Annotated in this window: 40 protein-coding genes and 9 pseudogenes (1 of these 49 running past the window's edge); 34 read left to right on the top strand and 15 right to left on the bottom strand. The window is 63.6% G+C overall.

Going from position 1 to position 48,148, the window contains the following annotated elements; all coding sequences use genetic code 11:
- Positions 1-324: 324 nt before the first annotated feature.
- Positions 325-1,533 carry an NRAMP family divalent metal transporter gene (locus ACP694_RS02105; RefSeq protein WP_426010026.1) on the top strand — a complete coding sequence of 403 codons (1,209 nt, stop codon included), beginning with the start codon at positions 325-327 and terminating at the stop codon, positions 1,531-1,533.
- A gap of 684 nt (positions 1,534-2,217) precedes the next feature.
- Positions 2,218-2,631 carry a BLUF domain-containing protein gene (locus tag ACP694_RS02100; protein ID WP_426010024.1) on the top strand — a complete coding sequence of 138 codons (414 nt, stop codon included), beginning with the start codon at positions 2,218-2,220 and terminating at the stop codon, positions 2,629-2,631.
- Positions 2,632-2,914: 283 nt separating this feature from the next.
- Here the strand turns inward: ACP694_RS02100 and ACP694_RS02095 are convergent.
- Positions 2,915-4,211: pseudogene (locus tag ACP694_RS02095) on the bottom strand (ISNCY family transposase).
- A 470-nt stretch (positions 4,212-4,681) separates the two neighbouring features.
- Here ACP694_RS02095 and ACP694_RS02090 point away from each other — a divergent pair.
- The 10 genes and pseudogenes from ACP694_RS02090 (at position 4,682) to sufT (ending at position 11,376) form a co-directional block, all read left to right on the top strand.
- On the top strand, positions 4,682-5,587 hold the full coding sequence (locus tag ACP694_RS02090; protein WP_426010022.1) for a Mu transposase domain-containing protein: 906 nt from the start codon (positions 4,682-4,684) through the stop codon (positions 5,585-5,587).
- A gap of 172 nt (positions 5,588-5,759) precedes the next feature.
- Positions 5,760-6,065 (top strand): annotated as a pseudogene (locus tag ACP694_RS02085) (ATP-binding protein); the annotation flags it as partial.
- Positions 6,066-6,270: 205 nt separating this feature from the next.
- Entirely contained in the window at positions 6,271-6,990 is a 720-nt protein-coding gene (locus ACP694_RS02080) for a MarR family winged helix-turn-helix transcriptional regulator (RefSeq protein ID WP_426010021.1), read from the top strand.
- A complete protein-coding gene (fdxA, locus tag ACP694_RS02075; RefSeq protein WP_426010020.1) occupies positions 6,987-7,328 on the top strand; it encodes a ferredoxin FdxA in 342 nt (113 codons plus the stop codon). Before ACP694_RS02080 ends, fdxA begins: the two co-directional genes overlap by 4 nt.
- 33 nt (positions 7,329-7,361) lie before the next feature.
- Complete coding sequence (locus tag ACP694_RS02070; protein WP_426010018.1) at positions 7,362-8,603, top strand: P-loop NTPase; 1,242 nt, start codon at positions 7,362-7,364, stop codon at positions 8,601-8,603.
- On the top strand, positions 8,596-9,222 hold the full coding sequence (locus tag ACP694_RS02065; protein ID WP_426010016.1) for a NifU family protein: 627 nt from the start codon (positions 8,596-8,598) through the stop codon (positions 9,220-9,222). The genes ACP694_RS02070 and ACP694_RS02065 overlap by 8 nt, the downstream gene beginning before the upstream one ends.
- Positions 9,223-9,297: 75 nt before the next feature.
- The gene (grxD, locus tag ACP694_RS02060) at positions 9,298-9,621 is read left to right on the top strand and encodes a Grx4 family monothiol glutaredoxin (protein WP_426010014.1); all 324 of its coding nucleotides are present in this window, start codon (positions 9,298-9,300) and stop codon (positions 9,619-9,621) included.
- A gap of 383 nt (positions 9,622-10,004) precedes the next feature.
- On the top strand, positions 10,005-10,262 hold the full coding sequence (locus ACP694_RS02055; RefSeq protein ID WP_426010012.1) for a BolA/IbaG family iron-sulfur metabolism protein: 258 nt from the start codon (positions 10,005-10,007) through the stop codon (positions 10,260-10,262).
- A gap of 5 nt (positions 10,263-10,267) precedes the next feature.
- Positions 10,268-10,600: an iron-sulfur cluster insertion protein ErpA gene (erpA, locus tag ACP694_RS02050; protein ID WP_426011271.1), complete on the top strand. Its 333-nt coding sequence runs from the start codon at positions 10,268-10,270 to the stop codon at positions 10,598-10,600.
- A 218-nt stretch (positions 10,601-10,818) separates the two neighbouring features.
- A complete protein-coding gene (gene sufT, locus ACP694_RS02045) occupies positions 10,819-11,376 on the top strand; it encodes a putative Fe-S cluster assembly protein SufT (RefSeq protein ID WP_426010010.1) in 558 nt (185 codons plus the stop codon).
- Between the two features lie 39 nt (positions 11,377-11,415).
- On the opposite strand, the gene ACP694_RS02040 is transcribed toward sufT, so the two are convergent.
- From ACP694_RS02040 to ACP694_RS02015, 6 genes are all read right to left on the bottom strand, one after another.
- Positions 11,416-11,820, bottom strand: a complete 405-nt coding sequence (locus ACP694_RS02040; RefSeq protein WP_426000546.1) for a HesB/IscA family protein — start codon at positions 11,818-11,820, stop codon at positions 11,416-11,418.
- 2 nt (positions 11,821-11,822) lie between these two features.
- The gene (locus ACP694_RS02035; RefSeq protein WP_426010008.1) at positions 11,823-12,083 is read right to left on the bottom strand and encodes a hypothetical protein; all 261 of its coding nucleotides are present in this window, start codon (positions 12,081-12,083) and stop codon (positions 11,823-11,825) included.
- A 2-nt stretch (positions 12,084-12,085) separates the two neighbouring features.
- Complete coding sequence (gene sufD / locus ACP694_RS02030) at positions 12,086-13,126, bottom strand: Fe-S cluster assembly protein SufD (RefSeq protein ID WP_426010007.1); 1,041 nt, start codon at positions 13,124-13,126, stop codon at positions 12,086-12,088.
- A complete protein-coding gene (gene sufC, locus ACP694_RS02025) occupies positions 13,123-13,869 on the bottom strand; it encodes a Fe-S cluster assembly ATPase SufC (RefSeq protein WP_426010005.1) in 747 nt (248 codons plus the stop codon). The genes sufD and sufC overlap by 4 nt, the downstream gene beginning before the upstream one ends.
- A gap of 226 nt (positions 13,870-14,095) precedes the next feature.
- A complete protein-coding gene (gene sufB / locus ACP694_RS02020; RefSeq protein WP_426010003.1) occupies positions 14,096-15,565 on the bottom strand; it encodes a Fe-S cluster assembly protein SufB in 1,470 nt (489 codons plus the stop codon).
- Positions 15,566-15,676: 111 nt separating this feature from the next.
- The gene (locus ACP694_RS02015) at positions 15,677-15,937 is read right to left on the bottom strand and encodes a hypothetical protein (protein ID WP_426011306.1); all 261 of its coding nucleotides are present in this window, start codon (positions 15,935-15,937) and stop codon (positions 15,677-15,679) included.
- On the opposite strand from ACP694_RS02015, the gene ACP694_RS02010 reads away from it, so the two are divergent.
- The 3 genes from ACP694_RS02010 to ACP694_RS02000 all read left to right on the top strand — a co-directional run bounded on the left by ACP694_RS02010 (position 15,842) and on the right by ACP694_RS02000 (position 16,915).
- Positions 15,842-16,321, top strand: a complete 480-nt coding sequence (locus tag ACP694_RS02010; protein ID WP_426011270.1) for an Rrf2 family transcriptional regulator — start codon at positions 15,842-15,844, stop codon at positions 16,319-16,321. The two genes, ACP694_RS02015 and ACP694_RS02010, sit on opposite strands and share 96 nt — an antisense overlap.
- 114 nt (positions 16,322-16,435) lie before the next feature.
- On the top strand, positions 16,436-16,609 hold the full coding sequence (locus tag ACP694_RS02005) for a hypothetical protein (protein WP_426010002.1): 174 nt from the start codon (positions 16,436-16,438) through the stop codon (positions 16,607-16,609).
- A gap of 45 nt (positions 16,610-16,654) precedes the next feature.
- Positions 16,655-16,915 carry a zinc-finger domain-containing protein gene (locus ACP694_RS02000; protein WP_426010000.1) on the top strand — a complete coding sequence of 87 codons (261 nt, stop codon included), beginning with the start codon at positions 16,655-16,657 and terminating at the stop codon, positions 16,913-16,915.
- Between the two features lie 259 nt (positions 16,916-17,174).
- Here the strand turns inward: ACP694_RS02000 and ACP694_RS01995 are convergent.
- Positions 17,175-17,435, bottom strand: a pseudogene (locus ACP694_RS01995) (Tn3 family transposase); the annotation flags it as partial.
- A gap of 287 nt (positions 17,436-17,722) precedes the next feature.
- On the opposite strand from ACP694_RS01995, the gene ACP694_RS01990 reads away from it, so the two are divergent.
- The 7 genes from ACP694_RS01990 (at position 17,723) to ACP694_RS01960 (ending at position 26,021) form a co-directional block, all read left to right on the top strand.
- Entirely contained in the window at positions 17,723-18,859 is a 1,137-nt protein-coding gene (locus ACP694_RS01990; protein WP_426009998.1) for an Acg family FMN-binding oxidoreductase, read from the top strand.
- Positions 18,856-19,308 carry a MarR family winged helix-turn-helix transcriptional regulator gene (locus ACP694_RS01985; RefSeq protein ID WP_426009996.1) on the top strand — a complete coding sequence of 151 codons (453 nt, stop codon included), beginning with the start codon at positions 18,856-18,858 and terminating at the stop codon, positions 19,306-19,308. Before ACP694_RS01990 ends, ACP694_RS01985 begins: the two co-directional genes overlap by 4 nt.
- Positions 19,309-19,517: 209 nt before the next feature.
- On the top strand, positions 19,518-19,823 hold the full coding sequence (locus ACP694_RS01980; protein WP_426009995.1) for a hypothetical protein: 306 nt from the start codon (positions 19,518-19,520) through the stop codon (positions 19,821-19,823).
- Positions 19,824-20,047: 224 nt separating this feature from the next.
- Positions 20,048-23,482 (top strand): response regulator, encoded by a 3,435-nt coding sequence (locus ACP694_RS01975; protein ID WP_426009993.1) that lies wholly within the window; start codon positions 20,048-20,050, stop codon positions 23,480-23,482.
- Between the two features lie 9 nt (positions 23,483-23,491).
- The gene (locus ACP694_RS01970) at positions 23,492-24,316 is read left to right on the top strand and encodes a CheR family methyltransferase (protein ID WP_426009991.1); all 825 of its coding nucleotides are present in this window, start codon (positions 23,492-23,494) and stop codon (positions 24,314-24,316) included.
- Positions 24,313-24,888, top strand: a complete 576-nt coding sequence (locus ACP694_RS01965; protein ID WP_426009989.1) for a chemotaxis protein CheB — start codon at positions 24,313-24,315, stop codon at positions 24,886-24,888. Before ACP694_RS01970 ends, ACP694_RS01965 begins: the two co-directional genes overlap by 4 nt.
- Positions 24,885-26,021 carry a hybrid sensor histidine kinase/response regulator gene (locus ACP694_RS01960; RefSeq protein WP_426009987.1) on the top strand — a complete coding sequence of 379 codons (1,137 nt, stop codon included), beginning with the start codon at positions 24,885-24,887 and terminating at the stop codon, positions 26,019-26,021. The genes ACP694_RS01965 and ACP694_RS01960 overlap by 4 nt, the downstream gene beginning before the upstream one ends.
- Before the next feature lie 6 nt (positions 26,022-26,027).
- On the opposite strand, the gene ACP694_RS01955 is transcribed toward ACP694_RS01960, so the two are convergent.
- The 3 genes and pseudogenes from ACP694_RS01955 to ACP694_RS01945 all read right to left on the bottom strand — a co-directional run bounded on the left by ACP694_RS01955 (position 26,028) and on the right by ACP694_RS01945 (position 29,154).
- A complete protein-coding gene (locus ACP694_RS01955) occupies positions 26,028-27,542 on the bottom strand; it encodes a hypothetical protein (protein WP_426009985.1) in 1,515 nt (504 codons plus the stop codon).
- Between the two features lie 12 nt (positions 27,543-27,554).
- Positions 27,555-27,689, bottom strand: a pseudogene (locus ACP694_RS01950) (DUF4158 domain-containing protein); the annotation flags it as partial.
- Between the two features lie 31 nt (positions 27,690-27,720).
- On the bottom strand, positions 27,721-29,154 hold the full coding sequence (locus ACP694_RS01945) for a LytTR family DNA-binding domain-containing protein (protein ID WP_426009983.1): 1,434 nt from the start codon (positions 29,152-29,154) through the stop codon (positions 27,721-27,723).
- Between the two features lie 112 nt (positions 29,155-29,266).
- Between ACP694_RS01945 and ACP694_RS01940 the strand changes: the two genes are divergently transcribed.
- From ACP694_RS01940 to ACP694_RS01915, 6 genes and pseudogenes are all read left to right on the top strand, one after another.
- Positions 29,267-30,742 (top strand): alpha/beta hydrolase, encoded by a 1,476-nt coding sequence (locus ACP694_RS01940; protein ID WP_426011269.1) that lies wholly within the window; start codon positions 29,267-29,269, stop codon positions 30,740-30,742.
- A 798-nt stretch (positions 30,743-31,540) separates the two neighbouring features.
- Positions 31,541-32,701, top strand: a pseudogene (locus ACP694_RS01935) (serine hydrolase domain-containing protein); the annotation flags it as partial.
- A gap of 404 nt (positions 32,702-33,105) precedes the next feature.
- Positions 33,106-34,593, top strand: coding sequence for an EAL domain-containing protein (locus tag ACP694_RS01930; protein WP_426009982.1), 1,488 nt, complete (start codon positions 33,106-33,108; stop codon positions 34,591-34,593).
- Positions 34,594-34,707: 114 nt separating this feature from the next.
- Entirely contained in the window at positions 34,708-37,662 is a 2,955-nt protein-coding gene (locus ACP694_RS01925) for a S8 family peptidase (protein WP_426009981.1), read from the top strand.
- A gap of 89 nt (positions 37,663-37,751) precedes the next feature.
- Positions 37,752-40,217, top strand: a complete 2,466-nt coding sequence (locus ACP694_RS01920) for an ATP-binding protein (protein ID WP_426009980.1) — start codon at positions 37,752-37,754, stop codon at positions 40,215-40,217.
- Positions 40,218-40,251: 34 nt separating this feature from the next.
- Positions 40,252-40,641 (top strand): response regulator, encoded by a 390-nt coding sequence (locus tag ACP694_RS01915; protein ID WP_426009979.1) that lies wholly within the window; start codon positions 40,252-40,254, stop codon positions 40,639-40,641.
- A gap of 224 nt (positions 40,642-40,865) precedes the next feature.
- Here the strand turns inward: ACP694_RS01915 and ACP694_RS01910 are convergent.
- The 4 genes and pseudogenes from ACP694_RS01910 to ACP694_RS01895 all read right to left on the bottom strand — a co-directional run.
- Positions 40,866-41,654 (bottom strand): annotated as a pseudogene (locus tag ACP694_RS01910) (IS3 family transposase); the annotation flags it as partial.
- 24 nt (positions 41,655-41,678) lie between these two features.
- Positions 41,679-42,671, bottom strand: a pseudogene (locus ACP694_RS01905) (IS3 family transposase); the annotation flags it as partial.
- A gap of 124 nt (positions 42,672-42,795) precedes the next feature.
- A complete protein-coding gene (locus ACP694_RS01900; RefSeq protein ID WP_426009978.1) occupies positions 42,796-44,664 on the bottom strand; it encodes a response regulator in 1,869 nt (622 codons plus the stop codon).
- Positions 44,665-44,673: 9 nt separating this feature from the next.
- Complete coding sequence (locus ACP694_RS01895; protein WP_426009977.1) at positions 44,674-45,225, bottom strand: heme NO-binding domain-containing protein; 552 nt, start codon at positions 45,223-45,225, stop codon at positions 44,674-44,676.
- A gap of 81 nt (positions 45,226-45,306) precedes the next feature.
- On the opposite strand from ACP694_RS01895, the pseudogene ACP694_RS01890 reads away from it, so the two are divergent.
- From ACP694_RS01890 to ACP694_RS01865, 6 genes and pseudogenes are all read left to right on the top strand, one after another.
- Positions 45,307-45,609 (top strand): annotated as a pseudogene (locus ACP694_RS01890) (transposase); the annotation flags it as partial.
- A 465-nt stretch (positions 45,610-46,074) separates the two neighbouring features.
- On the top strand, positions 46,075-46,659 hold the full coding sequence (locus ACP694_RS01885; protein WP_426009976.1) for a Spy/CpxP family protein refolding chaperone: 585 nt from the start codon (positions 46,075-46,077) through the stop codon (positions 46,657-46,659).
- Positions 46,660-46,796: 137 nt separating this feature from the next.
- Positions 46,797-47,255: pseudogene (locus tag ACP694_RS01880) on the top strand (MBL fold metallo-hydrolase); the annotation flags it as partial.
- Between the two features lie 8 nt (positions 47,256-47,263).
- Positions 47,264-47,638: a hypothetical protein gene (locus ACP694_RS01875; RefSeq protein ID WP_426009975.1), complete on the top strand. Its 375-nt coding sequence runs from the start codon at positions 47,264-47,266 to the stop codon at positions 47,636-47,638.
- Positions 47,639-47,641: 3 nt separating this feature from the next.
- Positions 47,642-48,004 (top strand): hypothetical protein, encoded by a 363-nt coding sequence (locus ACP694_RS01870; RefSeq protein WP_426009974.1) that lies wholly within the window; start codon positions 47,642-47,644, stop codon positions 48,002-48,004.
- Between the two features lie 136 nt (positions 48,005-48,140).
- Positions 48,141-48,148 carry the 5' end (the start) of an OsmC family protein gene (locus tag ACP694_RS01865; protein WP_426009973.1) on the top strand. 397 nt of this gene lie beyond the right edge of the window, so 8 of the gene's 405 nt are visible here — the first part of the coding sequence; the start codon lies at positions 48,141-48,143; its stop codon lies beyond the right edge, outside the window.

The raw sequence follows: 48,148 nt of genomic DNA, 5'->3' as shown, positions 1-48,148 counted from the left end.
ATTTCATTATTTTTTGTGGCCTTGCCATTTTTTTTTTTCCTTGGGGGGTGTTGGTTTGTTTTGGCAAAAATTTTTTGGGGGGGGCCCCCCCCCCCCCCCCCCCCCCCCCCCGCCCGGCCAATTACGGGCGGCAACGATCGCGTTTTCAAGAAAACGTTGGAGAAAACCCGGTCACCGAGGGCTTCAAAGTGCGCGTTTTGCCTGACCGAAGGGCAAACAAAAGCCTATCTTGAGTTTGGTCTGACGGTGCCCTATGTCTGCCTCGTGAGCAGCCCCGGGCCGTCAAGATTGCGCAAGTTTCTAGCTCAACTGGGTCCCGGTCTCGTGACCGGCGCGGCTGACGACGATCCGAGCGGAATTGGCACTCACAGCCAGATCGGCGCGCAGTTCGGCTATGGTCTCGCCTGGACCTTTATCCTCAGCTTCCCGCTGTTGGCCGCGATCCAGGAGGTCGCTGCGAGGATCGGCCGCGTCACGGGCGGCGGCATCGCGCGCAATCTTCGCCGCCACTATCCGCGGCCGCTGCTGATTGGCGTGGTTCTGCTTTTGTTGGTCGCCAACATCGTCAACCTGGGCGCCGACCTCAGCGCGATGGGCGCGGCGCTAGCTCTACTGACGCACGGAAACAGTGGGTTTTACACGCTGCTTTTTGGCGTTTTTTGTGTCGTGGTCGAGGTGTTCCTGAACTATGCCCGCTACGCGGCAGTCCTGAAGTGGACCACACTATCCCTGTTCAGCTACGTGGCCGTGGTCGCGGTGGCGGGCGTGCCCTGGGGCAGGGCTTTGACCGCCTTGATCGTCCCCGAGATCCAGTGGAACGCGACCTATGCGACGGCGATGGTGGCCATCCTTGGCACCACGATCAGCCCATACCTGTTCTTCTGGCAGGCAGGTCAGGAGATCGAGGAGCAGCACCGCCATCACGCCAAACCGCTTTGCATAGCCCCCAAGGAAGCTGGACCGGAGCTGAGACGAATTCGGCTGGATACCCTTGTCGGCATGGGGTTCAGCACCCTCGTTTCGTTGGCCATCGTCTATGCCACGGCCGCCACTTTGCACGCCCATGGGATCACCGACATCACCACTTCAGCGCAGGCCGCCGAGGCGCTAAAGCCGATCGCCGGGCCTTTCGCGTTCGCCCTGTTCGCGGTCGGGATCATCGGAACGGGCTTGCTTGCAGTCCCGGTGCTGGCAGGGTCGGCCGCCTATGCCGTCACCGAGATGGCGGGCGTTGCCGGCAGCCTTGATGCCAAGCCGATGCGGGCTCGGCTGTTTTACGCCACAATTTCCGTAACGACCCTGCTCGGCGCCTCGCTGAACTACATCGGCATCGACCCCGCCAAAGCCCTGTACTGGGCGGCGGTCGTGAACGGCGTTCTCGCTGCACCGCTCATGGTCGTCATGATGCTGATCGTGCGCAATCCTCGCGCCATGGGCCGGCTGACACTGTCAACCAGGGGGACAGTGGTTGGCTGGACCGCTACCGCCCTCATGATCATCGCAACCGCGATCTTCTTCGTAACGGCGTTGTAGGCTAGTCATGCGCGGGGTCGTCCAGGAGATGCATTGTGAATCGGCGTGGGGTCACAACGACGATCTGCGTGCTAACGAATTGATTGTTTTCGGGCGGCAGGGGTCAATTCGCGACGCCGATTCACATACGTGACGCCAGAGATGTCTACGCCGGTTAGAGATGTCGCGGAGTCTGCCAGATAGAAATGTCGTGGCAGGGCGTTTGATGTCGGGCGGCGGGCGGGCGCGGAGCTCTCACACCGCGCAGAGCCCGGCCGGCGACCGTGGTGCGGGCAGGGGTGTTAGTCGTTTTTGATCTCACCGAGCGCGCCGCAGGCGGGCGAGGCTCTGACGGGTTTGCGCGCCGCGAGCAGACGTTCGAAACTTCTCAGAAGGGTGGTCAGCGGACCTGCGTTCGCTCAATGATTTGAGCGTCAATCTCGGCAACTCGCGCTTCCAACTGCGCTAAGTAGGGTGCGCCGTGTTGCGCCATCTTGTCGGGCGAATACACCCAAAGTTCATCATATGCCCGTAACGTACATTTCTGCCCGTTCTATGGCGTCACCCCTCCCAGGCACCGCAAAATCGCCGCCAGGATATCAACCCCAGACGAGGCCAACCCTCCAATAAATCCGCGGCGGTCCCAAAACTTCTGACGACGTACAGTCAGATCCGACCAGGTTCACGAAAAAATAGGATGCAAATATGTCGATTAATCAACTTGTTTATATAAGCCAAGCAACACGTAAGATGTCTCCGGAAGACCTCTCTGCGATACAGGAAACGGCGAAGAAAAACAATGCACCACTCGACGTAACGGGTAGTTTGTTTTACAACGGCGGTTGGTTTTTGCAAGTATTGGAAGGTCCATTATCAACGCTCGATAAGCTATATGAAAAAATAGAACTCGATTCTAGACACAAAAATTCGCGAGTATTGTACAACGAGCCGGCAAGCTTCCGTACCTTCCCGCGCTGGAACATGAATATGACCAACTTAAACGACAGACAAGCCGACAAATATGATGAACTTGTCGAAGTCATCGAGGCGGCTCAAACAAACCGTAATATCGGATCGGCATCCCCAGCAGTGGCATTACTCAAGATTTTTAGAGGCTGAGTCGAAGGGCCCGAGTCCATCGGGTTGAAGGTTGTCGCGTTCACCGCCGAGGCTCGCTCTATCCTAAGCGAGAACGATGACGCGTTAGACAGCCATCGTTCTCTACGAAGTCACCAAGCAGCGGCGTGAGTATCAAAGCCGGTACCGGTTGCGCGACCGGCGAGGCGAGCGCTCCGTGCCTTTGCCGACGGTACTTGAGCCGAAGGTATAATGCTCAACGTCCGACTAGGGTCGGGTGCAGAAATCGGGCCGTCGCCCGAAACCGGACGTTGAGGGTAGGGGCTCAGCCGACCCCGAACATATGGTTGGTCTGATCGCGGCGCTTGGGGCCTCTACTGGTGCGTGCCCCGGGTGGCCCGGCGTCTTGGCTCTGTCGGATGAGGGTGAGAAGGCCACCTAACCGCTTGTTCTCGATCACGGCCGCCTCGGTGACGCGACGAAGCTTGTCGAAGTCCGGTAGGGCATGCTGCGACCCTTGTGGCGGATCTCCAGGCGGCCATCGGGGAAGTCGACGACCTCGACGCGCCGGCCGATCGCTCCTTGCGCGAACTCGGACGGTTCGATCATGAGGAGGATGTTGTCGTACTGGAGCGTCAGCGCCTGTGAGAGGGTCCGCTCAGCGCGCCAGGTGAAGGCCTCGTCTAATCGGTCCCGCGGCGCCATGGGCCGGTGCAAGTCCTTGTCGTTGAACGGCGCCTTCGCGAAGCGGGTGTTGTAGTCGGCCATGAAGCTCGGCAGGAAGGCGTTGCCGTCGTCCATTGAGCTGACGCCGGCGAGCCGCAGCTTCTTCACCAGTCGGTCCTGCAGGGTCTTGTTGGCCCGTTCGACCCGGCCCTTGGCCTGGCTGGAGTTGGCGCAGATGATCTCGATGCTCAGGGCTTTGAGAGCGCGGCCGAACTGGGTCATGCCGTCACCATGGAGACCGCGGCCTTGTTCACGCGAAAGACCGCATGCTTGTCGGTGTAGAAGGCGATCGGCTTGCCGTGGGCCTCAAGGTAGCGCTGGGTCGCGTTGAAGTAGGCGAAGGTCGACTCCGACTGGACGAACTGCAGGTGCATCAGCCGACTGGTGGCGTCGTCGATGAAGACCAGCAGCGTGCAGCTGTCGGCGCGGTCCTCGAACCAGAAGTGATGGGACCCATCGACCTGGATGAGCTCACCGACGCATTCCCGCCGATAGCGCGGCTGGTAGATCCGACCGCGCCGCTTTTGCCGATCGGCCCAGAGCCCGGCCTCCAGCATCCACATCCGTAGCGTCTCACGCCCGATGTAGACGCCGTGGAGCTCACGGAGCTTCTCGGCCGCCAGCGTTGGACCAAAGCCCGAGTACCGCTCGCGGATCAGTTCCAGCGCCTGCGTCTTGACGTCCGGCGGCGTCCGCCGGTTGCTCGGCTGACCACGCTTCTTGGAGATCAGCGCCGTTGCGCCTTGCTGCTGATAAGCCTTAGCCAACCGCTGAACCTGTCGTCGCTCAAGGCCCAACAGCTGCGCCGCGGCGGGCGTCGTCAGCCGGCCGCTAGCGAGATCGCGGAGGATCTCCAGCCGCGTGAGCTCCTTGTCGCTCATGAAATGCAACGCCATCCTGGAGGCCTCCATCGCGGTTGCGGCGGAGGGTGACATGTCTAAATGGCACGGTGCGACATAACTAAATGGCGGCTACAAGCGATCCTCGTCTAATACATCTTATCGGAAATCAAGACACTATAATTCAATATTGTCAGAGACATACAGATTTGAGCTTTGGTTCGGTCTAGCGCTTTGAGTCATTGACGCGCGGCGCCAGCGCCATGCCGCTGGGCCAAACAGGCTTTGAATTATTGGATGCGGGTTTGAACGCCTCAAGCGGCCATTTGCCTAGATCCGCACTGCAAGCCGCGTGCATCGACTGCCGCTTCACCTGACCCCACAGGTCAGGTCGCGCCGCCGACGCCACGCTGTGCAGCGGCGTGGAAGAAGGACCCCCTTAGCGGGGTGATAGGCGCCTAAAAGGGACCCCTCATTCCGATGGCTTAGGCACGGCGGCTTGGTTCAACCGGGCGGCCGAGATCGGGATGTTGGTCGTGGAGACAGTGGTGCGGATTCGCCGTGAGTCTGCGGCGGGCAAGTCGATCAAGGCGATTTGTCGGGATCTGAGGCTCTGTCGCAAGGTTGTGCGCAAGGCGATCCTGGCGGAGGAAGGCGCGTTCAGCTATCGGCGCGTGACGCAGCCGTTTCCGAAGATCGGCCCGGTGCGCGAACGGCTTGAGCAGCTTCTGACCGAGAACGAGGCGCGGCCCCGGCGGGAGCGGTTCTTCAAGCCGCGCTTGCGGTTCGCCACCCTGGAAGAGCTGAACGGCTGGCTTGAAGCCGAGTGCCGCCGCTGGGCGCGCCTGCACCCCGACGGCTTCCACGAGGTCGAGCACGCGGTGACCGGAACCTGCCTGATCACCTTCGATCGCAACCGCTGCTCGGTGATGGCCAGGGCCGCCAAGCGCAAGGTGCAGGTGCGCGCCTATGCCGACAAGATCGTCGTCCGCTGCGCCGGCGAAGTGGTTGCTGAGCATGCCCGGTCCTTCGGCCGGGGCCGGACGATCTATGATCCCTGGCGCTACCTGCCGGTCCTGGCCCGCAAGCCGGGCGCTCTGCGCAACGGCGCGCCGTTCCAGGATTGGTCCCTGCCGCCAGCCCTGACGCGGCTCAGCAAGAAGCTGGGGCGTGGCGACGAGGCCGACCGCCGGTTCGTTCGCGTGCTGGCGGCGGTGCTGATCGATGGCCTGGATGTGGTCGATGACGCCGTCCGCGAGGCCCTGGACGCCGGCGCCGCCAGCGACGAGGTCATCCTCAACATCCTGGCCCGGCGGCGCGAGCCGCCAGCGCCCCAGCCGATCAACACCTGCGAGGCGCTGGTCCTGCGCCATCCGCCCATCGCCGACTGCGCCCGCTACGACCTGCTGCGAGGTCCCCGTGCAGCGGCATGAGATGATCCAAGCCTTCGCCCAACTGGGTCTCTGAAGGGCATGCCGGGGCCTTCGACGAGACCGTCACCACAGGCCTTCAGCGCAACCGCACGGCCATGGAGATCCTGGCCGACCTGCTCAAGGCCGAGACCAACCATCGCCAGGCCGCCTCCATCCGCTATCGCCTGACCGCCGCCAAGCTGCCGAAGCCCGGCGCGGCAAGGCCGGCGCCCTGGCGGCCCAGCTCTCGCGCCTCGATCTCATGGTCCTCGATGAGCTGGGCTACCTGCCGTTCGCCCAGTCCGGCGGCCAGCGCCTGTTCCATCTGGTCAGCAAGCTCTACGAGCGCACCTCGGTGATCATCACCACCAACCTGACCTTCGGAGCGTGGCCCGCCGTCTTCGGCGACGCAAAGATGACCACGGCGCTGCTCGACCGCCTGACCCACCACTGCGACATCGTCGAGACCGGCAACGACAGCTGGCGACTCAGAAACCGCCCCCTGACCGGCACGCCCCGCTTCATCCACAACTTGTTCAACCTCCCCCCAGACCCCCTCCCGGGCAGCTGATCAATCAGTGGCTCACCCCGCGGCGATGCTCTGCGCTGGCTGAGAGCTACGCGCATCGCCGCTCGGAAGCCGAATAGGGGGTCCCTATTGCGCGCCGTTTGACGCTCATGGCTACGAGTAGCCCCTCGGTTGATTGCGAAACAAAACGATCGGCATTCAATCGGTTGTCAAGTTGATTTCGAAACACTATTATGTCTTCGAAGAGGTGATTATGTCAGCGCGCGAAACGGCGGAACTCCTGCTGCTGGTGGGGCGGCTCGTCCAAGCGGAGGGCTATCAGGGCGAACTCAGTCCCGCCCAATGGATGGCGCTGCGCTTCTTCGCGCGCGCCAACTCGTTCTCCCGCACCCCGTCTGCCTTCGCGGAATTTCAAGCGACGACCCGTGGCACCGCATCACAAGCCATCAAGGCGCTTGAGGCTGGTGGGTACCTGGGCAGACAGAGATCCCAGGCGGATGGGCGAAGCGTCAGTCTAAGGCTGACGGACAAAGGCCACGAAGCGGTTGCGCGCGATCCGTTCGAAGTTCTGGTGCGCGCCGTGGAATCACTCGCCGCGGAAGAGCAAAGCGCGATGCGCGGCGCAATGCACCACGTGCTGACCACCGTAGCTGCGAGCGGGCCGCATCGGCACTTCGGTGTTTGCCAGGACTGCACGCACCTCGCTGGAGAAACGTGCTCCGACTCCACGGGAGCCTCCCTCTCGGCCCTCAAATGTCAACTGTTCGACGTTCCGATCGAGCTAGAGGAAGCCAGTCTACTCTGCATGCATTTTTCAACCAACGAGCCAGCCGCGCGGGGGCGGACACCGCGAATGAGTTCAGCACTGCGATCTGCTGAAAGGACGCCTAGTTGACCTACATCGTGATGGATGCCTGCATCAAATGTAAGCTCATGGACTGCGTAGAGGTGTGTCCGGTCGACTGCTTCTACGAGGGCGAGAACTTCCTGGCGATCAATCCGGACGAATGCATCGATTGCGGAGTCTGCGAACCGGAGTGCCCGGTGAACGCCATCAAGCCCGACACCGAAGACGATCCAGACGGCAAATGGCTAAAGGTCAATTCCGAATTCTCCCGCATCTGGCCCAACATCACCGTCAAGGGTGAGGCGCCCGCCGACGCCGACGACTTTGAGCGCGAGACCGGCAAGTTCGAGAAGTATTTCAGCGAAAAGCCCGGCAGGGGATCCTAGTGAACCACGAAGCGATATCAAAAAAGCTTAGCCATGCAGGCCACTGACCCACACCACGCGCGTGGCCCGTCGTCATTGCCGGCCGCCGGCGCAGAGAAGCTGCCTGGGATTCGGCACATCGTCGCCATAGGCAGCGGCAAGGGCGGCGTCGGCAAATCCACGGTGAGCGTCAATCTGGCGCTCGCGCTGCAGCAGCTCGGAGGGCGCATCGGGCTGGTAGATGCCGATATCCTTGGCCCCAGTATCCCCGGCATGCTCGACATCCCAACCGGTCAGCCGCCGGCGCAAACCCCGGAAGGCAGGATCATCCCGGCGGAGCGGCACGGTCTGAAGGTGATATCGATGGGGATGCTGACCGGAGACGACAATCCGGCCGTCTTGCGGGGCCCAATGGTGGGCAAATACCTGAAGATGTTCGTCGCCGGCGTGCAATGGGGACCCCTAGATTACTTGATTCTCGACCTCCCGCCCGGCACCGGCGACACGCAGCTGACGCTGGCGCAGAGCATGCCGCTGTCGGGCGCGGTGATTGTGACGACGCCACAGGACGTTAGCCTCAAGATCGCCCGCCGCGGCTTGCGGATGTTCGAGAAGGTGCAGGTGCCGATTCTTGGGATCGTCGAGAACATGCGCACTTTCACCTGCCCCCACTGCGGACAGAGCACGGATATCTTCCGTAACGGCGGCGGCGAGCGGATGAGCCAGGAGCTCGGCGTCCCGTTCCTCGGCGCCTTACCCCTCGATCCCGCCGTCGTCGCCTGCGGTGACGTGGGGCGCCCGATCGTGGTTGACCAGCCGAAGTCAGTCAGCGCCCAGGTTTACGCCGCCATCGCCGCAGCGCTTGCTGAGCAGCTCCACGCGGTGGCCACGGTGCTTCAGCCCTTTGTGTGGAGTTGGGACAGCAACGAGGGGGCGCCGGCCTGGATGGAAGGCTCGGTTCGGGCTGCTGGATCGAGGAATACCCCCATCGGTTTCCGGCGCCGCGATCCACGCACCTTGTCCGTGCTCTGGGAGGACGGCCATAGCGACGACTTCGACGTCCGCGATCTGCGACTGGCGTGTCACTGCGCCCTCTGCGTCGAGGAGATGAGCGGACGCAAGTTGCTCGATCCGAAAACGGTGCGGCCTGATGTGAGCCCGCGCAAGATCGTAAGCATAGGAAACTACGCGATCGGACTTGATTGGAACGACGGCCATAACAGCGGGATCCATACGTTTAAGAACCTGCGCGCCGCAGGCGCGCGCGCCGCAGAAAAGAACGTCGAGGATGTCTGACGCCCAGTCTATGGATCTGCAAATCGGCATCCGCGCGGAGACCTCGCTCGCCGACCCCGACACTTGTAAATTCACGGTGAGCCGCGATTTACATCCCGGTGGTCCGCTCTTCTTCGGCAATAAGGAACGGGCGGCCGGGTCGCCGCTCGCCGAGCGACTGTTCGCGCTTTCCGGTGTGGCCAACGTGCTCATCGCCGAGAGCGTAGTGACCATCGGCAAGGAGCCGAGCGCCTCGTGGTCGGGACTGAAATCGGCAATCGGGATGGCCGTCCGGACGCAGCTGCTCTCCGGCGTGCCGGCGATTTTGGAGATAGCTGCTCAGGCTAGCACGCAAGGAAGGGCCGACGCCGAGGTTCGCGTGGCCGTGCAGACGCTCCTGGATAAGGAAGTCAATCGTTCGATCGCCAACCACGGCGGGAAGATTTCAATCGTGGACGTCAGCGAGGGGAAGCTTTTCATTACGATGAGCGGCGGCTGCCAGGGATGCGCATCCTCTCAGGTGACCCTGAGGCAGGGATTCGAAGTTATGGTTAGAAGGGTTGCCCCGGAAATCACGGAAATTGTGGACGCGACGGACCACGCAGCGGGGAAGGAACCATTCTACAGACGCCCTGGCTAGATGTCAGGGAGACATCCGAAAATCGACTGTCCCGAAAATCCGGCCAGAATCCCAAGCAACCCGAAAGGAGCAACATTGTCCCTAAATGAACCTTTCCACCAGCAGATCTCCGACCTCGTGGCACAAAACCGAGTCGTTCTCTTCATGAAGGGAACTCGCCACATGCCACAATGCGGGTTCTCCGCCCAGGTCGTGAAAATCCTCGACGAGCTGCAGCCAAGCTACGAAACGGTCGATGTACTTCGCTCCCCCGAGATCCGGGATGGAGTCAAGGCGTTCTCCGAGTGGCCGACGATCCCGCAACTCTACATCGATGGGGTGTTCGTGGGAGGCTGCGACATCGTCCGCGAGATGCAGGCGTCCGGAGAGCTTCAAGAGCTCATCGGCGTTAAGGCCTAGTGGTGAGAATCTGACGGTTGGCGACCCGCCGAAAGTCTTTGGGGCCGAGGATTGGCGCCATTTTGACGGATTCAAACGCCGCTTTCGATCCGTTAGCAGCCCCGCATGCCGAGGACCACCATGAGCGAGGCGGTCGGAAGGGGTTTGCGGCAGTTGTCGCAGATCCGGGTGACGCAACGGGGAGCGCTAGAGCATTTTTCGAGCGAAGTGGTTCCGGTTCGCGTGAAGAAAAATGCTTCAAAACAAAATATCAGAGCTCACGGCCTGACGCAGTCAGGTCGGGAAATGCTCAAGCCAACATCGGACTCAAAGGCGGCATCGACGCGAGGGAGCTGCCCATCGACGCCTCAGTGCCGCGTTACTGATATAAAAAGGAGACCAGCATGTCGTCCCATCCAACTGACTTCCAAGGTTCCGTCATCGATGCGCTCCGCGAGGCCATCGAGCGCAAGATTCCCGATTCACGGGCCGGAGTGAACGGCGGCGGCGGCCACTTCAATATCGAGGTGACGTCGCCCGTGTTCGCCGGCAAGAATATGCTGGAGAGCCAGCGGATAGTGTACAGCGCCATCGCCGATTTGATGAAGGGGGACAGGGCTCCGGTGCATGCCGTCGACAGTTTGAAGACCCGGGCGCCATGAACAGCATGACTGCGTCAAACCTGACCCTCTCCCAGACCGCAGCCCAACGGCTTCACGCCCTCAGCCAGAGCGAGGGCTATCGCGTCATGCTTCGGGTGGCGGTGGAAGGCGGGGGCTGTTCCGGCTTCCAGTACCAGTTCGACTTGGTCAGCGAGCTGCATGCCGATGACCTGGTGGTCGAACGTGACGGGGCCGCAGCCCTGGTCGATGCGATGAGTTTAATCCTGCTGAGGGGCTCGGTGATCGACTATGTGGACGAGCTGTCCGGCGCCGAGTTCCAGGTCCGCAACCCCAACGCCAAGTCCAGCTGCGGCTGCGGCGTCAGCTTCTCCATCTAGAACATTTTTCGAGCGAAGTGGTTTCGGTTCGCGCGAAGAAAAATGCGTCAAAACAAAAGATTAGAGCTCACGGCTTGACGCAGTCAGGTCGGGAAATGCTCTAGCAGACTGAGGGAAAGGTCCGGACTGACGGCCTGTCCAGATTCTCCGGGCCGGCTCTTATAGACAACCTGGGTTCGACGCTTAGTCGCGCCCGCAGCCACAGGATTGGCGTCGGCATGAGCAGTTTCAGTGTGAGCAACGAACCCTTCACCCTGTTGCGCGATTGCAACGCCGTCATGGTGCCGCTTGGCGACGCAGCATGCCTGCCCATCGGCCAGATCGGCTACATCACTCAGGCGCTAGGGGGCAGTTTTACCGTGTATGTGGACGGCAACCTATTCCGCATTGCCGGAAGCGATGCCGACGCGCTGGGCAAGGAGCCGCCGGCGGCTATCGAGGTGGCCGCCGATGCCACCAATGCGGATGTGGAAAAGCTGGCGTGGGATCAGCTTCGCACCGTGTTTGATCCGGAAATTCCGGTCAACGTGGTTGATCTGGGGCTGGTCTACGACCTGCGCCTGGAGCAGACGGCTTCAGGCGAGCGCAAGGTTTATGTGAAGCTCACGTTGACCGCCCCCGGCTGCGGCATGGGCGACATCCTGGTGGATGATGCCCGCACCAAGCTCAAGATGATTCCCACGGTTGCGGAGGCTGATGTGGATCTGGTGTTCGATCCGCAGTGGAGCCATTCAATGATGTCCGACGCCGCCAAGCTGGAAACTGGCATGCTCTGAGTCCCGCCATGTTGGCGGACGGCGATGTAGGGCAAATATTCACGACTCAACGACCTTACCAGGCTCGATAGTGACGCTTTCCCCGCAACCGCAGGCGTCGGTCTGGTTGGGGTTTCGGAAGGTGAACTTGGCTGAGAGCTTGGTCTTTTCGTAGTCAATCTCGCTGCCGATCAAGAACAGGACCGCCTTGGGATCGACCAGAATGGTGACGCCCTTGTCTTCCACCACCTCGTCCAGGGGCGCGGCGGCCTCGGCATATTCGATGGTGTATTCGGAGCCGGCGCAGCCGCCGTTCTTCACCCCAACCCGTAGTCCCCTATAAGGGACATCAGCGCGGCCCATGATCTCGCGCACGCGCTCAGCCGCAGTGTCGGTCAGGGAGACGAGCTTGGGGCGGAGTCGGCGCGGCGGCGCGCCGGCCGCAGTCAGATTGAGATCGCTCATGGTCAGAATCCATTCAGTCGGAGCTTAGCCTCGTCGGACATCCGCGAGGAATCCCATGTCGGGTCGAACACGAGATCGACCTTCACCCGGCCGATGCCGGGCAGTTCCTTCACCACATCCTTCACCCAGTCCGGAATTTCACCGGCCACCGCCGGCAGCTTCCGAGCTGAGGCGTCGCTGTCGAAATAAACCAGCGGCTCGCCGTTCACCTGGCGAGCCAGGATCGGGAACCGCTCGCGGATGGCTTCGACGTCGAAGTCCATGGTCAGGCTCTCAACCTCTGGGCGGCCCAGGCGCGAGCGACCTCGCGGGCGGGCTGGTAGGCGATCCGCTCGATCACCTGACCGACGAACGCCTCGATCAACAGGGCGCGGGCCTCGGTTTCGGGGAGACCCCGCTGGCGCATGTAGAACAGCGCCTCTTCGTCCAGGGCGCCGATCGTATTGCCATGGGCGCACTGCACGTCGTCGGCGAAGATCAGCAGCTCCGGTTTTGCATCGACCTCGGCGCGATCCGACAGGATCAGTGCGTTGTGCCTCATGCGAGCGTCGGTGCGGTCAGCACCCTCCTCCACCACGATGCGCCCCTGGAAGACGCCGCGGGACTGGTCGCGCACGACGCCCTTGGTGAGCTGGTCCGTGGTTCCATCAACCCCTCCGTGCTCCACCATCGTGGTCAAGTCGGCATGATGCTGACCGGAGAGCAGATAAACGCCATCGAGGCGCACACCGGCTCCGGCGCCCGGGTGGGCGACGTGGGTCTCGATCCGCTGTCGTTTGGCGCCGTCAGTCAGCAGGGTCTGGGCGAAGCGGGTCTCAGGGCCGAGCGCAACCTGGGTCGAGCTGACCGAGATCGCGCCTTCGCCGTCGGCGGCCACCACGATGCGCTCCAGGGCCGCGCCTTTGGCGAGCGAGATATCGAGGGCCGTGTCGGCGACATAGTCGCCCGCTAAGCCCTCATAGCTCTCCAGCAAGGTCAGGTCGGCGCCTTTGCCCAGTTGAATGGCGAGCTGGACGGAATGGGCGCTGTCGGCGCTTTGGGCGACGAACCGCAGGCGCACGACACGCTTCTCGCCGGGCTTCAGAATCAGGGCCGAGGCGTCGCCGCGTAGGCGGCCGTTGACGATGGCGACCTCGATCTCGCCCAGATCACCAAACGGGCCAGCGGTCAGCGCCGCCTCGCTTGGCGGCGAGGGCGGCGGCAGGACGCGCAGCAGGCCGCGCAGGTCGGTCCACTTCCAGTCTTCGTCGCGCTTGCTGGGAAGCAGGCCGGCGTCGCCGGATTTCAGGGCGGTGGCGAGACTCAAGCGGCCCTCGCGTATTTGTCGTAGCCTTCGCGCTCGAGCTCGAGCGCCAGGTCGGGCCCGCCGGTGGCGGCGATGCGGCCGCCGGCCAGGACGTGGACCTTGTCGGGTTTGAGGTAGTCGAGCAGCCGCTGGTAGTGGGTGATCACCAACATGGCGCGATCGGGATCGCGCATGGCGTTGACGCCTTCGGAGACGATCTTCAGGGCGTCGATGTCGAGTCCGGAATCGGTCTCGTCAAGGATCAGGAGGCGCGGGGCCAGCATGGCCATCTGGAAGATTTCCATCCGCTTCTTCTCACCGCCTGAGAACCCGACATTGAGGGCGCGCCTGAGCATCTCGAAGTCGATCTTCAGTTCGCCGGCCTTCTCGCGCGCCAGCTTCAGGAAGGCCGGGGCGCTGATCTCGGTCTCGCCGCGCGCCTTGCGCTGGGCGTTCATGGCCGTGCGGATGAAGGTCAGCGCCGGAACGCCGGGGATTTCCAGCGGGTACTGGAAGGACAGAAAGACGCCTTTGGCGGCGCGTTCGTTGGGATCGAGCACCAGCAAATCCTCGCCGTCCAGGGCGGCGGTCCCGCCGGTGACCTCGTAGCCCGAGCGGCCGGTGAGCACGTAGGAGAGCGTCGACTTGCCGGCGCCATTGGGGCCCATGATGGCGTGGACCTCGCCCGCGGGCACATCAAGCGTCAGGCCTTTGAGGACTTCCTTGCCGCCGACTTCGGCGCGCAGATTGGAGACGGAAAGCATCTTGGGGGTCACTCCACGAGAAACTGCGCCAGGACCTCAAGGGCCTCTTGCGCGCTTGCAACGGGCTGCTGCTTGGTGGGGGAAGCGGTGGGCCTGGTGGCCGAGCCACCCAGCGCGGGCCAGGTCGGTGCCTTGGTGGAACCGCTCGGCCTCCTCCCGCGCGTGGCGTTCGGCTTCAAGACTTGCCCTGAGGATATAGGGGCGATCCGTTCCGGAATGGCGAGGGTCATCCGACCGAACCTTCGAGCGAGATCGCGACGAGCTTCTGGGCTTCGACCGCGAACTCCATGGGCAGCTCCTGCAGCACCTCGCGGACGAAGCCGTTGACCAGCAGCTGGACCGCCTCCTCCTGGGAAAGACCGCGTTGTGTGGCGTAGAATAGCTGGTCGTCCGACAGCCGGGTGGTGGTGGCCTCATGCTCAAGGATGCAGTGGCCATTGCGCGCCTCGATGTAGGGCACGGTGTGGGCCGCGCAGGTCTTGCCAATCAGCAGCGAGTCGCACTGGGTGAAGTTGCGCGAGCCCCTGGCCTTGGGGTGGACCGAGACCAAGCCGCGATAGGTGTTGGACGAACGCCCCGCCGAGATCCCCTTGGAGATGATCCGCGAGCGGGTGTTAGCGCCCAAGTGGAGCATCTTGGTGCCGGTGTCGGCCTGCTGGCGGCCGTTGGTGATGGCGATCGAATAGAACTCGCCCGAGCTCCCTTCGCCGCGCAGGATGCAGGACGGGTATTTCCAGGTGATGGCCGAACCGGTCTCGACCTGGGTCCAGGAGACCTTCGAGCGGTCTCCGCGGCAGTCGGCGCGCTTGGTGACGAAGTTGTAGATGCCGCCCTTGCCCGTGACCGGATCGCCCGGATACCAGTTCTGGACAGTGGAATACTTGATCTCGGCGTCTTCCAGCACGATCAGCTCGACCACGGCGGCATGGAGCTGGTTCTCGTCGCGCATGGGGGCCGTGCAGCCCTCCAGGTACGAGACGTAGGCGCCCTGGTCGGCGATGATCAGGGTGCGCTCGAACTGGCCGCTGTTCTCCGCATTGATCCGAAAATAGGTGGAGAGCTCCATCGGGCAGCGGACGCCGGGCGGCACATAGACGAAGCTGCCGTCGGAGAAAACCGCAGCGTTCAGGCAGGCGTAATAGTTATCCGAAACGGGCACGACGGAGCCCAGGTATCGCTTCACCAGTTCGGGATGTTCGCGGATCGCCTCGTTCATGGAGCAGAAGATCACGCCCACCTGGGCGAGCTCCTTCTTGAAGGTTGTGACCACCGAGACACTGTCGAACACCGCATCCACTGCGTACCTCGGCGCGCCTTCGACGCCGGCCAGGACCGCCTGTTCCCTCAAGGGGATGCCCAGCTTTTCGTAGACGGCGAGAATTTCCGGATCGACCTCGTCGAGGCTCTTGGGGCCCTTCTTCTCTGACGGGGCGGCGTAGTAGTAGCTGTCCTGGTAATCGATGCGCGGGAAGTGGACCTTGGCCCAGGCCGGCTCGTCCATGGCCAGCCAGCGCTCGAATGCGTCCAGCCGCCACTGCAGCATCCATTCCGGCTCGTTCTTCTTGGCCGAGATGAAGCGAACGATGTCGGCGTTCAGACCCTTGGGCGCGAAGTCCTGGGCGATGTCGGTGGAAAAGCCGTGCTGGTATTTCTCCAGGCTCTCGACATGTTCGATGGTCTGTAAGGCAGCGGACATATGCGTGCTCCAAGGCCGCAAGCGCGCAGCGACGCGCGGAGTGGCGGGATGAATTTGGCGTCCAGGCTTCGACGAAGGCGGCCCGGTCGGTGTCGGTGATCGACCTCGCCGTCATGGCCTTCCGCCTGCACGATCCGCGATGTTTGCAGCCGGATGACCGCCGTTTCGCGTGCTGACATGTTCACCTTTTCCCGCAAATTGATAGCCCTTCGAAACCATATTGACAAGCGACCTGGGGATTAATAGTTGTGTTTCGAAATCAGTGTCGAGGCGCGAATGAACATCGGTCCAGCTGTCTACGATGCCGTCGAGCTCATGGTTCGGCTGGCTGCCGCCGATCGCCAGGTGACAGCAGGCGAGCTCGCCGCCCAACTGGCCCGTTCGCTGTCATATACGGAGGCGCTGTTGGCTCGACTACGGAACTGCACCCTTGTGAAAACCGTCAGGGGTCAAGGTTACCGCTTAGCGCGACCGGCTGCGTTGATCTCAGCTGCAGATGTTTTCGAAGCCGTGTACCGGGGAAGAGCGACCCCGGCTGCGCGACGATATCTTCCGTATCTCCGACCCAGGGACGCGGTAATCGGGGTAGATCTGCTTAAATATTCGCTCATGACCTATACTATGACTTTCCTAAGCGGTGTCAGGCTCGCCGACCTGTTGCCTGATTCAGCGATCACAGATGCTGGAACAGGACCAAACTCATTCGCCGAGCCGCCCTATCGCTCATCGAATCCCCTGCACGGTGTAGGCGCCTGAATGCTGGCCTTGAGGCTGCAGCGCGGCCGGACTAGCGATCAAGAAAATCCGAGGCCACCGTCACAAGGCTGATCTGGTTCGCCGCCACCCCCCCTCTTTGGAAAGGAGAGAGCCATGACCGACAACGCGTCGGAAACGAACAAAAACGTGGAAGCACTACGGCGGGCGCTTTCCCGGTGGGACAATGAGGGTGGTGCGGCCGCGCAGGACCCACAGCTGAGCCCATCAACGAGTACCGCCGAAACTGGTGGACTCAAGCTGACCATCCCGAGCTTCAAACACGCTTGATCGCATTCTATTCAGGTTGGACGTCGGTGGAGCGAGCAGATCGATATGGCACGTGAGGTCTATCCGAAGTTCACGAACGACCACGGTGTGCCGGAGATTCGCATCGGGGTTAAGGCGTTCAAATGCATCGGCGCATCACCACCCCAGGACCACCCGCATATCTATCTTGCAATGGGCGGACAGGACACCAGCATTCTCTGCCCTTATTGCGCGACCCTATTTCGGTTCGATCGCGACCTCGATCCATACGGGGCCGATCCGCCAGACAGCGTTTTCGCCTTGGGTGACGAGGCAGAAGGAGCATAACGCTGGTCGCCGAGAAAGTATGGTTGCCGATCCTGGTGACGATGCCGGCGCGGGCGGCGCGGCGGCCTATCATCGCGTAGGCGTCGGACCAGGGCAGTGGCGTGGTGGTCAGCACCGCCTCCCCCGCTCAATGGTGCGCAACAGCGGCCACTTCGGATTGCCGCGCAAGGCGCAGCCGTCGAGGCGTCCAAGTAGAGAACGGCGCGACGTTTGTTAGCTGAGCAACTCTGAGGGCGAACGGAACCCGAACCCGCCAACTTCAGGCCGCGCCGCGCATTCGGCGACCGATGGTCAGCTGCCGGCGCCCCGTTGGCGGCGTCGCGGCGTGGTCCCACAGGAAGTCGCCCGAGAACGCGATGTGCTCCCAGCCGACCGGCGAGGTGTGGGCGAGGAGATCGTCGGGGGCAGGCTGGCCAGCAGCCCGCAGGTGGTCGACGGCGTCGGCCATGTAGGTCGAGTTCCACCAGACGATGGCGGCGATCACCAAGTTCAGGCCCGAGGCGCGGTACTGCTGCGCGTCGCGGGCTGGACAAGGCCGACGCCCTGAGGGAACGGGAAGTGACCGCAGACTGGCCAGCCTTCGATCCAGCCACAGGAGCAGACCTTTGCGCGGCGCTTGGCCACCGGCCACAGTCTGGCCGACCTCGACCTCGTACCCTTCCAAGGAGCCGCGATAATCTTCGAAGGTCGGTTTGGAGTGCTCCAGCACGTCGTCGACGCTTAGGCACGCACGCGGATGTCCAACCTAAGGACCTTGACTAGTTTAGGGCTCAATTATATAGTTGAGGTCTCAACTGTGAGGTCTTCATGACAACTCGTCGTAGTGTGCTCGCTTGCCTCATCGCAATGCCAGTCGTGTCCGCCGGATGTGGGTCAGGTTCAACAATAGACCCCGCTGCGGCATGGCGCACGCCGGGCGCCGGCGAGACTGATCCGCGACGCTATGCGCTGGCGCATGCGATCCTGGCCCCCAACCCCCACAACCGGCAGCCCTGGCTCATCGATCTGGCCGGAAATGATGAGGTTCTATTCTACCCTGACACCGCCCGCCTGTTGCCGGCTACGGATCCGCCAAACCGACAGATCACCCTAGGCTGCGGCGCGTTTTTGGAGCTATTTGACCTCGCGGTGCGGCAAGTGGGGCGACGGGCGGACATCACGCTTTGGCCCGAGGGCGAACCCCATCCGCGCCTGGACAACCGCCCTATTGCCCGTATTCGCTTAGTTTCCGATCGCAACATCCCGCGCGATGCCCTTTTCGAACAGATCACAAATCGACATACGAACCGCGCCCCCTACGACCTGAAGGCGCCGCCGACCGCCGCGGAACTCGCAGCCATCTTGGCTGCAGCGGACGGTGGCGGGATCACGGCCGGAACGATCAGTGACGAGGCGACCCGCGTGCAAATCATGCAACTGGCTTGGCAAGGATGGACGATCGAGAGCCACACGCCTGCGACCCATATGGAATCCGTTCGCCTGATCCGTATCGGGGCGGCGGAGATCGCCGCACATCGCGACGGCATTTCGCTGAGTGGCCCCATGTTGGAAATACTCAAGGCTGGCGGCGTGCTTACGCCCGCAACCCTCGCCGACCCAGACTCATTCGCGGCGAAGTCCAGCAACGACATGGCCCGCAAAGCGCTAGACGCGACACCCGCGTTTTTCTGGCTGAAAGGCGCGAATAATAGCCGGGCGACCCAAATCGCCGCCGGCCGAGCCTATGCCCGAGCCCACCTCACAGCTACAAGGCTTGGCCTCAACTTTCAGCCTTGGAGCATGACCCTGCAAGAATATCAGGAGATGGCAGGGCCCTACGCGGCCACACAAGTGTTGTTAGGTGCGGGCCCTGAAGCTCCACTTCAGATGCTGGTCAGGGTGGGCCGAGCCAAGGCCACGCCTCCGGCGCCGCGACGCGGCTTAGCGGCGCACATTCGAACATGACAGATGCCGTTGAGGATCCGTTGGCCTTCCAGGTTTTCAACGAGATCGCAACTATTGAACACTTGTCGAGCACGGCGTTCGAGCGGGTGCTGCCGAGGGGGCTCTCCCTGGCGGGCTTCACGGTCCTCAACCACCTCATCCGCCTGCGCCACGAAAGGCGGGCGCCAGCTTTGATCGCGAGCGCGCTGCAAGTCACCCGGGGCGCCATCACCGGGACTGTTAAAAGGCTGGAAGCGCAGGGCCTGGTTCACTCGAATCCAGACCCGAAGGATGGCCGAGCAAAGGAGATCAGCGTCACGCCTGCCGGCCGCACGGCTCGCGATGCGGCGATCGCCGCTCTGCAGCCCATCCTGGCCCAGTTGCAGACCGAGATCGACGAAACGCTACTGGCGAAGCTGCTGCCAGGTCTGCAGCACCTGCGGCGTGTCCTTGACGCCGCAAGGGATTAGGTCAGGAGTCCAAAAGGCGGCGAAATCACCCGCGCGGCCCGCGCCTCATTCACGTGCCAGAGCTGCCCGAAGGCGATGAGGGACTGGTCTGCACGCATTGGGTGAGTGCGCGGACAGGCTGCAAGCGGTCCTTCCCAACGTCAGTCAGAACCGCGAACAGCCGCAGGCGCACCTCAGTGTGGCGGACAATACCGCGCCTGCAGAAATAGATGTCCTTCTGGGAGGAGACCGGCCGCCGCCGCGACTTGAAGCCGGACTCTGGGTTCCTGCTGGGTGAAAAGGCGCCAGGTGTTGCCGACGTGGTGCCGGCTGTCCTCTGGTCGACCGTGACCGACCGCTTTTCCAAGATCGAGGCGATCCTTGAGGACACAGCGCCCATGACAGCGGCGCTGACACGGCGGGTCGCCGATCCGCCGCCGCTCGTCAAGCTGGCCGCCGAGGCCCGGCAAGACTATGGCGACACCTATTGCGGCGGCCAGATCGAGGCCTCCCTGCGCAAGGTCCTGGACGCTTAAGCCTTCAAACGCCCGGGAATCGCTGGTCGATCGCTGCGGCTCCGTTATAAAGATGGACCTTCCTGCGGACGAAGTCCCCTGCCCCGCGCCGCGAGGGGCAAAACGAGGCCGCAGCCCACCGCGTCTGAAGGACCATCAAGGCCGACCGCGTCACGCCCATCCACCCTTGCTTGTCTGACCACACCCGCTCGGCAGGTGCGAACGGCCACTCACTCGAGATTTCCATGCCGCTGACCCGCCCCCGTTCCGCGTCGAGCCTCAAATCCGGCGCGGAGGTGTGGGCGACGCTGGGGCTGGCCGCTGTCCTTACGTTCTTCCTGATCAGCGGGGCTGTCGCCTACATCAACATTCAGGCGCTGCGGGCGAACGATCAGAACGTCCGGCATACGCACGAAGTGATCATCGCGCTGAACGACATGCTGTCGACGGCCCAGGACGCCGAGACCGGCCAGTGGGGCTACCTACTCACCGGGAACGAGACCTATCTCGCGCCATACGAAGACGCCGTCGCGAAACTCGCCGGCCGAGTCGACGCAATCGGCTCGCTGACACGCGATAACCCGGCCCAGCAAGCCAAACTCGCCCAGCTCCAACGCCACATTGACGCCAAGCTCGCGGAGCTCAGCGAGACGGTTGAATTGCGCAAAACCAAAGGAATCGAGGCTGCGCGCGCCGTGGTCACCACCAATCACAGCAAGATCGAGATGGACGCCATCCGCGCCCAGGTCGAGGTCATGCGGCAGGACGAAACTCGCCTGCGGAAAATCCGTATTGCGGAGATGTCGAGCGCCTTCAGCGCGGCCCAGACCACTGGCGTGCTCTCCGGCCTTCTCGGGGCCGGGCTCACCGTCGTCGTGTTCATCCTGATCCGCAGGAACACGCAGGTCCGCAAGCGCCAGCAGTGGCTACAGTCGGGTGAGGTCGGGCTTGCCGAGGCCATGATGGGCGACAAGTCGGTCGAGCAACTCGCCGACAGCATCCTGGCCTTCTTGGCGCGCTACGTCGGCTTCCAGGCGGGCGCGCTCTTCAACGGCGATGGCGACCAGTACAGTCGGGCGGCGACCCTCGGCGTTCCGGCCGACGCGGAGGTCCCGGTCCGGTTCAGCGTGAAGGAAGGACTTCTGGGACAGGTCGCGGCCGAAGGGCGGGCAACGATCATTCGGGACGTTCCGAAGGGCTATCTGACCATCGGTTCGGCGTTCGGCCAGGACACGCCCAAGCATCTTGTCATCGTTCCGGCCCGTGCCGACGATGTCGTCAACGTGGTGATCGAACTGGGCTTCCTGCACGCCGTCGACGATCGCGTGCTCGATCTGCTGGAGCAGGCTTCGGCGTCGATCGGTATCGCTCTGCGCTCGGCGCGCTATCGGACCCAGCTGCAGGATGTTCTTGAGGAGACCGAGCGCCAGGCCGAGGACCTGCAATTACAGAGCGAGGAGCTTCGCGTCTCCAACGAAGAGCTCGAAGAACAAAGCCGCGCCCTCAAGGAATCGCAGGTGCGGCTCGAGCAACAGCAGGTCGAGCTGGAGCAGACGAACAGTCAGCTTGAGGGACAGGCTCGGACGCTCGAAACCCAACGCAACGACCTTGAACACACGAGCGCCGCCGTGCAGCTGAAGGCCCGCGAACTGGAGCAAGCGAGCCAGTACAAGTCCGACTTCTTGGCCAACATGTCGCACGAGCTGCGAACGCCGCTGAATTCCCTGCTGATCCTCTCCAAGTTGCTGGGCGACAACCCCGAGGGCACTCTCTCCGACGAACAGGTGAAGTTTGCCCGGACCATTCAATCATCGGGCAACGATCTTCTGACGCTCATCAACGACATTCTCGACCTCTCGAAGATTGAGGCAGGTCACATCGAGATCCAACCGGCGAGCCTTCCGCTACAGAGACTGGCCGGCGATCTTCGGCAGCTTTTCCAGCCCGTTGCGGGCGAACGCAAACTCACGTTCGAGATTAGCCTCGCCGACGACTGCCCCCCCGCCATCGACACCGATCGCATGCGGCTTGAGCAAATTCTCAAGAACCTGCTGTCCAACGCTTTCAAGTTCACAGAAAGCGGCGGCGTTCGCCTCGCCATCGCACGCGCCGGCGCCGATCGACTGGCGTTAGCGGTGACGGACACCGGGATCGGCATCTCAAGGGAGCAGCAGGAGGATATTTTCGAAGCCTTCCGCCAAGCGGATGGCACCATCAGCCGCCGGTACGGCGGCACCGGGCTTGGCCTGTCGATTTCGCGCGAATTGGCGCGGCTGCTCGGCGGCGCGATCACGCTTGAGAGCATGCCTGGCGAAGGCGCTACCTTCACCGTCACGGTTCCGATCTCCTACCACCCCGCCTCGGTCGCGCCCCGCGATCAGCGCGAACCGTCTCCGTCCGAGGCGGCAGTCGCGACGTCGTCTGCCGCACCGAAGACCAAGCGAGCGCCCTCACTAGGGACACCCGAGGACGACCGAGACGCCCTCACCGACGCGCGCCGTCTGCTTTTGGTCGTTGAAGACGACGAGGCATTTGCCGCCATCGTGCGCGACCTGTCCCGCGAAATGGGCTTCCAATGCATCGTGGCCGGCACGGCCGAGGAGGCCGTGACCCTTGCCAGGAAATTTAAGCCCAGCGCGATCGTCCTCGACATCGGCCTGCCGGACCAGTCCGGCCTAACGGTGCTCGATCGCCTGAAGCGCGATGACCAAACTCGCCACATCCCCATCCACGTCGTGTCCGGCACCGACCACAGCCAGACGGCGCTGTCGCTGGGCGCGGTCGGCTATCTCGTGAAGCCGGTTAAGCGTGAAGACCTGGCCGAGGTGCTGCAAGCCCTCAAGTCAAAGCTGACAAAGACCAAGCGGCGGGTGTTGATTGTCGAGGACGACGACGTTCAGCGCGACGCTGTCGGCAAGCTACTCGCCTCGCGCGATGTCGAAACCGTCGGCGTGGGCACCGCCGCAGAATGCCTGGAGCAGCTCCAATGGCAAACCTTCGACTGCATGGTGCTCGACCTGTCTCTGCCCGACGCCTCCGGGTACTCATTGCTGGAGACGCTGAGCCAGGGCGACCACGCCTTCCCACCGGTCATTGTCTATACCGGCCATGATCTGTCGGCGGACGATGAACAGCAACTGCGCCGCTATTCCAACTCGATCATCATCAAGGGCGCGAAATCGCCGGAGCGCCTGCTCGACGAGGTGTCGCTGTTCCTGCACCAGGTGGTGGCCGAGCTGCCGCCGGAGCAGCAGAAGATGATCCAGAAGGCGCGTAATCGAGACGCCGTTCTCGAGGGCCGCCGCATCCTCATCGTCGAAGACGACGTCCGCAACGTCTACTCCCTGACCAGTGTCCTCGAACCCCGCGGCGCCGTCGTCCAGATCGCGCGAAATGGTCAGGAGGCGCTCGACGCGCTGGCAGGGTCCGCGCAGGATCCGTCGCGGACCATCGACCTCGTGCTGATGGACGTGATGATGCCGGTGATGGACGGCTTGGTCGCGACGCAGCAGATCCGCAGCGATCCGCAATGGGCTAAACTGCCCATCGTCATGCTGACCGCCAAGGCGATGCCCGACGATCAGGAGCGCTGTATCGAGGCCGGCGCCAACGACTACATGGCCAAGCCCATCGACGTCGACAAGCTGCTCTCGCTCGTTCGCGTATGGATGCCAAGATGAGAGTGATCTGTGCGAGACGGCGTTGAAGGCATCGAGATCCCGCTGCTGCTGGAGGCGCTCTACCAGCGCTACCACTATGATTTCCGTCACTACGCTCGGGCGTCGATCAAGCGGCGCTTGATCCAAGCCCGCGTGCAGCTCAATTTCAGTAGCATCTCGGCCATGCAGGATAGCCTGTTGCACGATCCGTCCACGCTGCCCCGGCTGCTGGACTACCTCACCGTCCAGGTGAGCGAGATGTTTCGTGATCCGTCCTATTTCCGGGCGCTGCGGGAGAAGGTCTTGCCGTACTTGCGGACCTATCCCTCGCTGAAGGTCTGGATCGCCGGCTGCAGCACCGGCGAAGAGCTCTATTCGCTGGCGATCCTGTTCCGCGAAGAAGGGCTCGATCAACGCACGCTGTTCTACGCCACCGACATCAATCCGGGGGCCCTCCGTGCCGCCGAGGCCGGCGTCTACCCGCTCGACCGGATTCGGAAGTTCACCGAGAACCACCAGAAGTCCGGCGCCAAGACGTCGCTGTCGGACTACTATACCGCCGATTACGGACGGGCTGTGTTCGACAAAACCCTGCGCAGCCGCGTCGTGTTTTCGGACCACAGCCTGGTGACCGACGCCGTTTTCGCGGAGATGCATCTCATCTCCTGCCGCAACGTCCTGATCTATTTCGATCGCGCCCTGCAAGATCGGGCCATAGGCCTCTTCCGGGACTCGCTCGCACGCAAGGGCTTCCTGGGCCTGGGGTCGAAGGAGAGCCTGCGCTTGTCAGAGCACGCCGCCGCATTCTCCGATTTCGACCGCGACGAGAAGATCTACGAAAGACAGGAGCCATGACGGAGGCGCCCATCAAGGCGGTCGCGATCGGCGCGTCGGCGGGTGCGGTTCAGGCGCTCTTGCAGATCCTGCCATCGCTGCCCGCCAGCTATCCCTTTCCGGTGCTGATCGTCGTTCACGTTCCGCCTGATCGGAGAAATGCGCTGGTGCCGCTCTTCCAGATGAAGTGCCAAATCGAGGTCAAGGAAGCCGAAGACAAGGACCCCGCGCTTGCGGGTGTGGTCTATTTCGCGCCTTCGGACTATCACCTATTGGTAGAGGTGGATGGATCACTTTCGCTTTCCTCGGACGAGCTTGTGAATCATTCCCGCCCATCTATTGACGTGCTGTTCGAGAGTTCGGCCGACGCCTTCGGACCCGCGCTCGTAGGGGTCATCCTTACAGGGGCAAATCATGACGGCGCCCTAGGGCTCAGGGCGGTCATGGACGCGGGCGGCGTCGCCATCGTTGAGGACCCGGCCGACGCCCACGCCTCAACGATGCCGGCCGCAGCGCTCAGTGCATGCTCATCTGCAAAGGCCATGAAACTGGACGCGATCACATCCTACTTGTTGAGTCTGGGAACGGCATGACCCGCGAGGCGCCGATAAACTTCCTACTGGTCGATGACCTTGAGGAAAACCTTCTAGCGCTCGAAGCGCTGCTGCAGCGTGAGGGCCTCCGCTGCCTCAAGGCGCGCTCGGGCGAGGAGGCCCTGGAACTCCTCCTCGTCCATGACGTCGCTCTGGCGCTGCTCGATGTACAGATGCCGGGCATTGACGGATTTCAGCTCGCGGAATTCATGCGAGGCGCTGAGCGGGCGCGACACATCCCGATCATCTTCCTCACGGCCGGCAGCGTCGACATTCAACGCCGGTTCCGCAGTTACGAAACCGGCGCGGTCGACTTCATTCAAAAGCCAATCGAAGCGGGCATCCTGCGCAGCAAAGCCAATGTGTTCTTCGACCTGTATCAACAGCGCCGGCAGATCGTGGTGCAGCGTGACGAGCTTGCAGCCAATGCGGATCTTCTGCGAACCGTCGATCGGCACAAGAATGAGTTCCTCGCGGTTCTCGGCCACGAGTTACGCAATCCGATTATGGCACTCAGCGCGGGCTTTAGCCTCCTGAAGCGGCGCGACGACCCCGAGCAAGTTCTGCAGATACGGGCGGAGATGGACCGACAGGTCGTCCATCTGTCGCGACTGGTCGATGACCTCCTCGATATCTCCCGTATAGATCAGGGAAAGTTTTCCCTGAGGAAGGAGAAGGTCGCACTTCTGAATGTCCTCAAGTTCGCGATCGAGACTAGCCAGCCGCAAATCGACACCGGTCATCATGCGCTCACAATCGACATCCTGACGGAACCGACTTGGCTGGACGCCGATCCCACCAGAATCGCGCAGGTCGTCAGTAATCTCCTGAACAACGCCGCCAAGTATACGCCGGAAGGCGGGCAGATCAGGCTCGTCGCACGGGTGGTGGATGGGTTTGCGGAGATCGAGGTCTCCGACAACGGGATCGGCATTCCAGACGATATGCAGTCCACGATTTTCGAGCTGTTCGCGCAGGTTAGGGGCTCAGGGGCAACCGCACAGGACGGGCTAGGGATTGGCCTGGCTCTCGTTAAGCAACTGGTCGAGCTTCATGGAGGGACAATTTCGCTCACGAGCAGTGGATTGAACCTGGGCAGCAGCTTCCAGGTGCGCTTCCCAGTCCTCCCTTAGCGTTCTCTAGAGTTTGTCCAGACCGGCCCGCTCGTCGGAGCCGCGCCTTTCTGAATGGAAGGCCACTGCGGGGAGTCGCTCGATCTGAATCTCATTCCGGACGACCACCCGACCTGGAAAGCTACGAGGGGTCTGAGTAGCAGCGGAACAGAAAACCTGCACAAGCTCGGTGTCAGGCCTCATCGACACCGGCCGTGCGCGGGTCGCGCGGCGGCCGGAGTTCGCCTCGGGCGACAAAATCCGGCAGTGTGAGCCGGGAAGGTGGGCATCGACCGCTGCGCGGAGCGCAACCAGGCTCGGCGGCTCGTCAATTTTCTCCAGGCGCTCGACCGAGAGGTCCGGGCCGTCGGGCGTGGCGATGATTGTCACCGCCGAATTCACTGGCACGCGTTCGGCGGTCTCGCGGTAAGCGAGATCGAGACGCCGCGACAGCCTGGCGAGTTCCTCATCGGCCGATGCCGAAACGCCCACGGTGCGACAGATCGCCGGCCGCGCCACCTCCCAAGCAGCGACGGACAGCAGACCTTTTCTCGGATCCGCATAGCGCAGCGAACGAAGTGGGAAGACGTCGCGCCTGCGGATGGCACGGCGAAGGCCGTCGAGAACGCAAAGCCGATAGCCGGTCAGGTCCAATGAGCCATCGGCCGTCTTCATCTGGCCCAGCCATCCATTCGGTGCGAACACCGTGGGCGCCGGTCCTGGACGTTTGCGGCCGGAGTGACTGGCACGCAGGTACTTAACCGCCTCGAGCAACGGCCGGCCCGCCGGCGCCGCGCTGAGGTCAAGGCCGGCAAGGAGCGCGGGCGCGTATCCGATTTTGCGATGACTTTTCCGCAGCTCGGCGAAATAGGTATCATCGCGGGGTTCGGCGAGCGCCCCGACGCGCTCGACCGTAGTGACGAACGCGTCACGATCGATCAGATTGAACACGGCCCTGCGGACGTCATCGTCGGGCGTCTCCTCATCGAGAATAACGATCCCAGCATCGCGAAGCTTGAGCGCGGCGGCGTCGAGATCGCGCAGCGAGCGCAGCCTGGCCTCCTTCGACGCTGCGTCGGCCGGCGCGAACATCGAAGTGGCGACCGCATCAAACAAGTCGATGACATCGTCGCCGGCCGTCGCCTCCAGCGTCCTGACGAAGGCAAGGAGCGTGGCCGCACGCCGGTCGTTTGGAAGCCGCGCAACCACCTGCGCCTTTGCCGCAGCCGCGAAGCGCGCGAGCGCCACGATCTTGCCTGGCGGCAGGCGATCCGTTTGCGGAAGAGCGTTGGTGATCGTGCGGATCTCTTCCAGGCGGTTGAGCGCACGGCTGATTTCGCGGCCACTCTGGATATACGGGCCGTCGCGCAAGCGATCGAGCGGGCTTTGGCGCCCGCCATCGGGGACCGCGACGAGCTCGTCGAGGTTCGCGCGTTGCTCAGGCGTCATCGCCTCCATCAACAGGCGGTGCAGATATGAGTTTGCGCGCGTCCGAACCCTGGCCGCAGCGCGCCCAAGCACGGAGAGGCCCGGCAGCAGCACCTTGGCCTCAAGCAGCCATGCAACAGCGCGGTCGAACAGCGCCGAGGGGCGGTCGGCGCCCGTCCAGCACAGCGCATATAGAAAGCGATCGAGGCGGAACGCGATTCCAAAGTCGGCGAAGGCGCGGTAGCCGTAGCGCTCGCGGATGCGGGGCCGCGAGCGGGTTAGTCCGCTGGCGCTACGCCGACACCGCCCCCACGGGAGGAACGTCCAAGGCCTCGCGTAGGGCGGGCTGGCGGGAGCGGCTGACCGGCAGGGGCGCGCCCTCGCTCAGGTGCAGCCGCCAGCGGTCGCCGTCGCGCTCCAGGCGCTGCGCCTGGGCGAGATTGGCGATCACCGACCGATGGATGCGCAAGAAACTCCCCGGAAGTTGGGTCGCCAAGCCGTCGAGGCGAGCGGCGTGCAGCAGGCTGCGGCCGCCGACCAGCCGCAGCTCGACATAGTCGTCGGCCCCCACCACGGCCAGGATCTCGGCGATCGGCACCAGCTCGACGCCTCGGGCCGAGGCCACTGTCAGGCGGTCGGGGCGGCTGGCGGCGCGGGTCAGGGCGGCCTCGCGGCCCCGATCGTCGCGACCCAGCCGCACCACCTCGACCGTCAGCAACGGCAGCACCAGACCAGCGGCGAGCAGGAAGAACGAGATGTCGGCCAGCCATTCGGGGAACCCGAGGGCCAAAGCGAGAAACAGCGCCAGATAGGCCAGGGTCAGCCGCGCGCCGGGGACGCGCCGACGCACGCCCGCCGTGGCAGGCAGGGCGGCGAGCGCCACCCCCAGGATCAGCGCCCAGCCCGTCTTGATGTCGAAGCCCGGAAGCAGGGCCGTGGCGCCGACCACGCCCAGGGCCAGACCGATCATCAGACGGCGCGCCTTGGGCAGGAACCGGCCGGCCACATAGCTCACCAGCAGGACCGCGAAGGTGGCCGCCAGCACCCAAATGGCGCTCATCCGCCAGGCGTGCAGGGGATAAGGATAGTCGAACAGTGTCCTCAGGCTCTCGACAATGGCCTGCACGGCCGCGACCCCGGCCATGGCGGCCAGGACCAGGCTGGATCCCGTGCGACGCATGACGTGAATGACGCCGAAGCCGAACGCCGCGGCCAGCAGGGCGCCGGCCGCCAAGAAGGTTACCGCCAGCAGCGCGGGGCGCTGCGGATAGGGGTAGGGAAAGACGCCTATCGCGCTCATTGGACGGGCGAAACGCAGGCCGCCGTGGAAGGACGACAGGTGCATCACCAGTACGTTCTCGCCGGTCCGCCAGGCCGTCTCGCGGATCGGAAAAATCGCCTGGTAGCGCCCAGGAACCTCGTCCCGCGCCGTGGCGCCGGGGCGACCGTTGACGCCCAGGCGCTGACCGTTGAGCCAGGCCTCGGACGAGGCGACGCCCGCCAAATAGAGGGCGCGCGGCCGGGTGTCGGTGGGGGCGCTGACGGAGGAGCGGATCCAGAGCTCGCGGCCTTGGGGGTCGACGAAATCCTGGATCGGGCGGCAGTCACTCAGCACCGGGCCGGCCGGGCTGGGCACGCCATGACAGGCCTGCCACGGCGTCTCCTGGGCTCGGGCCAGGGTCGTGAGGCCGGACAGGACCAGGCCGAGAAGCAGGATTCGCCACATGCTCCCCACTCTACGGCGCCGCTCACCGAGATGGGCCGCCATTCGCCGGTGACTAGGCGCCGTTGACCGAAGCGGGGTGGCGGACGGCGCCACCGACGGCTCATCTGTCGGCATGACCCACACTTCGCTCAATCGCCGCGCCCTGCTCGCCGCCGCCGGCCTCGCCCTTCCGGCCCTGGCGTTTGCCCAGGTCCCGGCCCCGACCCAGACCCCCGCTCCAGCGACGTCTCCGCCGCGGGCCGGCCCCTTCCGCTTCAAGGGCTGGCAGGGTCAGGAAACCGACGCCGAGCGGGGCTTCTTCGAGGTTCCCGAGGATCGCCGCGATCCCGGCTCGCGGAAGATCCGGTTGAGCTATGTCCGGTTCGCCTCCACGGCGGCCAAACCGGGTCCGCCGATCATCTACCTGGCCGGCGGACCAGGCGGCATGGCGACGAGGGCGGCGGGCGGACCGCGCTTTCCGATCTTCATGGCCCTGCGCGAGGTGGCCGACGTCATTGCCTTCGACCAGCGGGGCACGGGCCTGTCCAACGCCATCCCGGAGCGGCCCGCCTTCACGCGCCCGCCGCCGGTGTTCACGGAGGCCGGGCTCACCTCCCATTTTCGCACGGAATTCCAGAGCGCCTGGGTCGACTGGACGAAGGCCGGCGTGGCCATGACCGGCTACAACACCGAACAGAACGCCGACGACATCGACGACCTGCGACGTCACCTGGGCGCGGAAATGGTCAACCTCTGGGGCATCAGCTACGGCACGCACCTGGCGCTCAGCATGCTCAAACGGCACGGCGACAGGGTGAACCGCGTGGCCCTGGCCAGCCTGGAGGGCCAGGACCAGACGGTGAAGCGGCCGGCGGCGATCGACGATCTTTTGCGCCAGGTGGACGGCCTGCTGGCCGCCGATCCGGCCGCCCGCGCCGCTGTGCCGGACCTGCCGGCCCTGATGCGCCGCGTGCACACCAGGCTGGAGGCGCGGCCAGTCGTGACAAAGGTCACGCTGAAGGGCGCGCCGGGCGAGATCAGGATGGGCGGCTTCGGCGTCCAGATGCTGGCGGGTGGGCTGATCGCCAATCCCAACACCCTGGCCATGCTGCCGGGTCTTTACCTCGCCCTTGACGCGGGAAAGACTGACATGCTGGCGCCGTTCCTCGGCGATGTGGTTGACCTGCTGAGCATAACCGGCATGCCCGAGGCCACGGATCTGGCGTCGGGAATCTCGCCGGGCCGGCTGGCCTTGGTGCGGCGGGAGGCGCGGGTCGCCGTGCTGGGCAAGGCGCTGAACTTCCCGATGCCGCAGCTGCTGGGCGCGGTCCCAGGCGTCGACCTGGGCGAAGGCTTCCGGGCGCCGTTCCGCATCGACCATCCCGCCCTGTTGGTCGCCGGTACGCTGGACGGCCGCACGCCGTTGGCCGAGCAGGACGAAGTGGCGGCCCAGTTCCAGCGCAAGTCACGGGTGATCGTCGAGAACGCCGGCCACAACGTCTTCGAGGCCCATCCCGACGTGCAGGACCTGCTGGTGCGGTTCTTCCGCGGCGAGGCCGTGGCCGACACCCGGCTGGCCTTGCCGCCGCCGAAGTTCCAGATGGCGTGATCGGGCGGCCGGCGACGAAGAGACCTGACGCGACCCCCTGAAGCTCCCCCAGCAATAACTCGCTCGCGCGAGAAGTCCCGAACCTAGAGCGTTTCCCGACCTGACTGCGTCAGGCCGTGAGCTCTAATCTTGTGTTTTGACGCATTTTTCTTCACGCGAACCGGAACCACTTCGCTCGAAAAATGCGCTAGGGCAGTCATCGGCGGAGGTGGAAGGTTTGGAAGTTGGAGCGGTCCCAGAGTCTCTTTCTGTTGAGGGTTTCGGATGCTGGCCCATGCGCGGACTTGTGAGCTGGCGCTTGAGGGAAGCCTTCAGGGGAGGAAGCGGCGGTCAGTGCTCCGGGTGTGTCAGGCTATGGCGATAGCGGTTGTCACTGCCGGTCTGGCGGCGGCCGAATAGGCCTGGGCAGTGCCTGTGGCAATCTCAAACGGCCAACAAGTCGGTCCCAAGCGGGGTGAAGCGTCGATGCTCGCGGCGGCTGAACGAAGCTTGAGGTGACGCTGGACGTGAGACGCAGCCGATCCCGCGCCAAGACCCAGGGTGATGGCGGAGCAGATGTCGAAGATGATCATGGCTCTGCTCATGAACTATAATGCGACTTGAGATTGATCTGACGGGCGCGCCACGCGCCGCGCCCGCCAATGACCTCGATGATGCGCAGACCGCCACCGCAACACGGGCAGGTCAGGGCGGACGCGGTCTTGGGCTCCGGGGCTCGGGAGTCTGTTCGGGAGAATTACCCAGCGCACGCGCGCCGCGGCCATGCTTTTGCTGGTCCAGGACTGAAAGCTTACCCTCGACGACGACATCCGGCGCTACCTGCCAGAGATGCCAGACTACGGAACGCCGATCACCATCCGCCACCTGCTGACCCACACCAGCGGCCTGCGCGAACGATGGAGCCTAATGGCCTTGACCGGAAATGGGCCCGGGACTCAAGCGCACACCATGACCATGATCCTCGACTTGGCGTCGCGTCAGAAGGGCCTCAACTTCAGGCCTGGCGCGGAATTTCTCTGTACCAACACCAACTACGCGATGGCGGCGATGGTCATCGAGCGGGTCAGCGGCCAGAGCCTTCGGCGGTTCACTGATCAGCGTCTCTTCCAACCGCTAGGCATGAGCCACACGCGCTGGCGGGAGGATTTCCGCACCGTCGTTCTAGGGCGCGCGACGGCCTATGCGCCAGCCGGCGACGGCTTCATCGCCAACATGCCGTTGACCAACGTCTACGGAAATGGCGGCCTGCTAACCACGGTCGGCGACCTGGGGCGCTATCCCGAAGAGGGCCTATCGATCGCCGTGATGGGCAATAACGGCGGGATCGATCCGGTCGACATGGGCGAACGGGTCGCCAGGCAGGCCCTGCTGGCGACCGGCCACGCCGGAGCTATCGTTTCCGCGCCCAGGACGATCGCGGCGGCGCAAGCGCCGACGGCCGATCTCGCGGCCTACCAAGGCCTGTTCCGCAATCCTGTGACCGGCGAGCTAATCCAGCTACAGGCCGCAGATGGTCATCTGACGCTGAAACGCGGCGCATCCGAGGTGTTGGCCCCGCTGGGCGACAACCGCTTCCAGCGCCCAGACGGCGACCTCGTCACCTTCGCCAGGAGCGGTTCCAAGGGGGCCGAAGTCACGTTGAGCCACGGCGAGACCCGCCAGAGGTTCGTCGCCGTGCAGGCCGCCCAGAACGACAGCGCCGCGTTCGCCGGCTATGTCGGAATCTATTACTGCCCCGAGCTGGACACTCGTATTTCGGTCATCCTGCAGAACGATGTCCTGGTGATGCGTCAGCCTTTCGCGGTCGGGTGGATACTGAGCCCCAGCTTCGCCGATGGCTTCACGACTCGTCTGCGCGGAACGACCACTTTTGTGTTCGACAGAACGGCGGACGGACAGGTTAAGTGCTTTAGCGCATGGGCGAACGGCGTCCGTAACCTAGCCTTTGCCAAGCAATGACGGCGGAACTGCGCCATTGGACCAAGCCGCTCGCGCGGCATGGGTGATCGGCGCAGACGCCGTAGATGGGGTCACTTTCGTGCAGTGCCCCTGACAGAGAGCTTGTGTAGGTTCTCTGTTCCGCTGCTACTCAGACCCCTGTCATATTAAATGTCTGCCGGGGTGATGCTCTTCACGCCCGCGTCACTGCTTGGGTAGTCGTCAGAGCTTGGGGTCAACCTTATCGAGGAGGGCGAGGGAAGTCGTTTTGCCCATGGTCCTTACCGTGCAGCGTCAACAGCAGACTGGCCTCCTGCCAGCGATAGAGGGTCAGGCTGACGCGGCGAAATGGCGTCATCAAGCAATCGGTCCAGTTATGGGCGCGGTTAATATGTCTTTCAGTCGCACCTCCATACATTGACCCGATGACTGGCAGTGAGATCAATGCGACCGAGGCCATGGCCTGGCCAGAGGCGGCGCCAAGGCGAACCCTTGGCCTAACCGCCGCCCTGACGGCTCTGGCGACGGGCCAGATCGGGGTGAGACTATGCGCCGGCGACACGCATAATCCAGAGGTCGAAGCCTTCAACGCCTTGGCCGAGCGGCTCGACCGCCTGGGCCCGGTTCTCCCTCCCGCCTCTAAGGCGCCCACATCTTTCTTGGAGTTGGAGTCTTTTGAGGCGGTCGAGGCAGGTCAAAGCCTCTACGTCGCCATCGTCGGGATCGACGGATTTAGCCGGTTACGACGCCAATTGGGTTCGAGCGTCGCGGCGTTGCTTCTGAACAGTCTCAGCGCCCGCCTGCGCGCCCACATGCCCAATGCGCGTATTGGCCGTGTGGGGCGCACGAACCTAGAGTTCGCCTTCCCTGCTGCCGGAGACGCCGAAGCAGAGCGCGCCTTGCTCATGCTCCGACCAATTTTGGAAGACCGGTATGAGTTGGAAAGCGGACAGGCTTTCGATCTGAACATGGCTTTGGGTTTAGCCGGCCGGGAGGCCTGCGGCGAGTTCGTCATCGAATGCGCCGCAGAAGCTCTCGCCCATGCCCAGTCGCAGCTGATCAAAGTCGCGCTCTATCGCGACGAGGATCGGGCGCGCTCCGCCGCTAGCCTGTCTTTGCTGCGCGATCTCCGTTGCGCGATCGAGGAAGAAAACCTCTCCCTCGTCTACCAGCCAAAGCTCTCACTGGCCGACAACAAGGTCCGGGTGGTTGAAGCGCTAGTACGCTGGCGCCACGAAACCCTTGGCATGGTCAGTCCGGATCGCTTCGTGACTCTAGCCGAGGAAACCGGTCTCATCGGCGACCTGACGCGCTGGGTGGTCCGCACGGCCATCGCGGATCAAGCCCGGCTGGCGGCCAGCGATCATGCGCTCTCGATCCACGTGAACCTTTCCGGTCAGATGGTCGCTGACGACGATTTCGCGGCCTGGCTACTCGCCGAGATCTCCCGCATTCCCTCGGGAGCGCTGGGCTTGGAGATCACTGAGACCGCCGTCATTGACGAACCCGAAAAGGCCCTGCGTAACCTCCAGGCCTTCGCAGACGCCGGACTGGTGATCGCCATCGACGATTATGGGTCTGGTCTGTCGTCGCTTGCCTACCTAAAGCAGTTGCCAGCCCATGAGCTGAAGATCGACAAGTTGTTCATCTCGCAACTAACCAGCAGCCACCGTGACCCGCTGCTTGTACGCTCAACTATAGATCTGGCCCATGCTCTGGGCATGGCAGTCACGGCCGAGGGCGTGGAAGACGCCATGACCCTGGCGCTTCTTAGGATGATGGGTTGCGACATGGCTCAGGGCTACTTGGTCTCACACCCCATCGCCCTGAGCGAGCTCATGAACTTCATGGATAAAGGCGACCACTTGCCATCTTCTGCAATTTTACCATTGATGTTTAAAGTTAATCCGTAGATTACCAAGTATAACTTATAGATAATGCAACTTTTACTCTGCCCCTTAACGGCCCAATAAGCGTACCCCTCCTAATCTTCGGCGACCTGAAGAACTTCGGGCTGGAGGGAAATCATGTTTAAGGTCAAATGTTTGAGAGGCCACACCTTGCGGTTGGTCGCCCTGGCGTCGGTATCAGTCTTTGCCCTGCCGGCCTTTGCTCAAGTCGCACAGAACCCTCCCGCGACTACGGTCGGCCCCGTCAAGCCGATGTACGGTAACCTTCGCGCCTTCTATGGCGACCTGACGCCCTATTACGGCAACATCCGCGGGTTCTACGGCAATCTGCGCCCGTTCTATGGCAACATCCGCCCGTTCTACGGCAACATCCGCGCTTTCTGGGGCGATGCCAATCCGTTCGCCGCCGACTTGGTCCCGTTCTGGGGCAAGCTTCGTGCGTTCGATAATGGCCTAAGCGCCCCCACGGTCGGTGATTACTGGACCAAGGCCGGCGGCGACTGGGATGGCGTGGAAGCCAGCTGGACCGTGGCCCAGACGGCCGGCGCCAGCGGCGACTACAGCCAGGCCGCCGCGCAACTGCGCAGCCTCGTCGTCTCCGCCGAGACCTTCTGGGGTTCGGCCGTTCAAGCCAAGACCGGCCAGTCGTTCCAGGCGGGCTTCGCCGCGCCCCTGCTGGCCAAGTATGGCCTCGACCTCAACGACCCGACCTCGCTGTCCAAGCTTTCGCAGTCTGACCGCTCGATGTTCTTCCTCGAATGGTACGACGGCCTGATGAACTTCACTGGGACCGACCATGTCGATCACTGGATGAAGACCGTCAATTGGACGCCGCAACTGACCCAGACCCAGGGCTATGGCGCCGACACGGTCATCGGCCTGCTGGATTTCACCGTCGCCGGCGACACGGTGATCCAGAAGAACATCGTCAAGTATGGCGGCGTCTCCAACTTCACCAACGGCCACGGCGCGGCCGTGGCCAGCTTGATGGTCGGCGCCCATGACGGCCAAGGCGTGATGGGGATCGCGCCCAAGGCCTCGGTCATCGCCTACAACCCCTTCGACGCCAGCGGCACGGCGGGTTGGGCCGATATCTCCAAAGGCATCGTGATGCTCACCCAAAACCGGGCGAGCGTGATCAACATGTCGCTGGGCGTGCCCGGTTCGACGCTGGATCAAGGCTGGAACGCGGTGTTCTCCGATCCCGCCGTCTCCGCGGCGGCCAAGAACGCTGTGTTCGTGGTGGCCGCCGGCAATGACGGCGTCACCCAGACGGCCAACATCGACTGGAACTTCGCCACCAATCCCAGCCTGATCGTCGTCGGCTCGATCGACCTAGCCGGCAATATCTCCAACTTCTCCAACACACCCGGCACGGCGTGCCTACTGGACAACAGCACCTGTAAGCCCGGCGACCGCCTGATGGACCGTTTCATCGTCGCGCCGGGCGAACTGATGCTGGTGTCGGATGACAAGGGCGGCGTCACCCGCATGTCGGGCACCTCCTTCGCCGCGCCGCTGGTCTCGGGGGCCATCGCGCTGCTGCAGGACCGCTGGCCCTGGCTGGCCAACTATCCCAAGGAAACGACCGACATCATCCTGAAGTCGGCCAAGGACCTCGGCGCGCCCGGTGTCGACCCGGTGTACGGCGTGGGTCTGCTGGACGTCACCGCCTCGCAGTCGCCCCTGGATTTCAACAAGCTCAAGTGGTATCAGGTCGACGACAAGGGCAAGCCCAAGGAACAGGCCCTGAAGGACGTCATCAAGACCGTGGGCGGTCTGCCCACGACCTTGACCGAAGCGTCCGTCAGCACCGTCGTCTCTACGTCGATGAGCGAACAGCAGCTAAAGTTCGACGCCAAGGGCATGTATTTCTACGCCTTCGAACCGCTAGGCGGCACCACCCGCGACTTCGCCATCCCGCTGTCGTCCAAGCTAATCGGCCAGAACGTCATCACGGCCAACGGGGGGCAGGAGCAGTTCCAGTCCTATCTGCTCAGCCGCATGAACGTCTGGGTCGCGGCTCAGGCCGCCGCTGGCGGCAGGACCAAGTTCGCCGCGGCTAACGGCTTCGTCGAAGACGCGCCGGTGCCCAACAGCTGGGGCATGAGCATGACGGTGTCGATCGCGCCGCGCCCGGCGCACTACGGCTTCCGGCAGGACGGTCCCGACTACCAGTCGCGGCTGAAGATCGCCGGCGAGAAGGTCGTCTCTCAATTTGGCTTCGGCGATGGCGCCGTGGCCCTGGCCAATGTTCGCGGGCTAAACTCGGCTTCGGACTATGACAGCGATCGCGGCGGGGCCAACCCGCTGCTGGGCCTGGCCTCGGGCGGCACCTTCGCCAACTTCGCCTACGCCATGAACGACAAGCTGCAGATCTCGGCCGGCACGACGCAGCGTGACGTGCGCCGCGATCGCAGCGACCTGCCGGGCCTGAACTTCATCGACACCGGCGCCGAGCGCTACCAGGCCTCGGCCCAGCATTTCGGGGCCGACTACGCGGTGCGCCCCGGCGTCAATGTGGTGGGGTCCTACACCCGCCTCCACGAGCGCTCGGCCTTGCTGGGAACCCAGTCGCTGGACGCCAAGGACTTCCGCCAAGGCACGACGACCGACGGTCTCACCTTGGGCGTGGGCGCGGACCTAGGTCATCGGACGACGCTAGGCATCTCCGGCACCGTGGCGCGCACGCGCCAGATCGGCGGCGGTCAAGCGATCCGCATCGAGGACGGCCTGACCTCTACCGCTTTCGAGATGGCGCTCACCAAGGTCGGCTTCATCGGCAAGAACGATGTGGCGCGGCTGACCTTTTCGCAGCCGCTGTTCGTCAACAGCGGCGTGCTCGGAACCTCTACGGTTCAGGTGATCGACCGCAGCACCGGGGCGATTGGTGTCGTCAATAATCGGATCGAGGTCGGGCAGTCGCGCCCCCTCGCGGGCGAGTTGCTCTACGGGCGTCAGATATTCCAGCGGACGTCCGACCTGAGCCTGTTCGGCCGTGTCGAGGTCAACCCTGGCGCGGTTGTCACCCAGACCTTCATGGCGGGCGGCCGGATCCGCATCGGCTTCTGAACCAAGGCCTGCGGCGGCACGTTCGTCGCAGGCCTTAGGCCAGCCTTAAGAGACTCCCGCTAAACTCCCGGTTCTAAAGGGAGACTTTCATGGCGGGCGAGAAGCAAATGCTCTGTGGTCTGATGGTCGCGGGCCTGTTGGCGGCGACCTCGGCCGCTGCCATGCCAGCGCCCGACCCCGGTTTCGACGGCCTCATCGATGCGTCGAAGATGGCAATGATGACCGATCCTCAGGTCGCCTACGACCTGGCCGACCAAGCGCTGCGGCTGGCCAAGACCGCGCCGGACCCCGACACCCACGCAACGCGCACCGCCACCGCCCAATGGCTCGAGGCAGAAGCCCTGATCCGGACCGAGCGGGCCGAGGCCGCCCTGCCCGTCATCGCCCAGGCGTTGGCGGCGATCCAGAAGAACCACCCCAACACAAAGCTGCATGGCGACCTGTTGATGGCGCGCGGCGGAGCCAAATCCGTCCTCGGGCAAGTCCAGCCAGCCCTGGTGGACTTCCTGGCCGCTCACCACGTGTTTGGGATCGCGGGCGAGGCTCGTGGCCAAGCCAAGGCGCTGCAGGAGATCGGCTCGATCTACCAGGACGCCGGCGACTACCCACGCGTGCTGCAATACTATGATCAGTCGGCCGAAGCTTATGCGGCCGACCCTTCCCTTCTGGTTTCGGCCCACAACAACAAGGCCAACGCCCTCAAAGCGCTGAACCGGTTCCCCGAAGCGATTGGGCAGTACCGCCTGGCCCTTACGCAGGCCCGCAAGCTGGAAAGTCCGGCGCTCGAGGCTCACATCCTGACCAACCTGGCCTCCACCGAGGTCGCAGCGGGCGACTTGACTCGGGCCGACGCTGATTTGGCGCGAGCGCGGAACTTGACCAGCAGCGCCGCCGCCCGCCAGGAGCGGCCATTCATTGACGGCGTCGCGGCTCAGGCGGCCCTGAAGCGAGGCCAGTATCAACGCGCCGCCCAATTGCTGGAAAAAATCTTTGTCGGGGTCGATCCGACATCGACCAATCCCACCTATCGCGACTTCCACGAAGCGGCCTACCAAACCTACAGCCATCTCGGCGACGACCGCCACGCGCTGATTCACCTCCGCGCCTTTAAGCGCATCGACGACGCAACGCGCAGCCTGGCCGCCGACACCAACGCCGCCCTGATGACGGCGCGGTTCGACTTCGCCAACCAGGATCTGAAGATCACGAAACTAAAGGCGGGACAACTTCAGCGCGACGTGGAACTGGCGCGGTCGCGAAACGTGGTCAGCACCGTGCTGCTGGTCGCCGCGGCGATCGTGCTCGCGCTGCTGGCCTTTGGCCTGGTCTCGATCCGGCGCAGCCGAAACGCCGTTCGGGCGTCCAACGTGAAGCTCAACGAAGTGAACGGCTCGCTGCAGAAAGCTCTGAAGGCCAAGACGGAATTCCTGGCGACCACGAGCCACGAGATCAGGACGCCACTCAACGGCATCCTCGGCATGACCCAGGTGCTCCTGGCGGACCGCAAGCTGGGTCATGACGTGCGGGAAAAAATCTCGATCGTCCACGGCGCCGGCGAGGCGATGAAGGCGCTGGTCGATGACCTGCTCGACGTCGCCAAGATGGAAACGGGCAAGGTCGCGGTGTCCACGGCCGAACTCGACGTCCATAACCTGCTTCGACAAACGACCCAGCTGTGGAAACAGCCCGCGACCAACAAGGGCTTGGTTCTGAAACTGGAGATTCAGGACGTTCCACTGCGGATCATCGAGGACGGCGCACGTCTCAAGCAGATCCTGTCGAACTTGATGTCCAATGCCATCAAGTTCACCGATCAGGGTTCGGTCACGCTTATAGCGCTTGTCGAGGGCCAGGGCGATGAAGCACGACTTTTGCTTCGCGTGGCCGATACCGGCATAGGCATCGCCGCCGATCAGATCGAGGAAGCGTTCGAGTCGTTCAAGCAACTGGATGGCGGCCTGACGCGCAAGCAGGGGGGCACCGGCCTTGGCCTGACGATCTGCCGCAACCTGGCCGCCGCCTTGGACGGCACGATCACTGTGGTCAGCGCGGTGGGGGCGGGCTCAACCTTTACGCTCAGTCTACCACTGCGCCCTGCGGCTGCAGCGACGCCCGCTTTCGCTGCCTTGACTGGGGTCGTGGGCACGCTGTCCGACGCCAGGTTGCTGATCGTGGAAGCCAACCCCTTGGCTCAGAGCGTGATGCGTGCCCTGCTGCACGCCAAGGTAGCCGGGCTAGAGATGGCGTCGTCCGTGGCGCCCGCGCTTGAGTCGTTGCACACCAGCGCTCCAAATCTCATCTTGGTCGAAATCAGCGCCTTGGGACCCGACCTGACGACGCAGCTCAACGCCCTCAAGCAAATGGTGCGCACGGCAAATGGCGCCCCTATCGCTACCCTGTGCGCCTCACCCACACCCGACGTGATCGCAACCCTTCTTGACGCCGGCGCAACGCAGGTCTGGTCCAAGCCGATCAACGGGCCAAGCCTGTTGACTCACCTGGAGGCTCTTGCTGCGGCCGGCGCGATTGAACCCTCCACGGCGCAGCGCGCTTAGTAGTCAAGGTTGTTGTCGAGAAGGGCCGGAAGCGATGCGCGTACTTTTCGTCGAGGACGATGCGATGAATCGCCGAGTCGTTCGCGACATGCTGGGCGTCGCCGGGCTCGATATGTCAGAGGCGCCTGAGGCCGAGACTGGCCTTAAGATGATCGGCGAAAACGACTACGACCTCATTCTGATGGACCTGCGCATGCCCGGGATGGATGGCCTCTCCGCCATTCGGAATATCCGCGCTCGCGGCGACCTGAAAGGAACACTTCCGATCATTGTCATCACGGCCGACATGGCGGTCAACATCCGCGAGAATTGCCTCGCGGCGGGCGCCAACGATGTGATCCTCAAGCCCGTCGCAATGGACCTTCTGTTTGATGCGATCGGACGGATGATCGCCGCTAACCCGCAGGATGACGTCCTCAGCTAACACCGAGTGCTCTGACATCTATCTTGTCCGGTTGGCCAAGATTATCGCGCGGACTTTCGTGTTTCCAGTGGGCCAGCGGCAACTGGCAACTGGCAACCACTGCGACTTCCGGACTTCTTGTGCACAAGCGCCACCTTGGCAGGTTCTGATTGCCTGACGGCGGTGGCGCGACCCATTGAAAAAGAGCGGGCCGGGATTGTCTGGACAGGGATCGGCGTCGGTTAAGTGGAATCGCTGCCGGTTGTGATTGGCCGGGGTTGGGCCCGGGGTTGGGCCTGGTGGTGGTGGAAATAGGCCTGGTCGGGAGTGCGGGCGCCCAGGCTCGAATGCGGGCGCTTGCGGTTGTAGAAGTCCAGATAGCGGCCGATGCAGGCGCGGGCTTCGGCGACGCTGTCATAGGCCCTCGGATAGACCTCCTCGTACTTGACCGACCGCCAGAGGCGCTCGACAAAGACGTTGTCGCGCCAGGCGCCCCTGCCGTCCATGCTGATCCGAATGCCGTTGGCGGCCAGCAGGCCGGTGAAGGCTGAACTGGTGAACTGGCTGCTCTGATCGGTGTTGAAGATCTCGGGCTTGCCATGCCGGGCCATGGCCTCCAGGGCGGCCTCCAGGGCGGGCTCCTCGACGGCCTCCGGGCAAAAATCCACCTCCATGCTGATCGACACCCGCCGATCACTGCGGCCCGGTAGGCGAAGCTGCGCTTCATCGGGATGTAGCTGATGTCCATCGCCCACGCCTGGTTGGGCCGATCGACCGTCAGGCCGCGCAGCAGATAGGGGTGGATCTTGTGCCCCGGCGCGAGTTTGGACGTGTTGGGCCGGCGGTAGATGGCCTCGACGCCCATCCGACGCATCAGGGTGATTACCCGGGCGCGGCCGATCTGGACACCCTCGCCGTGCAGCAGATCACGCAACATCCGGCTGCCCGCGAACGGGTAGTCCAGGTGCAACTCGTCGAGTCCGCCGCATGACCGCCAGGTCCGCCGCCGACACCGGACGGGGTTGGTAGTAGACGCGCCGCGCCCGGATTTGGCCACAGGCCTCGTCGGGGGTGGCCCCGGCAAGGGCCGAGTGGGGCCGGTTGGTGTTGTAGTAGCCGATCCACTTGGTCAGGCCGGCCCGCGTCTCCGATCCGGTCTCGAAGGCGTGGATGTAGACGCACTCATATTTGAGGCTGCGCCAGAGCCGCTCGATGAAGACATTGTCCATCCAGCGGCCGCGGCCGTCCATGGAGACCCGCACGCCGGCGTGCTTCAGCACGTCGACGAAGCGGGGCGAGGTAAACGGGCTGCCCTGGTCGGTGTGGAAGATTTCTGGCGGCCCAGGTACAGGAAGCCCCGTCGCATCGGGATGTACGTAATGTCGGCGCACCAGACCTGATTGGGCTTGTCGATGGTCAGCCCGCGCAGCAGGTACTTGCAGGCCCGGTGCTCCGGGTGCGGGATCGTCGTACGCGGCTTCTGATAGATCGGCGCCAGGCCCATCCTGGCCATCAGCCTGCGCAACCCGCATCCGGCCGACCCTGTAGCCTTGGCGGCGGAGATGGCGGGCCACCTGGCGCGAGCCGTACCAGGGTGTCTCCAGGAACGCCTCGTCGATCAGCCGCATCAGCGCCAGGTTCAGCGGGGTCTCGCCCGCCGGCCGGTAGTAGAAGGCCGAGCGGCTGATCGACACCAGGGCGCACTGGCGCTGGATCGAGATCTTCGGGTCGTTGGGGTCGATCATCGCTCGCCTCCGGTCCAGGCTCAACGACCGAAGGCCTTGGCTAAAAAATCCCGCACCACCAACAGCTGGCCGATCTTGGCGTGCAGCTTGTCGATCTCGCCCTCCCGGCCCCCCCTCGGTCGCCTCGGCCTTGCCCGATAACACCCCGGAAAGCCCCTCGATGGCCTGTTTGCGCCACGCCGCGATCATCGTCTGGTGGACGCCGTGCTTTGTCGCCAACTGCGACAGGGTCAGCTCCCCCTTCAACGCCTCCAGCGCGACCTTGGCCTTCAAATCAGCCGCGTATCGCTTCCGCTTCCCAGTCATAAAGTCCGCCCTTCATCGAGGTCGAACCTACCTTGGCCAACTGTCCGAATTTCCGGCGCCGCCTCACAATAGGGCGGGCCGAAAAGCTGCTTGCGAGACGAAAAAGCTAACGCTGCCCCAGGTCCTAGCCCCTTAGCTGTAGGGCAACGGCGATATCGAGCGGCTCAATCCGCGCGGCGGCGGCGCTAAGCACGGCGAACAATTCGGCCACGTCGATGGGCTTTTTCAGAACGCCATCGACGCCGGCAGCGTGATAGCGGTGGATATCGGCCTCAAAGACGTTTGCGGTCAGCATGAAGATCGGCATCACACCGGCGTGGCTGTTCAACGCCCGTATGGCGCGGACGGCGGTGACGCCGTCCATGCGTGGCATGTTGGCATCCATCAGGATCATGTCGAAGACGCCAGCCCGCATGGCCTCGACAGCCTCCTTACCGTCTTCGACCAATCTCAACTCCACGCCTAGGGGGTCGAGCAACACCCGCAGAACGTGCCGATTGGCGGCGTTGTCTTCAGCCGCCAGGATGCGCAGCGGCCGGTGGGACTGCGTAGCCGGGGGTTCTTCCGGGATAGGCCCGGACAACTTGTTGCCAACGTCGGCAGGGAATTCAAACCAGAAGCGGCTACCGCCAGCATTGGTCGGGTCATGGCCGATGGTCCCGTTAAGGCTGGCGATGTTGCCGGCGCAGATGGCCAAGCCCAGACCCGTGCCCCCGGCCTGGCGGCCCGCATCCGTCTGCTCGAACGCCTGGAAGATTCTGGCGCGGTCGGCGGGGGCGATGCCCGGTCCTTGATCGATTACCTCGACAGAGACCAGATACCGCCCTTCCTTTCGCTGTGCGCGCACCGCCAGGACAACCTGACTGTCGGGCGGCGAGAACTTGAGGGCGTTGGACAACAGGTTGATCATCGTCTGCTCGACCTTGCCCTTATCGGAGACGATGCAGCAATCGTCGGGCAGCGCGCCGAGTTCGGTGACCAGCTCGACGCCTAGTTCCTGGGCTCGTGGCCTCCAGACCCGCTCGGTCGCCTCGATCGTGCGGCGCAAATCGAAGGCTTCGACCTGAGCAGACATCTTGCCCGCCTCGATCTGGGCTAGGTCCAGCACCGCGTTGAGCAGCCGCAGCAGCAGTCCGCCGGACTCCAGCACGCCGTAGACCAGGGTCTGCTGGTGGGGATTGAGCGGCGTGCGCGCCAAGGCTTCGGTCAAGCCGAGAACGGCATTCAAGGGCGTGCGGACCTCGTGACTGGTCACCGCGAGAAAGACGGACTTGGCGCGGTTAGCCGCCTCGGCGACGACGCGCTGGGCCTGCGCCGCCTTGACAGAGCGCACCAGCTTGCTGTTGCGGGCCTTGGAATCCGCCTCGGCGCGGCTGCGTTCGATCACCCGGCCGAGTTGGGCGCCGATCTGAGTCATGATCCGAAGCATGGATTCGTCAGGCTCTTCGGCCTTGTAGGAGAAGAACTCCAAAACGACGGCGACCTCCTCTCCGACTAGGACCGGGAAGCCGAAGGCTGCACGTAATCCGCAGCGCTTGGCGGCTTCGGCCCGCAGGAAGTTCGCTTCGACGGTTACGTCGGTGACCCAAATGGCCGCCTTGTCCGCCATGACCCGGCCGGGCAGTCCCACGCCAGCGGGAAAGGTGCTTCTTTCCGAGATCTCGTAGAATTCGGCGATGTCGGCCCCGTCAAGCGCCCACCAGAGCTTCTCCGACGCCATCACGGCGTCGCGTCCCCGCCGCCGGACATAGACATGGCCGACTGGCCAACCGGTGAAGCGACAGACCTGTTCGAGGGTGGTCTTCAGAGCTGCGGTGGGACCCTGGGAGAGATTGCAGGCTACCGCGATGGTTTCCAGCAGCCGCAGCCGCTCAGCATGGACGAAGAGCTCGCGCGTGCTAGTCTCGGCGATTGCTTCAGCGGCGAAGCGGGTGGCGCGTTCTCGCTGCAGGCGCCGCTCCAAGCGGTTAAGATGGTAGCTATCGTCTTCCAAGGTCGGGCCTCAGGCGACCGCCAGCTGCGGCCATCGGATATGGAAGACACAGGCCGCATCGCCCTTGTCGATGCACCGGGCGTGCTGGAAGTCGATGTTCTCGCCGTAGTAAGCGCTGGCCCCTTCAGCGAGGCCTTGCGCCAAGACGCAGAGCCGGCGGGTCGATCGGTAGTCCATGCTGAGGCTGCCGTCCGGCCCTTCGCGGAACTGGAAGTAAGGGCATTCGGCGCCAGCGTAGAGCTTGCGGACCTCGACGTGGATAACGTCGTTGACACTGAGGATGAAGGAGCGGGCCGAGGTGTGCCCCTCGAAAAAGCCTGGATAATGTTGGGCCAGGAGCGGCATAGCCTGCTGACCGAACCAGCGCAGCACCGCCGCTGGCGGCAGCCCGAGCTTGTCAGATGCGGCGCCGACCAGGGCGGTCATCTCATCGTCGGAATAGCTGCCAACTGAGGTATAGACGCCATCGACGCCAGCGGCGTCGATAAGGTCGTCCCAAACGTCTTCGCTGTAGTGCTGGGTGACCACCTCCTGCAAGAGGTTGAAGATAATTCCCTTCATAGTCGCCCCCAAGTGCAGCCCTTTTGAGACCTTAGTGACGAGCGGATAAAAACCGCTTAACAGCGGTCAATTATCTCGAGCAACACCGACCAGGGCAGCCAGTTCACCAGCGCGGCCTTCACCGGCCTGCTGGCCGACAACGGCATCGCGATCAGTATGGGCGGCAAGGGCGCCTGGCGCGACAACGTCTTCGTCGAACGGCTGTGGCGGTCGGTCAAGTACGAGGAGGTCTATCCGAGGGCCTATGACAGCGTCGCCGAAGCCCGCGCCTGCATCGGCCGCTATCTGGACTTCTACAACCGCAAGCGCCCGCATTCGAGCCTGGGCGCCCGCACCCCGGACCAGGCCTGTTTCGACCACCGGCTCCAAGCCCTCGCGGCATAAAACTTTCGCCGCCGGAGTTGGTGCGTCACTCCCGACCAATCACAACCGGCAGCGATTCCACTTAGCCAGCGGCAATCCCTGTCCAGACAATCCCGACCACCGCTGTCGAACCTACCCTAGCCAACTGTCCGAATTTCCAGCGCCACCTCAGACTTCATCGAGCCGTTATTGGTGAGCTGCGGAACTTTGGTGGCAGAACGCCATTGTTCGTCCTATGGCAATAGTTTGTGCCGCGAGAAACCCTCCAATAAATGGAAGGTTTGAAAATCCGATCGCTGCTTGATGCTACGCAAATTGAAACTTGCGGCAACCTTGTTCTCCTGGCGCCATCAAACTTCTCGGAGCGGCGTTATGACACCGAGGTCCTCAAGCGAGCCTTCAAACTCGCGCGATCCGCACTGATCTCCGGCCTCCCCTACCGCTGCAATCGAGACGTCCCGACTCAACTCGAATTGGACCGAACAAATGAAGACGACAGCCAAATGCCTTTCCTTGCTTGCCGCGCTCGCGGGGAGCACGGCATGGGCCGCAGAGCCGGATGCGCACGCCGCTCACCACCCCGCGCCCGCCGCTGCGTCGATGCCGGCGGCAAAGGCCGGCGCCAAGCCCGGGGCGTCCATGATGGGCGGGGGCATGATGGACATGGCCGACATGCATGGCCTTGGGATGAGTGCGGCCCGGCTGGGCGCCTTGAAGGGAGAACTCGCCCTGACACCCGCACAGCTACCTCTGTGGGACGCCTTCGCCGACGCAGCCCGGGCGATGAGCGAAAGCATGACGATGCATCCCGGGATGGAAATGCCCAAGGACAAGCCGATGATGCCTGCGGCGGCGATGCCGCAGGGCGCCGCCATGCCAAAATCCGGCATGGGCATGATGGGCGCGCACGGGTCGCTCCCTGATCGGCTGGATCGCCACGAGGCGATGATGACGGACCGATTGGAGGCCCTCAGGAAGGTCAAGGCGGCGTTGTTCCCCCTGTACGCCGCGCTCAGCCCCGCCCAACGGACAAAGCTTGACGCGACGCCACCTCATCCGCACGCACATTAGGTCGAGGCGACGGGGCGTGGGTCAAGGACGTGCGGCTGCGCCACATGTTCAGATGAACGCCCCGTCCACTCGTACGGGTACTGAGCTCGCTGGGGGGCAGGCCCTGCGAGTGACTGCGCAAGGTTACAAGCGTAAGCGAAGCCATCGCCCTGCACGTGCCCGGCCACACCCCAGCCTGCATGGCCTATGTGATCGGCCCGCCGTCTTTGTCGGCGACACCCTGTTCATGCCCGACTACGGCAACGGCCCATTGCGACTTCCCAGGCGGCGACGCGGCGACCCTCTACCGGTCGATCCAGCGGCTACTGACCCTGCCCGACGCTACCCGGGTTTTCCAGTGCCACGACTACAAGGCGTCCGAACGGATCGATTTGGCTTGGGAAACGACCATCTGCGCGCAGCGGCGGGACAACGTCCATGTGCACGCAGGGGTCACCGAGGCCGCCTTCGTGGCGCTCCGCGAAGCCCGGGACAAGACGCTCGGCATGCCACGCCTGATCCTGCCTTCGGTGCAGATCAACATGCGCGGCGGACATTTGCCGGAGCCGGAAGACAACGGCGTTCGCTATTTGAAAATTCGCCTCAACGCCGTTTGATGAGGCCAATGATCAAAGCCCTCACCCTCGCCGCTTCGCTCGCTTTCCTGGCTTCGGCCGCCTTGGCCGAGCCAACCCGTGCGATGGTCCGAGCCCAGGCCCACGACGCCAAGTTCATCGGGGACCATATGGGCGGGGTGCAGGTCACGCTCGTCGACGCGAGGACGGGGGTGGTCCTTGCCAAGGGCCTGACCAAGGGCGGCGCCGGCGATACGCCGCTGATCATGAAAACGCCACGGACGCGCGGAATGAGTATCGCCGGCCCGTCGTCGGCCGGCTTCGAGGCGGTCCTGGATCTGAAACAGCCGACCCTCGGGCGCGTTGAGGCGGTCGGACCCGTCGGCAAGCCCGCCGCAGCTATCAAGGTATCATCGACCCAGTAAATCTTGCCGGGTCGCGATATCATCGGCGATGGATGGGTACTGGATTTCCCCGGCCTGGTGATTGACCCGATGGCGCCGGTCACGCCCGGTGGCGCTCTGCAGATCAGCGCCAAGGTCAGTTTGATGTGCGGTTGCCCCATTGAGCCGGGCGGCATTTGGAACGCCGACACCTACAAGGTCGAGGCGCAACTGATGCAGGGCGATCGGCAGGTAGCCAAGGCGGCGCTAGCCTATGCGGGCCAGCCCAGCCAGTTTACCGGCGCCGTCGCGAAGCAGGCTTCTGGGCGCTATCGGCTTCGCTTGGTCGCCTTCGATACCACATCGTCAAATGCGGGCGTGGTCGAGATTCCCCTCCACCTGCGTTGACCGCCGCCGCCCCACGAAAATTGTGGCTCCGAGACGCCGAGGGCAACCTAATAGAGGTCTACGCGCGTTAAACCGCTGGCGAGCTCGCGCAAAAGCCGGCGAGCGCAAACCTTTCTCGTCCCCGTGCCGGTGAAAAATGCTGGA

It is taken from the genome of Caulobacter sp. DWR2-3-1b2 (assembly GCF_049896345.1).
In the GTDB taxonomy this organism is placed as follows: domain Bacteria; phylum Pseudomonadota; class Alphaproteobacteria; order Caulobacterales; family Caulobacteraceae; genus Caulobacter.
Note: the sequence above shows the minus strand (reverse complement) of the source record. Positions and strands in the feature narration are given on the sequence as shown.

Excerpts from the sequence above, each read along its gene's own strand:
- ACP694_RS02100 (WP_426010024.1), top strand. The coding sequence starts at position 2,218 with ATGTCGATTAATCAACTTGTTTATATAAGCCAAGCAACACGTAAGATG.
- ACP694_RS02090 (WP_426010022.1), top strand. The coding sequence starts at position 4,682 with ATGTTGGTCGTGGAGACAGTGGTGCGGATTCGCCGTGAGTCTGCGGCG.
- ACP694_RS02070 (WP_426010018.1), top strand. The coding sequence starts at position 7,362 with ATGCAGGCCACTGACCCACACCACGCGCGTGGCCCGTCGTCATTGCCG.
- ACP694_RS02065 (WP_426010016.1), top strand. The coding sequence starts at position 8,596 with ATGTCTGACGCCCAGTCTATGGATCTGCAAATCGGCATCCGCGCGGAG.
- ACP694_RS02055 (WP_426010012.1), top strand. The coding sequence starts at position 10,005 with ATGTCGTCCCATCCAACTGACTTCCAAGGTTCCGTCATCGATGCGCTC.
- erpA (WP_426011271.1), top strand. The coding sequence starts at position 10,268 with ATGACTGCGTCAAACCTGACCCTCTCCCAGACCGCAGCCCAACGGCTT.
- sufT (WP_426010010.1), top strand. The coding sequence starts at position 10,819 with ATGAGCAGTTTCAGTGTGAGCAACGAACCCTTCACCCTGTTGCGCGAT.
- ACP694_RS02040 (WP_426000546.1), bottom strand. The coding sequence starts at position 11,820 with ATGAGCGATCTCAATCTGACTGCGGCCGGCGCGCCGCCGCGCCGACTC.
- ACP694_RS02035 (WP_426010008.1), bottom strand. The coding sequence starts at position 12,083 with ATGGACTTCGACGTCGAAGCCATCCGCGAGCGGTTCCCGATCCTGGCT.
- sufC (WP_426010005.1), bottom strand. The coding sequence starts at position 13,869 with ATGCTTTCCGTCTCCAATCTGCGCGCCGAAGTCGGCGGCAAGGAAGTC.
- sufB (WP_426010003.1), bottom strand. The coding sequence starts at position 15,565 with ATGTCCGCTGCCTTACAGACCATCGAACATGTCGAGAGCCTGGAGAAA.
- ACP694_RS02010 (WP_426011270.1), top strand. The coding sequence starts at position 15,842 with ATGAACATCGGTCCAGCTGTCTACGATGCCGTCGAGCTCATGGTTCGG.
- ACP694_RS02005 (WP_426010002.1), top strand. The coding sequence starts at position 16,436 with ATGACCGACAACGCGTCGGAAACGAACAAAAACGTGGAAGCACTACGG.
- ACP694_RS02000 (WP_426010000.1), top strand. The coding sequence starts at position 16,655 with ATGGCACGTGAGGTCTATCCGAAGTTCACGAACGACCACGGTGTGCCG.
- ACP694_RS01990 (WP_426009998.1), top strand. The coding sequence starts at position 17,723 with ATGACAACTCGTCGTAGTGTGCTCGCTTGCCTCATCGCAATGCCAGTC.
- ACP694_RS01985 (WP_426009996.1), top strand. The coding sequence starts at position 18,856 with ATGACAGATGCCGTTGAGGATCCGTTGGCCTTCCAGGTTTTCAACGAG.
- ACP694_RS01980 (WP_426009995.1), top strand. The coding sequence starts at position 19,518 with ATGTCCTTCTGGGAGGAGACCGGCCGCCGCCGCGACTTGAAGCCGGAC.
- ACP694_RS01975 (WP_426009993.1), top strand. The coding sequence starts at position 20,048 with ATGCCGCTGACCCGCCCCCGTTCCGCGTCGAGCCTCAAATCCGGCGCG.
- ACP694_RS01965 (WP_426009989.1), top strand. The coding sequence starts at position 24,313 with ATGACGGAGGCGCCCATCAAGGCGGTCGCGATCGGCGCGTCGGCGGGT.
- ACP694_RS01960 (WP_426009987.1), top strand. The coding sequence starts at position 24,885 with ATGACCCGCGAGGCGCCGATAAACTTCCTACTGGTCGATGACCTTGAG.
- ACP694_RS01945 (WP_426009983.1), bottom strand. The coding sequence starts at position 29,154 with ATGTGGCGAATCCTGCTTCTCGGCCTGGTCCTGTCCGGCCTCACGACC.
- ACP694_RS01940 (WP_426011269.1), top strand. The coding sequence starts at position 29,267 with ATGACCCACACTTCGCTCAATCGCCGCGCCCTGCTCGCCGCCGCCGGC.
- ACP694_RS01930 (WP_426009982.1), top strand. The coding sequence starts at position 33,106 with ATGACTGGCAGTGAGATCAATGCGACCGAGGCCATGGCCTGGCCAGAG.
- ACP694_RS01925 (WP_426009981.1), top strand. The coding sequence starts at position 34,708 with ATGTTTAAGGTCAAATGTTTGAGAGGCCACACCTTGCGGTTGGTCGCC.
- ACP694_RS01920 (WP_426009980.1), top strand. The coding sequence starts at position 37,752 with ATGGCGGGCGAGAAGCAAATGCTCTGTGGTCTGATGGTCGCGGGCCTG.
- ACP694_RS01915 (WP_426009979.1), top strand. The coding sequence starts at position 40,252 with ATGCGCGTACTTTTCGTCGAGGACGATGCGATGAATCGCCGAGTCGTT.
- ACP694_RS01895 (WP_426009977.1), bottom strand. The coding sequence starts at position 45,225 with ATGAAGGGAATTATCTTCAACCTCTTGCAGGAGGTGGTCACCCAGCAC.
- ACP694_RS01885 (WP_426009976.1), top strand. The coding sequence starts at position 46,075 with ATGAAGACGACAGCCAAATGCCTTTCCTTGCTTGCCGCGCTCGCGGGG.
- ACP694_RS01875 (WP_426009975.1), top strand. The coding sequence starts at position 47,264 with ATGATCAAAGCCCTCACCCTCGCCGCTTCGCTCGCTTTCCTGGCTTCG.